At 72.1% G+C, this 57,120-nt stretch carries 48 protein-coding genes and 1 tRNA gene (2 of these 49 running past the window's edge); 21 read left to right on the forward strand and 28 right to left on the reverse strand.

All coding sequences use genetic code 11. The features are described 5' to 3' along the window. Together ACZ7KF_RS03005 and ACZ7KF_RS03010 are read left to right on the forward strand one after the other, a co-directional pair. On the forward strand, positions 1–212 hold the 3' portion of the coding sequence (locus ACZ7KF_RS03005) for a hypothetical protein (protein WP_471068852.1). The gene continues 478 nt to the left of window position 1, outside the view; the window shows 212 of its 690 coding nt (coding positions 479–690); its start codon lies beyond the left edge, outside the window; the stop codon is at positions 210–212. Positions 213–484: 272 nt separating this feature from the next. Further along, on the forward strand, positions 485–1,243 hold the full coding sequence (locus ACZ7KF_RS03010; RefSeq protein WP_471068853.1) for a hypothetical protein: 759 nt from the start codon (positions 485–487) through the stop codon (positions 1,241–1,243). Positions 1,244–1,268: 25 nt separating this feature from the next. On the opposite strand, the gene ACZ7KF_RS03015 is transcribed toward ACZ7KF_RS03010, so the two are convergent. Beyond that, positions 1,269–2,012 carry a GNAT family N-acetyltransferase gene (locus ACZ7KF_RS03015; protein ID WP_471068855.1) on the reverse strand — a complete coding sequence of 248 codons (744 nt, stop codon included), beginning with the start codon at positions 2,010–2,012 and terminating at the stop codon, positions 1,269–1,271. Between the two features lie 49 nt (positions 2,013–2,061). After that, positions 2,062–2,778: an HNH endonuclease family protein gene (locus ACZ7KF_RS03020; RefSeq protein ID WP_471068857.1), complete on the reverse strand. Its 717-nt coding sequence runs from the start codon at positions 2,776–2,778 to the stop codon at positions 2,062–2,064. A 208-nt stretch (positions 2,779–2,986) separates the two neighbouring features. Between ACZ7KF_RS03020 and ACZ7KF_RS03025 the strand changes: the two genes are divergently transcribed. Beyond that, complete coding sequence (locus ACZ7KF_RS03025; protein WP_471068859.1) at positions 2,987–3,748, forward strand: SDR family NAD(P)-dependent oxidoreductase; 762 nt, start codon at positions 2,987–2,989, stop codon at positions 3,746–3,748. A gap of 16 nt (positions 3,749–3,764) precedes the next feature. On the opposite strand, the gene ACZ7KF_RS03030 is transcribed toward ACZ7KF_RS03025, so the two are convergent. The 4 genes from ACZ7KF_RS03030 to ACZ7KF_RS03045 form a co-directional block, all read right to left on the reverse strand. After that, positions 3,765–4,118 (reverse strand): MerR family transcriptional regulator, encoded by a 354-nt coding sequence (locus tag ACZ7KF_RS03030; RefSeq protein WP_471068861.1) that lies wholly within the window; start codon positions 4,116–4,118, stop codon positions 3,765–3,767. Positions 4,119–4,290: 172 nt separating this feature from the next. After that, on the reverse strand, positions 4,291–7,821 hold the full coding sequence (gene mfd / locus ACZ7KF_RS03035) for a transcription-repair coupling factor (RefSeq protein WP_471068866.1): 3,531 nt from the start codon (positions 7,819–7,821) through the stop codon (positions 4,291–4,293). A 376-nt stretch (positions 7,822–8,197) separates the two neighbouring features. Beyond that, positions 8,198–10,780 carry an ABC transporter permease gene (locus ACZ7KF_RS03040; RefSeq protein WP_471068868.1) on the reverse strand — a complete coding sequence of 861 codons (2,583 nt, stop codon included), beginning with the start codon at positions 10,778–10,780 and terminating at the stop codon, positions 8,198–8,200. After that, a complete protein-coding gene (locus tag ACZ7KF_RS03045; protein WP_471068870.1) occupies positions 10,777–11,565 on the reverse strand; it encodes an ABC transporter ATP-binding protein in 789 nt (262 codons plus the stop codon). Before ACZ7KF_RS03045 ends, ACZ7KF_RS03040 begins: the two co-directional genes overlap by 4 nt. A gap of 443 nt (positions 11,566–12,008) precedes the next feature. Between ACZ7KF_RS03045 and ACZ7KF_RS03050 the strand changes: the two genes are divergently transcribed. From ACZ7KF_RS03050 to ACZ7KF_RS03060, 3 genes are all read left to right on the forward strand, one after another. After that, a complete protein-coding gene (locus ACZ7KF_RS03050) occupies positions 12,009–13,505 on the forward strand; it encodes an MFS transporter (RefSeq protein WP_471068871.1) in 1,497 nt (498 codons plus the stop codon). 455 nt (positions 13,506–13,960) lie between these two features. Next, positions 13,961–14,386 carry a DUF485 domain-containing protein gene (locus ACZ7KF_RS03055; RefSeq protein ID WP_471068873.1) on the forward strand — a complete coding sequence of 142 codons (426 nt, stop codon included), beginning with the start codon at positions 13,961–13,963 and terminating at the stop codon, positions 14,384–14,386. Then, on the forward strand, positions 14,383–16,023 hold the full coding sequence (locus tag ACZ7KF_RS03060; protein WP_471068874.1) for a sodium/solute symporter: 1,641 nt from the start codon (positions 14,383–14,385) through the stop codon (positions 16,021–16,023). Before ACZ7KF_RS03055 ends, ACZ7KF_RS03060 begins: the two co-directional genes overlap by 4 nt. 24 nt (positions 16,024–16,047) lie before the next feature. Here the strand turns inward: ACZ7KF_RS03060 and ACZ7KF_RS03065 are convergent, their stop codons facing one another. The 3 genes from ACZ7KF_RS03065 to ACZ7KF_RS03075 form a co-directional block, all read right to left on the reverse strand. Then, positions 16,048–16,935, reverse strand: a complete 888-nt coding sequence (locus ACZ7KF_RS03065) for a cellulose-binding protein (protein ID WP_471068875.1) — start codon at positions 16,933–16,935, stop codon at positions 16,048–16,050. A 396-nt stretch (positions 16,936–17,331) separates the two neighbouring features. Beyond that, positions 17,332–20,736 carry an SUKH-4 family immunity protein gene (locus tag ACZ7KF_RS03070; protein WP_471068876.1) on the reverse strand — a complete coding sequence of 1,135 codons (3,405 nt, stop codon included), beginning with the start codon at positions 20,734–20,736 and terminating at the stop codon, positions 17,332–17,334. Between the two features lie 10 nt (positions 20,737–20,746). Continuing rightward, positions 20,747–21,787 (reverse strand): SMI1/KNR4 family protein, encoded by a 1,041-nt coding sequence (locus tag ACZ7KF_RS03075; protein WP_471068878.1) that lies wholly within the window; start codon positions 21,785–21,787, stop codon positions 20,747–20,749. A gap of 309 nt (positions 21,788–22,096) precedes the next feature. Here ACZ7KF_RS03075 and ACZ7KF_RS03080 point away from each other — a divergent pair, with 309 nt between their 5' ends. Continuing rightward, complete coding sequence (locus ACZ7KF_RS03080; protein ID WP_471068880.1) at positions 22,097–22,612, forward strand: YwqJ-related putative deaminase; 516 nt, start codon at positions 22,097–22,099, stop codon at positions 22,610–22,612. Positions 22,613–22,722: 110 nt separating this feature from the next. On the opposite strand, the gene ACZ7KF_RS03085 is transcribed toward ACZ7KF_RS03080, so the two are convergent. Beyond that, positions 22,723–22,893 carry a hypothetical protein gene (locus tag ACZ7KF_RS03085; RefSeq protein ID WP_471068882.1) on the reverse strand — a complete coding sequence of 57 codons (171 nt, stop codon included), beginning with the start codon at positions 22,891–22,893 and terminating at the stop codon, positions 22,723–22,725. Between ACZ7KF_RS03085 and ACZ7KF_RS03090 the strand changes: the two genes are divergently transcribed. Further along, complete coding sequence (locus ACZ7KF_RS03090; RefSeq protein WP_471068884.1) at positions 22,888–23,382, forward strand: SUKH-3 domain-containing protein; 495 nt, start codon at positions 22,888–22,890, stop codon at positions 23,380–23,382. The two genes, ACZ7KF_RS03085 and ACZ7KF_RS03090, sit on opposite strands and share 6 nt — an antisense overlap. 98 nt (positions 23,383–23,480) lie before the next feature. Here ACZ7KF_RS03090 and ACZ7KF_RS03095 read toward each other — a convergent pair whose 3' ends face one another. Continuing rightward, positions 23,481–24,794, reverse strand: a complete 1,314-nt coding sequence (locus ACZ7KF_RS03095) for a sensor histidine kinase (protein ID WP_471068886.1) — start codon at positions 24,792–24,794, stop codon at positions 23,481–23,483. 166 nt (positions 24,795–24,960) lie between these two features. Between ACZ7KF_RS03095 and ACZ7KF_RS03100 the strand changes: the two genes are divergently transcribed. The 7 genes from ACZ7KF_RS03100 (at position 24,961) to ACZ7KF_RS03130 (ending at position 30,752) form a co-directional block, all read left to right on the forward strand. Further along, on the forward strand, positions 24,961–25,833 hold the full coding sequence (locus ACZ7KF_RS03100; RefSeq protein WP_471068888.1) for a terminase gpP N-terminus-related DNA-binding protein: 873 nt from the start codon (positions 24,961–24,963) through the stop codon (positions 25,831–25,833). Between the two features lie 11 nt (positions 25,834–25,844). Next, positions 25,845–25,915, forward strand: a tRNA-Gln gene (locus ACZ7KF_RS03105). A 135-nt stretch (positions 25,916–26,050) separates the two neighbouring features. Continuing rightward, positions 26,051–27,499: a bifunctional UDP-N-acetylglucosamine diphosphorylase/glucosamine-1-phosphate N-acetyltransferase GlmU gene (gene glmU, locus ACZ7KF_RS03110; RefSeq protein WP_471068890.1), complete on the forward strand. Its 1,449-nt coding sequence runs from the start codon at positions 26,051–26,053 to the stop codon at positions 27,497–27,499. Between the two features lie 153 nt (positions 27,500–27,652). Further along, a complete protein-coding gene (locus tag ACZ7KF_RS03115) occupies positions 27,653–28,633 on the forward strand; it encodes a ribose-phosphate diphosphokinase (RefSeq protein ID WP_471068892.1) in 981 nt (326 codons plus the stop codon). A 205-nt stretch (positions 28,634–28,838) separates the two neighbouring features. Continuing rightward, positions 28,839–29,432: a 50S ribosomal protein L25/general stress protein Ctc gene (locus ACZ7KF_RS03120; RefSeq protein ID WP_471068894.1), complete on the forward strand. Its 594-nt coding sequence runs from the start codon at positions 28,839–28,841 to the stop codon at positions 29,430–29,432. A 90-nt stretch (positions 29,433–29,522) separates the two neighbouring features. Then, positions 29,523–30,125, forward strand: a complete 603-nt coding sequence (gene pth, locus ACZ7KF_RS03125) for an aminoacyl-tRNA hydrolase (protein ID WP_471068896.1) — start codon at positions 29,523–29,525, stop codon at positions 30,123–30,125. Positions 30,126–30,245: 120 nt separating this feature from the next. Next, positions 30,246–30,752 (forward strand): hypothetical protein, encoded by a 507-nt coding sequence (locus ACZ7KF_RS03130; RefSeq protein WP_471068898.1) that lies wholly within the window; start codon positions 30,246–30,248, stop codon positions 30,750–30,752. A gap of 81 nt (positions 30,753–30,833) precedes the next feature. Here ACZ7KF_RS03130 and ppc read toward each other — a convergent pair whose 3' ends face one another. After that, on the reverse strand, positions 30,834–33,566 hold the full coding sequence (ppc, locus tag ACZ7KF_RS03135) for a phosphoenolpyruvate carboxylase (protein ID WP_471068900.1): 2,733 nt from the start codon (positions 33,564–33,566) through the stop codon (positions 30,834–30,836). A 317-nt stretch (positions 33,567–33,883) separates the two neighbouring features. Between ppc and ACZ7KF_RS03140 the strand changes: the two genes are divergently transcribed. Then, positions 33,884–34,891 carry an acyl-CoA desaturase gene (locus ACZ7KF_RS03140; RefSeq protein WP_471068902.1) on the forward strand — a complete coding sequence of 336 codons (1,008 nt, stop codon included), beginning with the start codon at positions 33,884–33,886 and terminating at the stop codon, positions 34,889–34,891. Next, entirely contained in the window at positions 34,888–35,565 is a 678-nt protein-coding gene (locus ACZ7KF_RS03145; protein WP_181793533.1) for a TetR/AcrR family transcriptional regulator, read from the forward strand. Before ACZ7KF_RS03140 ends, ACZ7KF_RS03145 begins: the two co-directional genes overlap by 4 nt. A 36-nt stretch (positions 35,566–35,601) precedes the next feature. Here the strand turns inward: ACZ7KF_RS03145 and ACZ7KF_RS03150 are convergent, their stop codons facing one another. Then, on the reverse strand, positions 35,602–36,414 hold the full coding sequence (locus tag ACZ7KF_RS03150) for a trans-aconitate 2-methyltransferase (RefSeq protein WP_471068904.1): 813 nt from the start codon (positions 36,412–36,414) through the stop codon (positions 35,602–35,604). A gap of 88 nt (positions 36,415–36,502) precedes the next feature. Here ACZ7KF_RS03150 and tamR point away from each other — a divergent pair, with 88 nt between their 5' ends. Then, the gene (gene tamR / locus ACZ7KF_RS03155) at positions 36,503–37,000 is read left to right on the forward strand and encodes a MarR family transcriptional regulator TamR (protein WP_471068906.1); all 498 of its coding nucleotides are present in this window, start codon (positions 36,503–36,505) and stop codon (positions 36,998–37,000) included. Here tamR and ACZ7KF_RS03160 read toward each other — a convergent pair. Continuing rightward, on the reverse strand, positions 36,959–37,726 hold the full coding sequence (locus ACZ7KF_RS03160; protein ID WP_471068908.1) for a LuxR C-terminal-related transcriptional regulator: 768 nt from the start codon (positions 37,724–37,726) through the stop codon (positions 36,959–36,961). The genes tamR and ACZ7KF_RS03160 overlap by 42 nt on opposite strands. A gap of 309 nt (positions 37,727–38,035) precedes the next feature. Between ACZ7KF_RS03160 and ACZ7KF_RS03165 the strand changes: the two genes are divergently transcribed. Further along, positions 38,036–38,491, forward strand: a complete 456-nt coding sequence (locus ACZ7KF_RS03165) for a GNAT family N-acetyltransferase (RefSeq protein ID WP_471069565.1) — start codon at positions 38,036–38,038, stop codon at positions 38,489–38,491. A 59-nt stretch (positions 38,492–38,550) separates the two neighbouring features. Here ACZ7KF_RS03165 and galK read toward each other — a convergent pair whose 3' ends face one another. Genes galK through galT form a run of 3 tightly spaced genes read right to left on the reverse strand, consistent with a single transcriptional unit; the run spans position 38,551 to position 41,734 of the window. After that, on the reverse strand, positions 38,551–39,714 hold the full coding sequence (gene galK, locus ACZ7KF_RS03170) for a galactokinase (RefSeq protein WP_471068910.1): 1,164 nt from the start codon (positions 39,712–39,714) through the stop codon (positions 38,551–38,553). After that, positions 39,714–40,676, reverse strand: a complete 963-nt coding sequence (gene galE, locus ACZ7KF_RS03175) for a UDP-glucose 4-epimerase GalE (RefSeq protein ID WP_471068912.1) — start codon at positions 40,674–40,676, stop codon at positions 39,714–39,716. Before galE ends, galK begins: the two co-directional genes overlap by 1 nt. Further along, positions 40,673–41,734, reverse strand: coding sequence for a galactose-1-phosphate uridylyltransferase (galT, locus tag ACZ7KF_RS03180; RefSeq protein WP_471068914.1), 1,062 nt, complete (start codon positions 41,732–41,734; stop codon positions 40,673–40,675). Before galT ends, galE begins: the two co-directional genes overlap by 4 nt. A gap of 179 nt (positions 41,735–41,913) precedes the next feature. Between galT and ACZ7KF_RS03185 the strand changes: the two genes are divergently transcribed. Together ACZ7KF_RS03185 and ACZ7KF_RS03190 are read left to right on the forward strand one after the other, a co-directional pair. Next, complete coding sequence (locus ACZ7KF_RS03185; RefSeq protein WP_471068916.1) at positions 41,914–43,605, forward strand: sodium:solute symporter family protein; 1,692 nt, start codon at positions 41,914–41,916, stop codon at positions 43,603–43,605. Between the two features lie 21 nt (positions 43,606–43,626). After that, positions 43,627–43,971 (forward strand): hypothetical protein, encoded by a 345-nt coding sequence (locus ACZ7KF_RS03190; protein ID WP_471068918.1) that lies wholly within the window; start codon positions 43,627–43,629, stop codon positions 43,969–43,971. A gap of 109 nt (positions 43,972–44,080) precedes the next feature. Here ACZ7KF_RS03190 and ACZ7KF_RS03195 read toward each other — a convergent pair whose 3' ends face one another. From ACZ7KF_RS03195 to rsmI, 11 genes are all read right to left on the reverse strand, one after another. Then, complete coding sequence (locus ACZ7KF_RS03195; protein WP_471068920.1) at positions 44,081–44,767, reverse strand: helix-turn-helix transcriptional regulator; 687 nt, start codon at positions 44,765–44,767, stop codon at positions 44,081–44,083. Positions 44,768–44,941: 174 nt separating this feature from the next. Further along, complete coding sequence (locus ACZ7KF_RS03200; protein WP_471068922.1) at positions 44,942–46,720, reverse strand: outer membrane protein assembly factor BamB family protein; 1,779 nt, start codon at positions 46,718–46,720, stop codon at positions 44,942–44,944. A 94-nt stretch (positions 46,721–46,814) separates the two neighbouring features. Beyond that, complete coding sequence (locus ACZ7KF_RS03205) at positions 46,815–48,683, reverse strand: outer membrane protein assembly factor BamB family protein (protein WP_471068923.1); 1,869 nt, start codon at positions 48,681–48,683, stop codon at positions 46,815–46,817. 257 nt (positions 48,684–48,940) lie between these two features. Next, on the reverse strand, positions 48,941–50,746 hold the full coding sequence (locus ACZ7KF_RS03210) for an ABC-F family ATP-binding cassette domain-containing protein (RefSeq protein ID WP_471068924.1): 1,806 nt from the start codon (positions 50,744–50,746) through the stop codon (positions 48,941–48,943). Positions 50,747–50,794: 48 nt separating this feature from the next. Then, positions 50,795–50,917, reverse strand: a complete 123-nt coding sequence (locus ACZ7KF_RS03215) for a hypothetical protein (RefSeq protein ID WP_471068925.1) — start codon at positions 50,915–50,917, stop codon at positions 50,795–50,797. An 85-nt stretch (positions 50,918–51,002) separates the two neighbouring features. Next, positions 51,003–51,914, reverse strand: a complete 912-nt coding sequence (locus ACZ7KF_RS03220; RefSeq protein WP_471068927.1) for a 4-(cytidine 5'-diphospho)-2-C-methyl-D-erythritol kinase — start codon at positions 51,912–51,914, stop codon at positions 51,003–51,005. Then, positions 51,911–52,780, reverse strand: a complete 870-nt coding sequence (gene rsmA / locus ACZ7KF_RS03225; protein ID WP_471068929.1) for a 16S rRNA (adenine(1518)-N(6)/adenine(1519)-N(6))-dimethyltransferase RsmA — start codon at positions 52,778–52,780, stop codon at positions 51,911–51,913. Before rsmA ends, ACZ7KF_RS03220 begins: the two co-directional genes overlap by 4 nt. A gap of 165 nt (positions 52,781–52,945) precedes the next feature. After that, positions 52,946–54,511 carry a ubiquitin-like domain-containing protein gene (locus ACZ7KF_RS03230; protein WP_471068931.1) on the reverse strand — a complete coding sequence of 522 codons (1,566 nt, stop codon included), beginning with the start codon at positions 54,509–54,511 and terminating at the stop codon, positions 52,946–52,948. Positions 54,512–54,667: 156 nt separating this feature from the next. Then, positions 54,668–55,567 carry a TatD family hydrolase gene (locus ACZ7KF_RS03235; RefSeq protein WP_471068933.1) on the reverse strand — a complete coding sequence of 300 codons (900 nt, stop codon included), beginning with the start codon at positions 55,565–55,567 and terminating at the stop codon, positions 54,668–54,670. A gap of 47 nt (positions 55,568–55,614) precedes the next feature. Then, complete coding sequence (locus tag ACZ7KF_RS03240) at positions 55,615–56,043, reverse strand: hypothetical protein (protein WP_471068935.1); 429 nt, start codon at positions 56,041–56,043, stop codon at positions 55,615–55,617. Positions 56,044–56,286: 243 nt separating this feature from the next. Further along, positions 56,287–57,120, reverse strand: partial view of a 16S rRNA (cytidine(1402)-2'-O)-methyltransferase gene (gene rsmI, locus ACZ7KF_RS03245; RefSeq protein ID WP_471068937.1) — the 3' portion only. It continues 15 nt past the right edge of the window; the window shows 834 of its 849 coding nt (coding positions 16–849); its start codon lies off the right edge, out of view; its stop codon occupies positions 56,287–56,289.

Below are 57,120 nucleotides of genomic sequence, written 5' to 3' on the forward strand. Positions count from 1 at the left end.
TGTTCAAGGTCGGCACGGACATCGCGCCGGGCACCTACAAGTCGACCGGGAACACCGACGACTCCTGCTACTGGGAGCGCACGAAGGACGCCGAGCAGGGGCTGGACTCGATCATCGCCAACAACAACGTCACCGGCACGGCCGTCGTCACCATCAGCCCGTCGGACGCCTACTTCAAGACGAACGACTGCGGCGACTGGAAGAAGGCCTGACCCCTACGGTCGTCGCCGGCGCGGCCCGTTCCGCGCCGGCCCCGCACCGGGCCCCGCCGGGCCTCGCGCGACCTGCCGACCACACGACCTGCGGACCGCGCGACCCACGCGGCCCGCGCGGCCCGCGCCCTCGGCACTGTCACACGCGCCGGCGCTCGACGCTCCGGCGCACCACCGCTCCAGCTCCCCCCACACACAGCACCAGCACCACCACCCCAGGGAGCCGTCCGGCTCCCCCGCTCACCAGACACTTCTCTCAGCAAGGAACCGTCATGCGCCGTACCGCACTCGCCGCCCTCTGTCTCGCCGCCGCGGCCACCGCGGGGCTCACCACCGGCTGTCAGCCGGGGCAGAACTCGGCGGACAGCAAGCCGAAGGGCCCCTTCGCCGGGCTGACCGGTGGTCAGATCGCCGAGCGCGCGATGAAGGCCACCACGGGGGCCTCGTCCGTGCGGATGAAGGGCCGGATCCCCGACGACGAGAGCAAGGGCACGATCGAGATCGACATGGCGCTCGACCGGAAGGGCGAGTGCGCCGGCACGATGAGCATGGACGGCCAGGGCAAGGCCGATCTGATCAGGACCGGCAGCTCGGTCTACATGAAGTACGACGAGGCGTTCCTGCGCGCCCAGAGCGAGGGCGAGTCCAAGGCCGACACGGACGCGGCCGTGGAGATGCTGGCCGGGAAGTGGACCAAGATGTCCGTGAAGGGCCAGGACGCCAAGGACCTCGCGAGCTTCTGCGACCTGGACTCGGTGCTCGGCGACGTGAGCGACGGCGACACGGCGGGCACCACCCGCGGGAAGACCACGCGCATCGACGGCACGCCCGCGATCACCCTGCACGAGAAGGACGGCAAGGAGCGCTACACGGCGTATGTGGCGACCGAGGGCACGCCGTACCTGCTGCGGGTCGACAGCGCGTCCGGCGCCAAGGAGCCGGAGCACCTGGCGTTCAGCGACTACGGTCAGCCGGTTCCCGCGAAGAAGCCCGCGGGGAAGATCATCGACCTGGACGCGCTGGGCGGCTGATGCCGGGCCGGGGCCCGGCGCGGGGTCACAGCGGGTGCCGCATCCATACGTTGGGTTCGACGTAGACGGCGTACCCGCGCTCCGGTTCGCAGCGGACCGGGACCAGCGCGCCGGGCACCTCGACGTCGCCCGCGGTGTCGAAGGGCAGTCCGGTCCAGCGGCGCCACTCCTCCAGCGAGCCGCCCACGGTCATGGAGGCGGGGGCGATGGAGTCGATGGTGGCGCCGGCGCGGGCGTGGACGCGCAGCCACGGGTCCTCGGGCAGCCCGTCGGGCCGGACCCGGTGGGCGTACTCGCTGATCGGGGTGTGCGGTTCCCGGTGCTTGGCGTTCGGGCGGACGGGGGCGACGACCTCGCGGAAGCCGCGGGCGCGGGCGTTGTCCCGCATCGCCGAGAGCAGGACGGCGGACAGGCCGTGGCCCTGCGCGTGCGGGGCGATGGTGACCGAGACGGCGCTCACGGTGTCCGGGCGGGTGCCGCGGCGCAGGTCGGCGAAGGCCCACGACAGGACCTGGTCCCAGCCCCGGGCCGGCAGGGTGCGCCGGCCGTCCACGTCGAGGGCGAAGGGCACGCTGTAGGCGTGCGCGACGATCCGGCCGTGCTCGTCCTCGGCGAACAGCGCGTATTCCGGCAGTTCGGTGGGGATACGGCCGTAGTGGGTGGTGCCCACGGGGTCGTTGGTGACGAACTCGGGCCAGGTGTCGGTCATGCCGAACACCGCCGGCAGCCGGTCGGGCCGCTCGGCGAGGCTGCTCACCTTGATGTCCATGGCGGACACGGTAGGTGGCACGCGCCCCGGGGGGACACCGAATTGCCGGTCAGCGCGCTCGGAAGCGCTCGGGAGCCTCGGTGGGGTTGCCGCCGGCGGGGAGCTTCTGGTGCGGGCAGCCGGTGAGGACCTCCTTCATGGCGGTCCGCTCGGCGGCGGTGACCCACAGGCCGTACTTCTTCTTCACCGCGACCTGGGCGGCGACATAGCTGCACCGGTACGCCTTGTTGGGCGGGAGCCAGGTGGCGGCGTCGCCGTCCCCCTTGCCGCGGTTGGTGCTCGCGTCGACCGCGATGAGGTTGAGGGGGTCGTTGGCCAGGGCTATGCGCTTACTGGGGTCCCAGTACTTGGCGCCCTTCTGCCAGGCGTCGGAGAGCGCGACGACGTGGTCGATGTCGACCTGGCTGCGGCCCCGCCGGTAGGTGATGTCCTTGCCGGAGTAGGGGTCGGGCTCCAGCAGACCGTAGGAGACCTTGCAGCTGCCGCCGGTGAACTTCACCTCCTTCAGGTCGCGTTTGAGTATGTCGTCGCGGGTGTCGCAGGAGTTGGAGTCGGTGTCCGCCCAGGCGGTGCCGAACCGGGTCCGGGAGTAACCGGTCTTCGGGGCCCGCCCCTTGACGGTCAGCGAGCCGGCGGCGGTCAGGGCCGCGCCGCCGCCTCCCGTCCCCTCGGGGCCGGGGGCTCCCCCGGTCTGCTCGGCTGTACAGCCGGTCACGGCGACCAGCATGGCCACGGCGGTGACCGCTCCGCCCCTCGGACGCGTCACGGTGTGTCCCCCTCGCTCGCCCTGGTCCGCCACGGATGCGGGCGGAACGTTCCACTCCCCACGGTAACTTCCCACGGCCGCCCATCAGATGGGACACAAAGGGGTGATTGCGGGGCAAGTCGGTCTCGACGGGGGGCTGGTGACGCCGTGCGAGAGGAGGGAGGAGCGCTTGACCTTGTCACTGGCGGCAGGGTCGGACGATCCCGGCATGAGCGAGACCAACCACGCCCAGGGTCCCCGTACCGTCCTCGTCACCGGCGCCGGCACCGGCATCGGCCGGGCCACCGCGCGCGCGTTCGCCGTCGAGGGCGCCCGGGTGGTCGCCGTCGGCCGCCGGGCCGCGCCGCTGGCCGAGACCGCCGAAGGACATCCCTGGATCACTCCCCTGCCCGCCGACCTGACCGCCGAGGACGGGCCCGCGGCCGTCGTTCGGGACACGCTGGAGCGGTACGGCCGGATCGACGTGCTCGTCAACAACGCGGCCGTCGTCACCGCCGACTCCCTGCGCAGCTACACGCGCGCGTCCGTGCGGCCCCTGCTGGAGACCAACCTCCTCGCGCCCCTGCTGCTCACCCAGGCCGCGCTGCCCGCGCTGGAGGAGAGCCGGGGCGTGGTGGTGAACGTGACGACGTCGGTGGGCCAGCGGGCCTGGCCGGGCAACTCCCTGTACGCGGCGGGCAAGGCCGCCCTGGAGGTGCTGACCCGCAGCTGGGCGGTGGAACTGGCACCGCGCGGCGTCCGCGTGGTCGCCGTGGCCCCGGGCGCGATCGAGACCCCCATCGCCGACCATGGCGGCTACACCCCCGAACAGCGTGCCGCGATCCGCACGTGGCAGCTCGACCACACCCCGCTCGGACGGATCGGCCGGCCGGAGGAGGTCGCCTGGGCCGTCACCCGGCTCGCCTCTCCGCGGGCGTCGTTCGTGACGGGGGTGGTCCTGCCGGTGGACGGCGGGGCGGTCGTCGCCTGACCGGCGGACCCGGAGCTCACACCGCCCCCGCCTCCCGCAGCGCCGCCGCCAGTCGTTCCCGTATCGCCGTCTGGGCCGCGATGCGGGCGTCGAGCACGGCCAGCCGGTCCCGGGCGACCTCCAGCCCCCGGGCGGAGGCGGGGCCGGCGGTGACGTCGCCGTCCAGGCAGGACAGGAATACCCCCACGTCGTCCAGGGTGAGGCCCGCCTCCAGCAGCCTGCGGATGTTGCGGACGCGGACCGCCGTACCGGTGTCGTACACGCGGTAGCCGTTGGCGGCGCGCGCGGAGGTGATCAGGCCCTGCTGCTCGTAGTGGCGCAGGGCGCGCGGTGTCGTCCCGGTCGCCTCGGCCAGCTCACCGATCCGCACGCGCGCACCCGTCCCCGTGCCCGGACCCGCGCCCGTGCCTGTCCCCGTGCCCGAACCCGCGCCCGTGCCTGTCCCCGTGCCCGAACCCGCGCCCGTGCCCGTCTCCATGCCCGAGCCCGCCCCCGTGCCCGAACCCGCCCGCGTCCCCGTTCCTGTCCCCGTCCGCCACCGGCTAGCCCAGGATCGAGGTGAGGAATTCGCCGACCCAGGACAGCAGTTCGCGGCCGACCAGCGGCTTGCCGCCCACCTTCGCGGTCTTCGGGCGCGGTACCAGCACCTGGTGCACGGCCGGCTTGATGACCGTGCCCGGGTAGAGCCGCTTGAGCCGCAGCTCCTGCGACTCGCGCAGTTCCACCGGCGCGAAGCGGATGTTGGTGCCCTGCAGCACGATCTCGCCGACGCCGCACGCGCGCGCGAGCATCCGCAGCCCGGCCACCAGCAGCAGGTTCTCCACCGGCTCGGGCAGCTTGCCGTAGCGGTCGGTGAGTTCCTCGCGGACGGCCTTGATGTCCTCCTCCGAGTTGGCGGAGGCGATGGCCCGGTACGCCTGGAGGCGCAGCCGCTCGCCGGGGGCGTAGTCGTGCGGGACGTGCGCGTCGACGGGCAGCTCGATCTTGACCTCGAGCGGCGGCTCCTCCTCGATCTCGCCGGTCTCCAGCTGCCGCCGGTAGTCGGCGACGGCCTCGCCGACCATGCGGACGTACAGGTCGAAGCCGACGCCCGCGATGTGCCCGGACTGCTCGCCGCCGAGCAGGTTTCCGGCGCCGCGGATCTCCAGGTCCTTCATCGCCACGTACATGCCCGCGCCCATCTCCGTGTGCTGGGCGATGGTCGCCAGGCGCTCGTGTGCGGTCTCGGTGAGCGGCTTCTCCGGGGGGTACAGGAAGTAGGCGTACCCGCGCTCGCGGCCCCGGCCGACGCGGCCGCGCAGCTGGTGCAGCTGGGACAGGCCGAAGTTGTCGCCGCGTTCCACGATCAAGGTGTTGGCGTTGGAGATGTCGATGCCCGACTCCACGATCGTGGTCGACACCAGCACGTCGAACTTCTTCTCCCAGAAGTCGACGACGACCTGCTCCAGCGCGGATTCCGACATCTGGCCGTGGGCCGTCGCGATGCGCGCCTCGGGGACGATCTCGCGCAGCCTCGCCGCCGCGCGGTCGATGGACTCGACCCGGTTGTGGATGTAGAAGACCTGGCCCTCGCGCAGCAGTTCACGGCGGATGGCCGCGCCGATCTGCTTCTCCTCGTACGGCCCGACGAAGGTGAGCACCGGGTGGCGCTCCTCCGGGGGCGTGGTGATCGTGGACATCTCGCGGATGCCGGTGACCGCCATCTCCAGGGTCCGCGGGATGGGCGTGGCCGACATGGTCAGCACGTCGACGTTGGCGCGGAGCTTCTTCAGCTGCTCCTTGTGCTCGACGCCGAAGCGCTGTTCCTCGTCGACGATGACCAGGCCGAGGTCCTTGAACTTGGTCTCCGAGGAGAACAGGCGGTGGGTGCCGATGACGACGTCCACCGAGCCCTCCTTCAGCCCCTCCAGGACGGCCTTGGCCTCGGTGTCGGTCTGGAAGCGGGAGAGCGCCCTCACGCTCACCGGGAACTGCCCGTACCGCTCGGAGAACGTGCCGAAGTGCTGCTGCACCAGCAGGGTCGTGGGGACGAGGACGGCGACCTGCTTGCCGTCCTGCACGGCCTTGAAGGCGGCCCGTACGGCGATCTCGGTCTTGCCGTAGCCGACGTCGCCGCAGATCAGGCGGTCCATGGGGATCGACTTCTCCATGTCCTCCTTGACCTCGGCGATGGTGGTGAGCTGGTCGGGGGTCTCCGCGTAGGGGAAGGCGTCCTCCAGCTCGCGCTGCCAGGGGGTGTCGGAGCCGAAGGCGTGGCCGGGGGCGGCCATGCGCGCGCTGTACAGCTTGATCAGGTCGGCGGCGATCTCCTTGACGGCCTTCTTCGCGCGGGCCTTGGTCTTCGTCCAGTCCGCGCCGCCGAGGCGGTGCAGGGTGGGGGCCTCGCCGCCGACGTACTTGGTGATCTGCTCCAGCTGGTCGGTCGGGATGTACAGCCGGTCGCCGGGCTGGCCGCGCTTGGCGGGCGCGTACTCGACCACCAGGTACTCGCGGGTGGCGCCCTGCACGGTGCGCTGCACCATCTCGATGTAGCGGCCGACGCCGTGCTGCTCGTGGACGATGTAGTCGCCCGGCTCCAGGGTGAGCGGGTCGATGGTCTTGCGGCGGCGGGCCGGCATCCGGGCGCCGTCGCGGCTCGCGGTGCGCTGGCCGGACAGGTCGGTCTCGGTGAGCACGGCGAGCTTGAGCGCCGGGTCCACGAAGCCGTACTCGATGCAGCCGCAGGAGACGTGCACCACGGAGGGGCTCAGTGCGCCGAGGTCGGCGTCCAGACGGGCCGCGATGCCCTCGCCGCCGAGCACCTCCACCGTGCGGGCGGCCGGGCCGTGGCCCTCGGTGACGAAGACCGCGCGCCAGCCGTCGGCGAGCCAGCCCTTGGTGTCGGCGAGGGCCCGCGCGGTGTCGCCGCGGTAGGTCTCGGGCGCGTGCATGCCGAGCTTGAGGGTGTCCGCCTCGAGTTCGAGATCGGCCGCGAACGGCGACACCGACCACCACATCATGTCCAGCTCGCGCGCGCGGTCGCGGACGTCGGCGATGGACCACAGGGAGGCCGCGCCGACGTCGATCGGGGCCTCGCCGCCGCCCGCGGTGGCCGCCCAGGAGGCCTGGAGGAACTCCTGCGAGGTGGCCACGAGGTCGGCGGCGCGGGTACGGACCCGCTCCGGGTCGCAGACGACGGCCATCGCGCCCTTGGGGAGCACGTCGAGCAGCAGTTCCATGTCGTCCACCAGGACGGGGGCGAGGGACTCCATGCCCTCGACCGCGATGCCCTCGGCGATCTTGTTCAGCAGCTCGCCCAGCTCGGGGTGCTCCTCGGCGAGGGCACGCGCGCGTGCGCGGACGTCCTCGGTGAGCAGCAGCTCGCGGCACGGGGGCGCCCACAGGCCGTGCTCGGCGACTTCGAGGGAGCGCTGGTCGGCGACCTTGAAATAGCGGATCTCCTCGACGTCGTCGCCCCAGAACTCGATGCGCAGGGGGTGTTCCTCGGTGGGCGGGAACACGTCCAGGATGCCGCCGCGCACGGCGAACTCTCCGCGCTTCTCGACCAGCTCCACGCGTGCGTAGGCGGCGGCCGCGAGGGCTTCCACGACCGCGTTCAGGTCGGCGTTCTGGCCCGTCCTCAGCGATACCGGTTCCAGGTCGCCGAGGCCCTTGACCTGGGGCTGGAGCACGGAGCGCACGGGCGCGACGACGACGGAGACCGGGCCGGTCTCGGGGTCGTCCGGGCGGGGGTGGGCCAGGCGGCGCAGGACGGCGAGGCGGCGGCCCACGGTGTCGCTGCGGGGGCTGAGCCGCTCGTGCGGCAGGGTCTCCCAGGAGGGGTACTCCACGACGCCCTCTTCGGGCAGCAGGGAGCGCAGCGCGGCGGCCAGGTCCTCGGCCTCCCGGCCCGTGGCCGTGACCGCCAGCACGGGGCGGCCGGCCTCGCGGGCCAGGGCGGCGATCGCGAAGGGGCGGGCCGCCGGGGGGCCGACGAGGTCGACGTTCGGGCGGTTGCCGTCCGCCGCCGCCCGAATCGCTTCCGCGAGGGCGGGGTCCTTGACGACGGCGTCGAGCAGACCGTGCAGGCTCATGGAGGAGGCTTTCCGTCCTGGTGTGGGCAACGCGAAGAGCCCGACGCGTGTGGCGGGCCGGGGGTCTCCAGCCTACGACGCTGTCCCGGTTGCCGCCGGTGCCTGTGGACAACCGGCGAGGCCGCACCCAGACTCCGCCCAGGCCCGGCCGGGGCCCGCCCAGGCCCGGCCGGGGGCCGGTGGAGGCCGGTGGAGGCCGGTGGAGGCCGGTGGAGGCCGGTGGAGGCCGGTGGAGGCCGGTGGAGGCCGGTGGAGGCCGGTGGAGGCCGGTGGGCAGATGAAAGACCCGGCGCCGGAGAGTCCCCCAAGACTCTCCGGCGCCGGGTGATCCCCCGCAACCCCCGTGTGCGGTGGCTGTCGGCCCGTGCGGGGGGCGCTAGTCCGTCGCGATGGCGTTCAGGACGTTCATCCGGCCCGCCCGGAAGGCCGGGACGAGCGCGGCGAACAGGCCCACGAAGGCCGAGCCGATGAACACCCCGGTGATCGTCGGCCAGGGGATCTCCAGGACCTTCAGTCCTTCCAGGGCGAGGAGCTTCTGGGCGGTCGCGCCCCAGCCCATGCCGAGGCCGAGGCCGAGCAGGGCGCCGAAGACGGCGATCACCACGGACTCCAGGCGGATCATGCGGCGCAGCTGGCGGCGGGAGAGGCCGATGGCCCGCATGAGGCCGATCTCCCGGGTCCGCTCGACCACGGACAGCGCCAGGGTGTTCACCACGCCGAGGACCGCGACGATGATCGCGAGCGCCAGCAGGCCGTAGATCATGTTCAGCAGCTGGCCGATCTGGTCCTTCAGCGCCTGCTTGTAGTCGGTCTGGTCGCGCACGGTGTACTGGGGGAAGTCGTCGTGCAGCGCGGCCTTGAGCGCCTTGTAGGCGGTGGCTTCCCGGCCGTCCGCGGCGGTGGCGAAGACCAGGTCGTCCAGCGGCATCCGGTCGGCCGGCACGTACCTGGCGGCGGTGGCGATGGAGGCGTACATCGCGCCCTTGTCGATGACGGCGTCGTCGCTGGTGATCGCGCGGACCGTCAGCCTGGCCGTCCTGCCGTCCGCGAAGTCGACCGCGACGGTGGAGCCGAGCTTGATGCCGTGCTTGTCGGCGAAGCCCTCGAAGACGGACATCGAGTCGGGCCGGTAGGCGTCGGCGAGGCTGCCGGCGACCGTCTTGGTGCGCAGGTCCTGCGCGTAGCTCGGGTCGGCCGCGTTGATGGACTCGCCCTTGCTGACGGCGCCGTCGGGGGTGGTCAGGGTGGCGTTGAGGAGCTTGTACTCGGTGACCCGCTCCAGGCCCGGCGTCTTCTTGATCGCCTCGACGGCCTGCGGGACGATCTCCTTGCCGTTGTCGTCCTGGATGATGAAGTCCGTGCCGACGGTCTTGTCGAGCTGGTCGGTGGCGGAGGCCACCATGGAGGAGCCGACCACCGACAGGCAGGCCACCAGGGCGAGGCCGATCATCAGGGCGGCGCCGGTGGCGCCGGTGCGGCGCGGGTTGCGCAGGGCGTTGCGCTCGGCCATGCGGCCCACGGGCCCGAAGATCCGCAGGATGACCGCGCCGAGGACGCGGACCAGGCCGGCGGCGAGCAGCGGGCCGATGACGACGAAGCCGATCAGGGTGAGCAGCACGCCGAGGCCCAGCCAGCCGGAGCCGGCCTTGGCCTCGTCGGCGCCGGCGGCGACGTAGAGGCTGCCGCCGCCGGCGGCGGTCAGCAGCAGGCCGATGACGGCCCGGACGGCACCGGCCCTGGCGTCGGCCGGGGCCCCCGCCTCGCGCAGGGCGGCCATCGGGGAGACCTTGCCGGCGCGCCGGGCGGGCAGGTAGGCGGCGAGGACGGTGACGAGCACGCCGAGCAGCAGGCCGAGGGCGGGGGTGGTCCAGGCGACGGTGAGGTCGTCGGTGGACAGGTGCATGTCCATCAGGCCCATGAGCTTCATCAGGCCGATCGCGATGCCGACGCCGGCGCCCACGCCGAGCACGGAGCCGAGCACGCCGAGCAGCAGCGCCTCGACCAGCACGGACCGGTTGATCTGCTTGCGGGAGGAGCCGATGGCACGCATCAGGCCGATCTCGCGGGTGCGCTGGGCGACCAGCATGGAGAAGGTGTTGATGATCAGGAAGATGCCGACGAGGAAGGCGATCCCGGCGAAACCGAGCATCGCGTACTTCATGACGTCCAGGATGCTCTGGAGGTCCTTCTGGTTGGCTTCGGCGACCTCCTTGGCGGTCTGCACCTTGTAGCCGTGCCCGAGGGCGGCGGTGACGTTCTTCTTCAGCTGCGCGTCGGTGACGCCCTGGGCGGCGGTGACGTTGACGTGGGTGTAGACGCCGGTCGCGCCGACCAGGGTCCGCTGCGCGGTCTTCTTGTCCAGGTAGAAGATCGCCGCGCCGGGGTTGGTGACCTTGAAGGCGGCGATGCCGGACACGCGCGCGTGGTGCGTGCCGACGACCGTGATCACGCCGATCTCGTCGCCGAGCTTCAGGTCGTGCTTGTCGGCGGTGTCGGCGTCGACCATCACCTGGTCCGGGCCCTCGGGGGCGGTACCGGAGGTGATCTCCATGGTGCGGGCGTCGTTGCCGTTCCAGCTGCCGACGATGGTGGGTGCGCCGCTGCTGGGCGACAGCTTGTCCTTGTCGGCGTCGACGACCGTCGCCGAGGTGGAGAAGACGGTGCCCTCGGCCGACCCGACGCCCTCGGCCTTGCGGACCCGGCCGAGGACGGAGGCCGGCACGACCGGCGGCTTGCCGGTGCGGGAGGTGGTCTCGCCGCTGTCGGAGGAGTTCTTGGCGCTGACCGTCACGTCCGAGGACGTCGCCTGGAACAGCTTGTCGAAGGTGGTGTTCATCGTGTCGGTGAACACGAGCGTGCCGCAGACGAACGCGACCGACAGCAGGACCGCCGTCGCCGACAGCGCCATGCGTCCCTTGTGCGCGAAGAAATTGCGCAGCGAGGTCTTGAGGACGGTCATGAGGTGCGCCCCCGGGCGTCGAAGTCCTTCATGCGGTCCAGGACCTGATCGGCCGTCGGCTGGTGCATCTCGTCGACGATCCGGCCGTCGGCGAGGTAGAGCACGCGGTCGGCGTAGGAGGCGGCCACCGGGTCGTGGGTGACCATGACGATGGTCTGGCCGAGTTCGTCCACCGAGCGGCGCAGGAAGCCCAGGACCTCCGCTCCCGCGCGCGAGTCGAGGTTTCCGGTCGGCTCGTCCCCGAAGATGATCTCCGGGCGGGCGGCGAGCGCGCGGGCCACGGCGACACGCTGCTGCTGGCCGCCGGAGAGCTGGGTGGGCCGGTGCTTGAGGCGGCCGGCGAGTCCGACGGTCTCCACGACCCGGTCCAGCCAGGCCCGGTCGGGCTTGCGGCCGGCGATGTCCATGGGCAGCGTGATGTTCTCGATGGCGTTCAGCGTGGGCAGCAGGTTGAACGCCTGGAAGATGAAGCCGATCCGGTCCCGGCGTAGCTGGGTGAGCTTCTTGTCCTTCAGGCCGGTGATCTCGGTGTCGTCGAGGTAGATCTGGCCGCCCGTCACCGTGTCGAGGCCGGCGAGGCAGTGCATCAGGGTGGACTTGCCGGACCCCGAGGGGCCCATGATCGCGGTGAACTGCCCGCGGGCGATGTCCACGTCGACGTGGTCCAGGGCGACGACACGGGTCTCCCCGGACCCGTACGCCTTCACGACCTGCCGCGCCTGTGCGGCAACGGCCGTACGCCCTCCAGTGCCCCCGTGCCTGGGAATGGTCACAGCCGATGTCACGGTATGTCTCCTATGTCGGTCGGCAAGTCGGTGAGGTGCCCGGTGTTCCGGGCCGTCGTCTCGGTACGTCCATGAGTCTCGCGGCCGGCCGGCGGGCGGCGCGCTGGTGCGAAGCCCCGTCTTTCCGGGGGGAAAACCCCACCCCGGCCGGTGCGGCCCACCGCCCCCCTGCGGTGTAAAGCCAGGTTAAGGAGCGCCCCCGGCCGGTCTCGTCCTCCGCCGGGACGAACCCTCCCCGAGCCGTAGTACGGAGGGACCCCTAGGGGTCCTCCACCGCCGGGTGGAGCCGTTCTCGGGGTCGTCTCCACCCTTCGGCGCGTACAGGCTCCACCCTGCCGCCGCGTCAGCTTCAAGCGACGGGGGGCGTGGAAAGCTCTCGTCCCGGACATGGATGCAGGGGGCAACAAGACGGCTTCCGGCGGGAAGCACGGGAGGGGTGTGCGGTGGGGAGTACGACACCGGCGATACGCGGCGACGCCGCCCGGCGGCAGGGCACCGGGCGGCGGGGGGCGGTGGTCGCCGCCCTCATGCTGGCGATGGCACTGGCGGCGCTCGACTCCACCGTCGTCTCCACGGCCGTGCCGCAGATCGTCGGCGATCTCGGCGGGTTCTCCGTCTTCTCGTGGCTGTTCTCCGGCTATCTGCTCGCCGTCACGGTCACGCTGCCCGTGTACGGGAAGCTCTCCGACACCTTCGGCCGCAAGCCGGTGCTGCTGGCGGGCGCGGCCGTGTTCCTGCTGGGCTCGCTGCTGTGCGCGGTGGCCTGGAACATGGGGGCGCTGATCGCGTTCCGGATCGTGCAGGGGCTGGGCGGCGGGGCGCTGCAGGGCACCGTGCAGACGCTGGCCGCCGATCTGTACCCGCTGGCGGAGCGCCCGAAGATCCAGTCGAAGCTGTCCACGGTGTGGGCGGTCTCCGCGGTGGCCGGCCCCGGGCTCGGCGGAGTGCTCGCCGCCTATGCCGACTGGCGCTGGATCTTCCTGATCAATCTGCCGATCGGCGCCGCCGCCCTGTGGCTGATCGTCCGTCACCTCCACGAGCCCGAGCGGGAGAGAGCCGCCCACGCGCGCGTGGACTGGGCCGGGGCCCTCGCGGTCTTCGCGTGCGGCGGGGTGCTGCTGACCGCGCTGGTGCAGGGCGGGGTCGCCTGGCCGTGGCTGTCGGCGCCGTCGCTGGCCCTGTTCGGCGCGGGACTCGCGCTGGCCGGCGTGGTGGTGGTCGTGGAGCGGCGGGCCGCGCAGCCGATCATCCCGGGGTGGGTGTGGCGGCGCCGGACGATCGCGGCCGTCAACCTGGCCCTGGGCGCGCTGGGGCTGCTGATGGTGGCGCCGTCGGTGTTCCTGCCGACGTACGCGCAGTCGGTGCTCGGACTCGCGCCGGTGACCGCCGGGTTCGTGCTGTCGGTGTGGACGCTCAGCTGGCCGGTGTCCGCCGCGTTCAGCCAGCACGTCTACCGGCGGATCGGCTTCCGGGACACCGCGCTGCTCGGTATCGGCCTGGCGGCGCTGATCCTGTGCGCGTTCCCGTTCCTGCCGTATCCCGGGTCGTGGTGGCAGCCCACGCTGCTGATGCTGTTGCTGGGCGGGGCGCTGGGGCTCTTCCAGCTGCCGCTGATCGTCGGGGTGCAGTCGACCGTGGGCTGGTCGGAGCGGGGCACCACGACGGCGTCGGTCCTGTTCTGCCGGCAGACCGGGCAGACCCTCGGCGCGTCCCTGTTCGGCGCCGTCGCCAACGGGGTGCTGGCCGCGCGGCTGGGTGGGGCGGGCGATCTGGACTCCGTCACCCGCGCGCTGGACGCCGGTACGGCCCCGGAGGCGACCCGGCGGGCGATCGCCGGCGCGGTCCACGCGGTCTACGCGGGGGCGGCCGTCGCGGCGGCGCTGGCGTTCGTGGTGCTGCTGCTGGTGGCGCCCCGGCGGTTCCCGGTGCTCAAGGAGTGAGCGGGCGCGCGCCCCTTCGCCGAGGCCGCCCGGTGAACGCCCCCGGCCGGGGAGGGCCGGGGAGGGCCGGGGAGGGCGGACCGAGACCCGACAGCAGGTCAGGGGCGGGGCAGGGACATCGCCCCACGGAGGTACGCGCGCGTGCCTGCACGGTCGCACGCGGGACCGCCCCACGCCGCACGCCCCACGCCGCATCCGCAGCGCCCGCACCCGCACCCGCACCCGCACCCGCACCCGCACCCGCACCCGCAGCGTCCGCCCCGGGTCGCACGGCCCCCGCCGACGCGAGTAACACCCCAGGTCGAGCCCCGTAGCAGGGGGAAAGCGCATACCGACCGGGCAGTTCGGTGAAGTCGCCGCGCGCACCGCACTCCGCGAGTAGCGTGCGTGGCTCAGCTCCCCTCACCTCCCTGCGGTCCGCCGCCACGGACCCGAGCCGCGCAAGGAGCCCCGGGATGTCCCACGACCCGCCGCACCCGTCGTACCCGACCCGCCCGACCCAGCCGACCTACCCCTGGCAGCCGCCGACGCCCGCGGAACCGCTCCGCGCCACCCGCCGGCCGCCCCGCGAACCCCTCGGCCACCACAGCGACCTGCGCGTGCTGCGCACCGCCTACCGCTGGCAGCGGCGCACCGCCACGCTCACCGCACTGGGCTACTTCACGCTGTTCCTCGTCCTGTCCGCGTGCGCCCCCGGTGTCATGACGAGCACGGTCGCCGACGGCGTCCCCGCCGGCCTGCTGCTCGCCCTCCTCCAACTCCCCGTCACCTGGTGCGCGATCGCCCTGTACGAGCACACCGCGCGTCGGCACGTCGATCCGCTCGCCGACCGCATCCGCAGACAGGTCGAGCTGGACGCGCGGCGAGGAGCGGGCCGATGACCACCGCCGCCCCGTCCCGCCCGGCCTTCACCGGGTTCAGCGACTCCGCCCAGACCATGTCCCTGATCGCCTTCTCCACCGTCGCGACGGTGACCCTGCTGCTGTGCGTGATGACCGTCCCCGACCGGGACGACCTGGACGAGTTCTACACCGGCTACGGCTCCCTGTCCCCGCTGCGCAACGGCCTCGCCATCGCCGGCGACTACATCTCCGCCGCCACCGTCCTGGGCACCGGCGGGGTGATCGCCCTGTGCGGCTACGACGGAGTCGTCCTCGCCCTCAGTACGGCGCTGTCGCTGATGCTGCTGATGTTCCTGCTGGCCGAACCGCTGCGCAACGCGGGCCGGTTCACCATGGGCGACGCGCTCGCCCGCCGGCTGCCGGGCCGCTGCGTCCGCATCACGGCCTGCGCGGTGACCATCGCCGCGCTGCTGCCGCTGATGCTGGTCCAACTGGCCGGGACCGGACAGCTGATGGCCTTCATCCTCGGCTTCACCAACGAGTCCCTGAAGACCGGCTGTGTCGTGGGACTCGGCGCGCTCATGATCGCCTACGCGGCGATCGGCGGCATGAAGGGCACCGCGCTCATCCAGATCCTGAAGATCGTGATGCTGGTCGGTTCCGGTGCCGTGGTCGCCGCTCTGGTCCTGCACCGCTTCGACTGGGACCCGGGCGCCCTGTTCACCGCCGCGGCACGGCAGAGCGGCGCCGGACCCGCCTTCCTCCGCTCCGGGCTGGAGTTCGGCACCACCCCGGGGTCCCGCGTCGACATGATCGCCTCCGAACTGACCGTCGTCCTCGGCGGCGCCTGCCTGCCGCACATCACCATGCGCATGTACACCGCCTCCAGCGCCCGCCAGGTGCGCCGCTCGATGTCCTGGGCCGTCTCGCTCGTCGCCCTGTTCGTCCTGGTCGTCACCGTGGTGGGGTTCGGCGCCACGGCCCTGGTCGGGCGCACGGCGATCGCCGCGGCCGACCCTCAGGGCAACACGGCGTACCTGCTGGGCTCGCGCGCGGTGTTCGGCACCGACGTGTCGACGGCGGAGACCTTCCTGTTCACCCTGGTCACCACCGCGCTCTTCCTGACCCTGCTCGCCTCGGTGGCCGGGATGATCCTGGCGTGCGCCAACTCCCTCGCGCACGACGTCCTCGCGGCCCGGCGGCAGGAGATCCCGGCCCGCCGGGAGATGACCCTGGCCCGCGTCTCGGCGCTCGTCACCGGGGTGCCGACGATCCTGCTGGCCGTCCTGGTCCAGCACCACAGCCTGCAGCCCCTGGTGACCCTCTCCTTCTGCCTGGGCGCGTCCGCCCTCGCCCCCGCCCTGGTCTACGGCCTCTTCTGGCGCCGCTACACCCGCAGCGGACTGATGAGCACGCTGATCGGCGGCTCGCTGACCGTGCTGCTGCTCATGCCGGGCACGAACCTCGTCTCCGGGTCACCCGTGTCGGCCTTTCCGCACGCCGACTTCAACTGGTTCCCGTTCACCACCACCGGCATCGTCTCCATCCCGGCCGGCTTCCTCTTCGGCTGGCTGGGCACGGTGCTGTCGGACCGGGCGACGGCGGAACGGCAGCGGCACCAGTACGAGGCGGTGGAGGCACGGATCCTGGCGGGCGCGGTCCGCGAGGAGAGTTGACGGGACGTCGCCCGGGACCGGCCGCTACTCCATGGACACGTGGCCGGTCAGCGAGATGAGGCTGTCGCGTACGGAGTCCATGTGCGCCTGGACGCTGTCCCAGGTCTCGCTGTGCTCCCGCAGCACCCGTTCCGTCTCCCGGCCGATGCGCTCCGCATGCTCGTGCGCCTCGGCGACGATGCCGGCGGCACGCGCGTGCGCCTCCTCCTCGGAGCGGCGCGCGAACTCCTCGGCCTCCGCGAACGCCCGCTCGGCGTCGGACAGCTCGGCCTCGGACCGGCGCACCCGATCGGCGCCCCGGGCATCCAGCGCCTTCGCCTGTTCGGCCTCCTCGCGTTCGACCTCGGCCCAGCGCGCGGCATGCTCCCGGGACTGCTCGGCCAGCATCCCGGTGGCGCGCCGGCGCGCCTCACGCATCGCGGCCAGCTCCGCCCCGCGCTCCGCCTTCAGTTCACACCGGGCGCCGATGCGGAGGTCGTCGGCCTCGGCCTGCGCGGCCAGGAGCAGACGGCGGGCGCGTTCGTCGGCGTCCGCGCGGAGCGCGTCCGCCGCTTCCTGCGCCTCCCGGCGTACCCGCCCGGCGTCCGCCTCGGCCCGCGCGATCCGCTCGAGCGCCTCGCGCCGTGTGCGCTCCCGCAGGTCCGCCGCCTCCTCCAGCACGGCCTGGAACAACCGGCGGGCACCGTCCCCGAGCGTCTCGTACGTCTGCGGCGCCAACTGGGCGACGGCCTCGCGCGCCCGCGCGGCATCCGCCTCCATCTCCTTGGCGAGCACGGTCAGCCGGGCCGCGCGCTCCCAGGCGGCGTCCCGGTTCTCCGACAGCGCCTCCATGAACGCGTCGACCTGGTCGGGGCGGTAGCCGCGCCCGCGGACGGTCACGAAGCCGTGCGGCGGCATCGATGCGCTGCTCACCCTGGGAACCCCTCTCCGCCGGACCTACACGACAAGATGATTTAGCGCACATCATGATGGATCCGGCGTAAGTGTCCATAACGCGACACTCCGCAGTCACGTGACGGTAGAAACGCTGCACTTCGCAAGAAGCATGACGGATACGGTCATCTGGAGCACACCCTCCTCAAGGGTGACAGTGGTGCTCCGGACAGCGACCCGGCCGACGGCGGACGGGAAACCGCCGCGGGAGAAACACGCACACGCGCGTCGGGCCCCGCACACGCACGGGGGCCCCACACACACGTGCCGGGCCCTGCACGCACACAGGCCCTGTACGCACACACACGTCGGGCCCTTCACGCGCGCGCGTGAAGGACCCGAGGGCTCACACCCGTCCGGCGGGCGGGGACTCCGCTACAACAGCCCGTCCCACATCTGCTCCAGCAGCACCGACCACCAGCTCTCCGGCGAACCGAGCGCCGCCGGGTCGAGGGCGGCCAGCTGCGCCTGGAAATCGACGGTCCAGCGGCCCGCCTGCTCCTGGTTCAGCCCGAACCGCAGACGCCACATCCGGCCCAGCAACGCCAGGCACCGCGCGAACTCCGGCAGCCCGCTGTTCACGAACTGCGGCGGCACCGGCGCACCACCCGGCCCTGCCTCCACCGGCACGGCCACGATGTTCGCCGTCCCGTACTGCACACAGAGCGCCTTGCCGAAGTCGGTGCCCATGACGAGATACGAACCCGCGTCCGCCGCCGGCTGCACCCCGCGCTCCGCCGCCAGCTCCGCCAGCGTCGGCACCGGGCGGCCCGGCTGCGCCTGCGCCCAGAAGAACGGGCCCATGTCCAGCGGCAGTCCGGCGACGACCAGCGTGTGCGCCACGATCGGCGGCACGCCCTGCCGGGACACCGCCTGCTGCTCGAACCGGAAGATCCCCGGCCCGAACGCCGCCGCCAGCTCCTGCGCGACGGCCTCCGGCGGGACCGGCGGCGCGGCCTGCACCGGCGGCAGCGGCGCCCGCACCGGCGCCGGCCGCGCGGGACCGTCCGCCACCTGGTGCAGCTCACCCTGATGGGCCAGCAGCTGCTGCATGCCCTGCTGCCGGCTCGCATGGTCCGTGCCGTACGGCGCGATGCTCGTGATCCGCGCCTGCGGCCACTGCTCCCGGATCATCCGCGCACAGTAGGCGCCCGGCAGCACGCACGACTCCAGCTCCGTGTGCAGCTCCAGCACCTGGTCCGGCGGCACGTTCATGGCCCGCAGCTCGTGGAAGATCTGCCACTCCGGGTGCGGCGTACCCGGCGCCGAACGCCGGATCAGCTGCTGCTCCGACCCGTCCTGCGCGCGGTAGCGCAGCACGGCCTGATAGCCGGGGCCGACCGTCGGCTGCCCCTGCTGCGGGTACCCGTACGCCGGAGCCTGCCCCGGCAGGGGCCCACCCGGCGGCATCGCACCCGGCGGCGGCATGGCACCCGGCGGCGGGCTGCCCGGGACGCCCGGGGGCATGCCAGGGGCTCCCTGCATACCCGGGACACCGGGGGCACCGGGGGACGGCGGCGGGGGCACGCCCGGGCCGCCCACCGGAGGCGCGGACAGGACCGTCTCGGCGTGGTGCACGGCACCGCGAGCACCACCGGGCGCCACCGGAGCACCGGGCGCACCAGGGACACCTGGGGCGTGCGGCGACTGCGGGGCACCGGGAACGTTCGGCGGCTGCGCGGCACCGGGGGCGGCCGGAGCGTTCGACGCGCCGGGGGTTCCCGGCATGCCGGGAGCGTTCGGCGGGTGGGGCGCGCCCGGTACCGGAGGCATGCCGGGGGCACCCGGGGCGCCGGGAACGCCCGGCGGGTTCGGCACGCCCGGGGCACCGGGACGCTGCGGCGCGCCCCCGCCCAGCTGACTCGGGTCGGCCAGCATCGTGGCCGCCTGGTGCACGCTGCCCGGAGGCGTACCGCCCGGAGCGCCCGGCGGCGCGACAGGCGGGTTGGGGGCGCCCGGAGTGTTCGGCGCGCCCGGCGCCTGCGCCCCGTCCGCACCTCCCGGACCGGCCTGACCTCCCGGACCGGCCTGACCCTCAAGACCCTCCGGCCCGAGCGCCGACACGAGCTGCGTCGGCACATATCCGCCCGCGGGCGCACCCGGCGCGGGCGGCGGGGTCGCACTCCCCCCATGCGCACCCGGCGCGCCCGGCATCCCGGGGGCGCCCGGCGGCGGAGGCGGCGCGCCCACTCCACCGCGCGCCTTCCTCGGCGGCGGCGCCGCCTTGCTCGTCGCGGCATCCGCGATGTCCCCCGCATGGGGAGCGAGCGGCCGCGCAGGCGCACCCGGCGCCGAGGGCGGCAGCGGCGCGTCCGGCGCACCGCCCGGCGCCTGCGGATAGCCGTACCCCTGCGCACCCTGCGGAGCACCGGGCCCCTGCGGATAGCCGTACGGCCGCACGCCCGGCGGCGGAGGCGGCGGTGTACTGCCCGGCGGAGCACCCGGCACGCCGGGCGGCGGTGTACTGCCCAGCGGAGCACCCGGCACGCCGGGAGCCATGGGGGGCGCGGGCGGAGTGTTGTGCGCCGGAGGGTAGGGCGGGGTGCCGGGCGGAGGCGTGCCCGGGGCCGCCGGTGCCTGCGGATGGCTGAACGCCGGCGTGCCCGGCGGCGGAGGCGTGCTGCCCTGGCCGACACCCGGCGCACCGCCGGGAGCGGGCGCGCCCCCCTGCGTTCCCGGTGCGAAGCCCTGCGCACCCGGCACGTAGCCCTGCGCACCCGGCGCGTCCGACACGTCGAGCGCCGGAGCGACCGCCGTCGGCGGCAGCTGGCTGCCGCCCGACATCAGCGCCGTCGGCGCGTCCGCGGCGACGGCCGGCGGGCGCGGCACCTCGTCGGAGTCGCTCAGCGGCGGCGCGAACACCGTCGCGGGCAGCGGCACGGAGCGGTCGTCCTCACCGGAGTCCGCGTTCGTGTCCGTACCGGCCCAGGGCGTGGCACCCACCGGCACGTCCACCGGAGCAGGCACCCCCGGCGCGCCCGCGCCACTCGCGCCGCCCGGCACGCCGCCGGCTCCAGCCGCCCCGGGCACCCCGGAGGCTCCCGGCGCGCCGGAACCACCGTGCGTCCCTCCGGCAGCCCCGGCGGGGATCCCGGCCTGCGTCTCGGCCAGCCCCCTCCCGGCCGAGCCGGCCGCACCACCGAAGGACGCGGCGTCCTGCGCCGCACCACCGGCAGAAGCCGCACCACCGCCAGAAACCGCACCACCGCCAGGAGCAGCACCACCGCCAGAGCCGGCAGCCCCGGCGGAGTCGGCAGCCCCGGCGGAGACCGCGCCACCGCTCGAAGCCGACCCGCCGTCAGAAAGCGGCCCCCCGTCGGAAACCGGCTCCTGCCCGGACCCCGGCTCCCCACCGGAAGCCGACGGCGGCGCGGCCGCCGTGCCCTCCGGTCGCGGGTCGCCCAGACCCAGCTTGTCCGCCGCCTCCTGCAACCACTCCGGAGGAGTCAGCAGGAACGACGTCTGGTTCAGATCCAGGCGCGCGGGAGCAGGCGCCGGAACCGCGTCCCGCGGCTCGTCCGCACGGCCGTACTCCTCCTCGTACCGGCGGATCACCTCACCCACCGGCAGCGCCGGCCACAGCGTCGCCTCCCCGCTGTCCCGGGCGATCACGAGCCGCTGACCACCGGCATCCGAACGCGGACCCTCCGCCCGGTCCTCGCCCCACACCACGAACCCCAGCTCGAACTCCCGCACCCGCACCTCACGGTGCTGGTACGCGGGCACGTCGCCGTTGATCCACTCCTCGGCGCGCTCCTGCGCCTGCGCGTAGGTCACCATCGCCTGCAGTTCACTCCCCCACCGGGCCGGAAGACGCCGAGCCGGAAGACACCGGGACGACACGGGCGAAACCGCCGTCCACCATCAGATTGGCCACCGTCTCCAACTCCGGCGGACTGCCCGCCAGCCGGGACAGGAAGGCGTCGAAGTCGTCACCGCACGGCAGCAGCAGACGCGCCACCCGGTCCGCCGGCGGCCACGACGGATCCACGTCCCGCACATCGTCGTACGCGCAGAACCACACCGACCCGACCCGGTCGCCCTTCACCTTCACCGCGAGCAGCCCGCCCTGCACGAAGCTCACCCCGAGGTAATCCTTCGTCAGGTGGTCGCGCAGACACTTGTTCACATACACCAGGTCATTGACCGCGGCCTCGTCCCGCACCGTGAAGAACGGCTGGTCCAGCAGCAGCCCCAGCTCCGCGTCCAGCGCCGTGCCGACCGGCGCACAGCCGCCCGCCGCCTTCAGGAACGACCGGTAGGCGCCGGGCAGCCGGTAGCCGAGATCCTCCTCGACCCCCTGCACCTGCGCCTCCGTCACCGCCACACCCGACTTCGACAGCCCGAAGTGCGCCGGCCGCGACTCCTGCAACGGCCGCGTACCACGCTTGGCATGGTCCACCGCCGCCGTCGCCACCCCGCCGTGATGCCGCAGCAGCGCCTTCACCTCGACCGGAACCAGCTCCAGCCGCCGCGTACCCGCCGCGTGATGCCACGTCCAGCCGTGCGGCGTCGCCACATCCGGCACCGTGTCCCACAGCTCGTGCCCCGTCGCCGCCAGCGCCGCGTTCGCCGACACATAGTCCGTCAGCCGCAGTTCGTCGACCCCGAAACCCTCCGGCGGCTCGGCGATCTCCACCGCCACGCGCGCGTACGGCGAGAAATCCGGGTAACCCCGCTCATCGACCCGTACCCCTCTCGGGTGACGTGCCGCCCGGACCGGATCCGGAAAGTGCACGACCTGCCCGGCGTACGCCGCGTTCGGCGGCACGGCTTGTCCCCCGGCCTGGCGGCTGGGCGGCGCCCCCAGCCCGAGCCGACCTGTCGTCATGGCGGTTGCCCCCTGCGGCGTTCTCTCTGGCCTGAACGGCGGTGTCGATCGCGGATGCCGACAGCCTATGCGGTACGCGAACCCCGGTCACCGGCCCACCGCATCCCCGCGGCCCGCACCCTCCGCGCCACGGCGAGCCGAATCCGGACAGACGAAGCGGAACCTTTCTCCACCTCCGTGACCAGCCGTCACCCCACCGTCACCGCCTGCCCCGTACCGGGCGTGTCGCAGCGCCCCAGCTTCCGCACAAGCCACGGCATTTGGCACCCTGTGTCCTCCGGGGGGACGCCCGGGGAGGGAAAGGCGACCATGAACACCTTGCAGACCGGAGGTACCGACGTGCGGGCCGGCGACCCTCGCATCGACTGGAGCGGCACCGACACACCGGCCGCCCCCACGCTCCGACAGCGCCGCGACGGCATCCTGCCCACCGTCGCCGCCGCCCTCTCCGTCCGCGGCGCCACCCTCACCGGCACCGCCGCCCGCAGCGACCAGCCCCCGGCGCTGCACCCCCTCGTCCAGGACTTCCTCGACACCCTCACCAGCGCCCAGCGCGACCGCTTCACCGGCCGCTGCGCCGAGACCATCCTCATCTCCCGGCACATCACCACCGCCGACGCCGCCCGCAGCAAACGCGCCGCCCGCAGACCCATGACCAACGGCGAAGCCCGCAAAGCACTCAAACAGGCCAAACTCACCGCCCGCCGTATACGCGAGGACGGCGACCCGCTCCACGGCAGCTTCGCCAGGCCCTGCCGCGCCTGCACCGCCCTCAGCGCCCACTTCGGCGTCCGCATCGTCGACCCCACCGCGACCGACGGCTGACCACGCCCGTCACCCTGGACGACACCGCCCTCACGGCCCCCACCGCCACCCTCGGCACCCCGCCGGCCACCGGCGCCACCCGCCCCACGACACGACTGTCACCACGCAGATCACACAGGCACCAGAAACAACACAGCACCATCGAGCACCACGAGCCACGCAAGCACCACAAGCACCAAGAAGCCCGCCGGCACGACCGGTACCACCGGCCGCCCGACCTGCATCACCGGCACCACCACGCGAGCACCCGCACGCGCACGACGAACGAAGGGCAGATGCACGCCGACCGCACCTCCACCACCCGCTTCCCCGTACCCGTCGACGCCGCCCTGCGCGCCGCCGGCTGGCAACCCGGGCGCTGGGACATAAAACAAGCCGAATTCTGGGCCGACACCCTGCGCGAACACGCCTCACCCGCCGGACACCGGCACACCGTGTTCCCCGCCGCCGTCGAAGCCTGGGCCGAATTCGGCGGCCTCCGCATCGCCCCCGGCGGCCCCGGCCGCCAGATCGCCCCGGCCACCCTCGACCTCGACCCCCTGCACGGACTCCACCTCGCCCGCACCCTCGGCGACCTCGGCCGCGCCCTCAGCACCGAACTCTGCCCCCTCGGCGAGGAGACCGACACCGCCGCCCTCCTCGCCATCGACGCCGAAGGCCGCGTCTACACCATCGACCACACCGGCGACTGGTACGTCGGCCCCGACATCGACCACGCCCTGTCCACCCTGGTCACCGGCATCCCCCCGGTACGACTCACCGCCGGCTGACCACCCGCCGACCCCACCGGAGGCCCCCCACCAGCAGCCCCCACCGGAGTCCCCCGCACTCCACCCCAACCCTCACCGGCACCAGGCCACCCACCCCCTTACACCGCCGGAATCACCGCCGACACCCGGAACCCGCCCGCCTCCGTCGGACCCGACACGAACACACCGCCCAGCGCCACGACCCGCTCCCGCATCCCCACCAGGCCGTTACCGCCCGACGGCAACCCCGCAGCCGACGCCGACGCAAGCTCCGGCGGCGGCTCGTTCTCCACCTGCATCGCGATCTCCGACACCCGGTGCGCCAGCCGCACATGCGTCTTCGCACCCCCCGCGTGCTTGTGGACGTTCGTCAACGCCTCCTGCACCACCCGGTACGCCGTCTGCTCGATCTCCGCCGCGTACGACCGCACCTCCCCCTGGACCGACAGATCCACCACCATCCCCGCCGCGGCCGACTGCCCGATCAACTCGTCCAGCTCCGACAGACACGGCCCCTCCGCCGCACCCGCCTCGACAGCCGCCCGCGACGCCGCCTCCGCGGCCGCCTCCCCGACCGCCGCCAACGGCACCGCCGCGGCCTCCCGCCCCGCGTCCGTCCCCGACCGCAGCACCCCGAGCATCTCCCGCAGCTCGGTCAACGCCTGCCGGCCCATGTCCCCCACGAGCGCGGCGTTCTTCACCGCCTTCTCCGGGTCCTTCCGCGCGACCGCCTGCAACGCCGCCGCATGCACCACCATCAGACTCACCCGATGCGCGACCACGTCATGCATCTCCCGGGCGATCCGCGTCCGCTCCTCGTTGCGCGCCCACTCGGCCCGCTCCTCCGCCCGCTCCGCGAGCAACTGAAGCTCCCGCTCCAACGAATCCGCCCGCTCCCGCAGACTCTCCATCAACCGCCGCCGCGCTCCCACGTACAGACCCAGCAGCACCGGCGGAGCCGTCAGCCCCAACGCCGTCGTGACCGCCGCGAACGGCACGAACCAGTCACCCAGCGTCAGATCCCCGCGCGCCATGTCCTGCCGCACCCGCACGAACGTCACCACCGCCGTACCCAGCAGCGACATCCCCGCCAGCGAGCCGATGACCCGCCGCGGCAGCTCGCACGCGGCGAGGGTGTACAGCCCCACGACACCCATCAGGAAACCCATCTCCGCGGGCGTGATCGCGATCGACACCAGCACCACGGCGACCGGCCACTTCCGGCGCACGAGCAGCACCGCACCGGCGATCAGCCCGAAGACGACACCCACGGCCACCGGGATCCCCGCGTCCCGGGCGAACGGAATCCCCTCCGCCGCGCACTCCACGGCGGACACCAGCGCGAGAGCCCCGTCGAGCACCGCACTGCGCCACCTCTCCCACCACCAGGGGCCGGTCAGAGCCCTGGCATGGTCTTCCCCCGTCGTGGTCATGCCTCCAGCCTACGGGCGAGGGGTACGGCATTTCCGGTGACTTTCGCCTACCGCCACCCACCACGCCCCGTAACCGAACGGCCTCGAAACCACCCCGTATCCCTCGAACTGGTGAACCCGCCCCGTTCCCCCGCGGAACTCGACATTCCGGCCGGACGGTATGCGTATGGCACATTCCCACGGCAAACCCGCCGACTTCGAGACCCTCCGCGAACAGGCCATCGCCCTGCGCCGGGCCGGCCACAGCCTCCGGCAGATCCGGGACGAGCTGAAGATCTTCAACAACGACGTCCTCAACCGACTGGTCAAGGGCGAGCCCCCACCGGAGTGGACCAAGCGCCCGAGGGCCAGGGACGACCTGCGGGAGAGGGCACGGGAACTGCGGTTACAGGGGTGGACGTACGACCGGATCGAGACGGAGCTGGGGTGCTCCAGGAGTTCCGTATCGCTGTGGGTGCGGGATCTGCCGAAACCCGAGCGCCGACGCAGCCCGGAGGAGGCGTCCGCGATCGCGCGCAAGGGATGGGAGGAGAAGCTGCGCATCCGGAACGAAGAGCGCAAGCGCACGAAGGAAGAGGCCAGGAAGGGGATCGGCAGCCTGTCGCCCCGGGAACTGTTCCTGGTGGGCGTGGGACTCTACTGGGCCGAGGGCGGCAAGGACAAGCCGTACGACCGCCGGGAGAACATCGTCTTCGTGAACAGCGATCCGGGGATGATCGAGGTCTTCCTGGCATGGCTGGACCTGCTGGGCGTGGAGCGTGACCGTCTGCGCTTCACCGTGATGATCCACGAGACGGCGGACATCGGTTCGGCCGAGAGGTACTGGGCAGACCTGGTCGACGCCGCTCCCGGCTCCTTCAACAAGACCAATGTCAAGAAACACAACCCCAAGACGGTCCGCAAGAACACCGGCGACGACTACCGCGGATGCCTCATGATCAAAGTCCTGAAAGGTGCCGACTTGTACCGTCGCATCGAAGGGTCTTGGTACGGCATAGTAGAGGCCGCACGCGAAGCCGATCAGCCAAATCGGACATAGCGCGCCCATCATCCCGGATCGTCTAAGGGCAGGACAAACGGTTTTGGTCCGTTGAATGAGGGTTCGAATCCTTCTCCGGGAGCCCACAGCACACAAAAGCCAAGTTCGGGTCCTGACCGGTAACACCACCGTCAGGGCCCGCTCTCATGTCCGCCCCGAAGCCCCCCGGTATCCTGCGGCTGTCACCCCCACCCATCCAGAGCCGAAGGGCAACCCCGTGAGCGCCATCCGCCCGGCCGCCGTCGTCGTTCTCGCAGCGGGTGAGGGCACCCGTATGAAGTCGGCCACACCGAAGGTCCTGCACGACATCTGCGGCCGTTCCCTGGTCGGCCATGTGCTGGCCGCCGCCCGTGAGTTGAATCCCGCGCACCTGGTCGTCGTCGTGGGCCACGCCCGCGAGCAGGTCTCCGCGCACCTGACCGAGATCGACCCCGGCGTGCGGACGGCCGTGCAGGCGGAGCAGAACGGCACCGGGCACGCCGTGCGCATGGGGCTGGAGGAGCTGGGCGGGACCGTGTCCGGGACCGTGGTCGTGGTCTGCGGAGACACCCCGCTGCTCAGCGCCGGGACGCTCCAGCGGCTGGCCGAGACCCATCACACGGACGGCAACGCCGTGACGGTGCTGACGGCCGAGGTGCCGGACGCGACCGGGTACGGCCGGATCGTGCGGGACGAGGCGACGGGCGCCGTCACCGCGATCGTGGAGCACAAGGACGCCTCCGATGCCCAGCGGTCGATCCGGGAGATCAACAGCGGGGTGTTCGCGTTCGACGGGCAGCTGCTGTCGGACGCGCTGAAGAAGGTGCGGACGGACAACAGCCAGGGCGAGGAGTACCTCACGGACGTGCTCGGGATCCTGCGGGAGGCCGGGCACCGGGTGGGGGCCTCGGTGGCCGGTGACCACCGGGAGATCGCCGGGATCAACAACCGGGTGCAGCTGGCCGAGGCGCGGCGCATCCTGAACGACCGGTTGCTGACGCGGGCGATGCTGGACGGTGTGACCGTCGTGGACCCGGCGTCGACGTGGGTGGATGTGACCGTGACGTTCGAGCGGGATGTCATCGTGCACCCGAACACGCTGCTCACCGGGTCGACGCAGCTCGGCGAGGGGGCCGAGGTGGGCCCGAACAGCCGGCTGAAGGACACGCGGGTGGGTGCGGGGGCGCGGGTGGACAACACCGTGTCCGACGGCGCCGTCGTGGGTCCTGGGGCGGGTGTGGGGCCGTACGCGTATCTGCGTCCGGGGACCCGGCTGGGTGCGAAGGGCAAGATCGGGACGTACGTGGAGACGAAGAACGCCTCCATCGGTGAGGGGACGAAGATTCCTCATCTGTCGTACGTGGGGGACGCGACGATCGGTGAGTACACGAACATCGGCGCGGCGAGTGTGTTCGTGAACTACGACGGTCAGGACAAGCACCACACGACGGTGGGGTCGCATTGCCGGACCGGTTCGGACAACATGTTTGTGGCTCCTGTCACGGTCGGGGACGGTGCCTACACCGCTGCCGGCTCGGTGATCACGAAGGATGTGCCGCCCGGTTCGCTGGCCGTGGCCCGTGGTCAGCAGCGGAATATCGAGGGTTGGGTGGCCCGGAAGCGTCCGGGGAGCGCGGCGGCGAAGGCGGCCGAGGCGGCGTCCCGGCAGGGTGAGAGCGAGGACTGACCGGAAACGGGTGCGCCAAACACGGCGTACCGTGATAAGTGCACATCCGCACGCGTGCACCCGCACCCTTACCAGCTGATACGGCCTCTCATGCCCAGCCGAGAGGTCGCCGAGCAGCCGGCTGGCTGAGACAACCTCTGAGGAGACTGTGCTGTGACCGGGATCAAGACGACCGGCGAGAAGAAGATGATGTTCTTCTCCGGCCGCGCCCACCCCGAGCTTGCCGAGGAGGTCGCCCAGCAGCTGGGTGTCGGGGTCGTCCCGACGAAGGCCTTCGACTTCGCGAACGGTGAGATCTACGTCCGCTACCAGGAGTCGGCGCGTGGTGCGGACTGCTTCCTGATCCAGAGCCACACGGCTCCGATCAACAAGTGGATCATGGAGCAGCTGATCATGATCGACGCGCTGAAGCGTGCGTCGGCTCGTTCCATCACGGTGATCGTGCCGTTCTACGGTTACGCGCGGCAGGACAAGAAGCACCGGGGTCGTGAACCGATCTCGGCGCGTCTGATCGCGGATCTGATGAAGACCGCGGGTGCGGACCGGATTCTGACGGTGGATCTGCACACGGATCAGATCCAGGGCTTCTTCGACGGTCCGGTGGACCACCTGTTCGCGTTGCCGCTGCTGGCGGACTACGTGGGTACGAAGGTGGACCGGGAGAAGCTGACGGTCGTGTCGCCGGACGCGGGCCGGGTGCGGGTGGCGGACCGGTGGTGTGACCGGCTCGGTGCGCCGCTGGCGATCGTGCACAAGCGGCGCGACAAGGACGTGGCGAACCAGGTGACCGTCCACGAGGTCGTGGGTGAGGTCAAGGGTCGGGTGTGTGTGCTGGTGGACGACATGATCGACACCGGTGGGACGATCTGTGCCGCGGCGGACGCGCTGTTCGCGCACGGGGCCGAGGATGTCATCGTGACGGCGACGCACGGTGTGCTGTCGGGTCCGGCGGCCGATCGGTTGAAGAACTCGCGGGTGAGCGAGTTCGTGTTCACGAACACGTTGCCGACGCCTGGGGAGCTGGGCCGGGATCTGGACAAGATCACGGTGCTGTCGATCGCGCCGACGATCGCGAGCGCGGTGCGTGAGGTGTTCGAGGACGGGTCCGTGACGAGCCTGTTCGACGAGCAGTGAGGTTTCTGCGGCTTCGTCCGGCGCCCTAGCCGGAGATCCTTTTGAGTACGGCCTCCCGGTCCGAGTAGACTGCTGCAGTTGCTCGGCGAGGGAGGCCGTGTTCGTTCGTTCGGACGCGGTGGTCCGTTATCGACGCGCTCTTCGTAGCAGGCCGTTCGTGGCCGGGTGACCACGTCCGTTCCCAGTTCTACGAGGAGTGATCTCCATGTCCGAGGTGAAGCTCGCCGCCGAGTCCCGTACCGAGTTCGGCAAGGGTGCGGCCCGCCGCATCCGCCGTGACAACAAGGTGCCGGTCGTTCTCTACGGTCACGGTTCCGACCCGCTGCACCTGACCCTGCCGGGCCACGAGCTGCTGCTGGCGCTGCGTACGCCGAACGTCCTGATCTCCCTGGACATCGACGGCAAGACCAACGAGCTGGCGATCCCGAAGGCCGTGCAGCGTGACCCGCTGAAGGGCTTCCTGGAGCACGTCGACCTGCTGCTGGTCAAGCGGGGCGAGAAGGTCACGGTCGAGATCCCGGTGCACGCCGAGGGCGAGCTGGCCCCGGGTGGCAACCTGCTGGAGCACGTCCTGGCCGCGCTGCCGGTCGAGGCCGAGGCCACGCACATCCCGGAGCAGCTGACCGTCTCCGTGGAGGGCCTGGAGGCCGGTGCCTCGGTCCACGCCAAGGACATCACGCTGCCGAGCGGCGTGTCCCTGGCCGTGGACGCCGACGCGGTGGTCCTGCAGGTTCTGCAGGCCCAGGCGGAGGAGACCGAGGGTGAGCAGGCCGAGGGCGAAGAGGCCGCCGAGGCCTGATCCTCGTCTTCGGGGTGCCGTACCCCGTAGTCGTCGTTTCGTCAGCCGCTGTTCCCGTCGGGGGCAGCGGCTGGCGCGTATCAAGGAGACATGGACGTGACCACTGGCGCCAGCGGTCCCTGGCTCGTCGTGGGGCTCGGTAATCCCGGGCCGGAGTACGCCATGAACCGGCACAACGTCGGTTTCATGGTGGCCGACCTGCTCGCGGAGCGGATCGGGGGGAAGTTCAAGCGGGCGGGCAAGGCGCAGGCTCAGGTGCTGGAGGGGCGGATCGGTCCGGTGGGGCCGGCGAACCGCCGGGTGATTCTGGCGAAGCCGATGTCGTACATGAACCTGTCGGGTGGTCCGGTGAACGCGCTGAGGGACTTCTACAAGGTTCCGGTGGCGAACGTCGTGGCCGTGCACGACGAGCTGGACATCGACTACGGGGTGCTGCGGCTGAAGCTGGGCGGCGGGGACAACGGGCACAACGGCCTGAAGTCGATGACGAAGGCGATGGGGGCGGACTACCACCGGGTGCGGTTCGGGATCGGCCGGCCGCCGGGGCGGATGCAGGTGGCCGATTTCGTGCTGAAGGACTTCTCCTCGGTGGAGCGCAAGGAGCTGGGCTACTTCGTGGACCGTGCGGCGGACGCGGTGGAGTGTCTGGTGACCGAGGGGCTGGAGCGGGCGCAGAGCGCGTACAACACCTGAGGGTGCGTGGGGGCGGGCGCGCGTGGGCGTGGGTGTGTGGGCGGGCGTGGGCGTCGTACAACTCCCGACTTGTCCGCCCAGGTCGCCCGCGGGAGTTGACCTGCCGTAGGGGCATGGCCAATGATCCCGGCCATGCCTGCCACAGCCAGTACCACTCGTCAGGCGTCCGTGTCCGCGTTGCGGTTCGGGCGGGTCGCGACGATGGGTGCGGTCGCCGTGCTGATCCTGTTCGCCGGGGTGTGGGGTTCCTGGGGGACCGCGCAGCACGTGCTGCTGACCAAGGGGCGCGAGCGCGGGACGGTCCGGGTGACGCAGTGTGCGGGGGACGTGTGCAGCGGCCCGTTCACGCCGGCGTCGGCGGGGGCGCGAGCGCGCGCGCGTGTGGAGATCGAGCAGTCCGTCGCGGTGCGTGCGGGGACGACGTACGAGGTCGTTCTGAAGCCGGGGACCGGGGACGCGGTGCGGTCGGGTCCGGCGGGGATCCTGTTCGCCTGGGTGCCGCTGGGCGGGGCGCTGCTGCTGGCCTCCGTGGTGGTCGCGGGCGGGATGCGGCTGGTCCGGCCGGCGTGGGTGCTGGGACTGTGCGGGGCGGGGCTGCTGACGGCGGCGTTCTTGGCGTTGCAGTGATCGTGCGCGCGCGTCGGGCGGGAACGGGGGTGCCCCCGGGGTCGTAGGACCTCGGGGGCACCTTGGTGCGGGGGGTGCGGGTCAGCCGGTGTTGCGCAGGCCGGCCGCCACGCCGTTGACGGTGAGGAGCAGGGCGCGGGAGAGCAGGGGGTCGGGCTCGTCGCCGGCGGCGGCCGCGTCGCGCTGGCGCTTGAGCAGGGTGACCTGGAGGTAGGAGATCGGGTCCAGGTAGGCGTCGCGGATGCCGAAGGTCTGCTTCAGGACGGGCTGGGCGTCCAGGAGCTCGGTCTCGCCGGTGATGCGCAGGACCTCGCGGACGGTGAGTTCGTGTTCGGCCTTGATGGTGTCGAACACGTGCTTGAGTTCGTCGGGGACGAGGGTGTCGACGTAGTGCTGGGCGATCCGCAGGTCCGTCTTGGCGAGGGTCATCTCGACGTTGGAGATGAAGTTGCGGAAGAAGTGCCACTGTTCGTGCATCTCGCCGAGCACGGTGTCCAGGCCGGTTTCCCGCAGCGCCTTGAGGCCGGAGCCGACGCCGAACCAGCCGGGCACGATCTGCCGGGACTGGGTCCAGCCGAACACCCACGGGATGGCGCGCAGACCGTCGAGCGAGACGCCCGAGCCGGGGCGGCGGGAGGGCCGCGAGCCCAGGTGCAGCTCGGCGAGCTGGTCGACGGGCGTGGAGGCGAGGAAGTACGTCGGCAGGTCGGGGTCCTCGACGAGCCGGCGGTAGGCGGCGTGGGCGGCGTCGGAGACGACGTCCATGGCGGCGTCCCAGCGGGCGAGGGCCTCGTCGGACTGGCGGGGGGCGGTGTGCAGGGCGGAGGCCTGGAGGGTGGCCGCGACGGTCAGTTCCAGGTTCTCCCGGGCGAGGGAGGGGATGAGGTACTTGTCGGAGATGACCTCGCCCTGCTCGGTGACCTTGATCTCGCCCTCCAGGGTGCCCCAGGGCTGGGCGAGGATGGCGTCGTGGGAGGGGCCGCCGCCGCGGCCGACGGTGCCGCCGCGGCCGTGGAAGAGGCGCAGGCGGACGCCGTAGCGGTGGGCGACGTCGCGCAGCCGGCGCTGGGCGCGGTGGATCTCCCACTGGCTGGTGGTGATGCCGCCGAACTTGGAGGAGTCGGAGTAGCCGAGCATGACCTCCTGGACGTCGCCGCGCAGCGCGACCAGGCGCCGGTAGGACGGGTCGGAGAGCATGTCCTCCAGGATGGTGTCGGCGGCCTTCAGCTCGTCGGTGGTCTCCAGGAGGGGGACGATGCCGATCTTGGCCCAGCCGGCGTGGAGGTCGACCAGGCCGGCCTCGCGGGCGAGGACGGTGGCGGCGAAGACGTCGTCGGCGCCCTGGCACATGGAGATGATGTAGGACTCGATGACCTCGGGTCCGAAGACGGTCAGGGCCTTCTTGACGGTTTCGAAGACGCCGAGGGTCTTCTGCCCGGCGGCGTCGACGGGCGCCGGGGTCGGGGCGAGGGGCCGGCGGGACCTGAGTTCCTTGGCGAGGAGCTTGGCCCGGTACTCGCGGGGCATGTCGGCGTAGCGCCAGGATTCCTCGCCGAGGCGGTCGAAGAGCTGACCGAGGGCGTGGTGGTGGGCGTCGGCGTGTTCGCGGACGTCCATGGTGGCGAGCTGGAGGCCGAAGGCGGCGAGGGTGCGGATGGTGCGGGCGAGGCGGCCGTCGGCGAACAGGCCGCCGCGGTGCTCGCGCAGGGAGTTCTGGATGATGCGCAGGTCGCTCAGCAGTTCGCCGGTGCCGAGGTAGTCGCGGCCGGCCTCGTGGGGGGTGCCGGTGGCGAGGCGCTGCTTGGTGTTCTCCAGCTTCTGCCGGATGCAGGTGGCCTTGAGCCGGTAGGGCTCCTCGGCGTTGAGGCGCTTGTAGCGGGGGCTGATCTCGGGGAGGAGTTCCAGGTCGGTCCGGAGGGACTCGAGCAGCTCTTCGGTGGCTCCGGTGTAGCGGATGGAGTTGGAGAGCAGGCCGCGCAGTCCGTCGATCATCTCCAGGGCGTCGTTGATGCCGTGTTCGTGCTGGAGGATGAGGACGTCCCAGGTGACCTGGGGGGTGACGTTGGGGTTGCCGTCGCGGTCGCCGCCGATCCAGGTGCCGAAGGTGAGCGGGCGGGTGTCGTCGGGGAGCTTGACGCCGACCCGTTCCAGTTCCGCCGTGAGGTCCTCCAGGACGTCGCCCACGGCGTTGGCGTGCAGCTCGTCCAGGTAGTAGATGGCGTTGCGGGCCTCGTCGGCGGGTTCGGGGCGTACGACGCGCAGCTCGTCGGTCTGCCAGACGAGGTCGATGTTCTCGGCGAGGCGGACGTCCTGGCGGCGGCGGTCGGAGTCGAGGACGGGGGTGTCCAGGAGTGCGGCGACGCGCCGGAGCTTGTTGAGGACCGACCGGCGGGCGGCCTCGGTGGGGTGTGCGGTGAAGACCGGGCGGACGTTGAGGTGCTGGACGCTCTCCTTGAGGTGCTCGGGGTCGGCGTCCTTGAGGCGGTCGGCCGTGCGGGCGAGCAGGCCGCCTTCGGCTGCGCGGCGGGCGCGCAGCTCTCGGCCGCGGTGCACCTGTTCGGTGACGTTGGCGAGGTGGAAGTAGGTGGAGAAGGCGCGGACCAGCTTGGCCGCGGTCTCCAGTTCGATGCCTCGCAGCAGCTCGGCGGCGGCTTCGCCGTCCTCGCGGGTGAGGCGGCGGACCTTCTCGACCAGTTCGAGGAGTTCGGGGCCTTCCTGGCGGACGAGGGTCTCGCCCAGGAGGTCACCCAGCCGGCGGATGTCGGCGCGCAGCTCGGCGCTGGTCGTGGTGGTCTGGTCGTCGGCACTGCTCACAGGTGCGGCTCCTTGCAGTGTTGAAGCTCGTCTGGGAGGGAACCCGGTCGGCTGCCGCGCGGCGGGCGCCGCATACGGGCCGGAGCGTCCGGGAAGGAAACTTCAGCGGACCGCGCTGTCCGACCGACTCCAAGGATAGGTGGCCATGGGGACGCGCAGGGTCCGGGGCTCTTGCCGCCGTGTGACACGCTGCCATACTTACGACGCCGTAGGTTACGGAACCGTAGGGAAGTACCGTCGCGTCCCGCTCGGTCCCGGTGGCCCGGCACCCGTCTCGACCCTCGAACCCTCGGCCCTAGACCCCACAGGGGACGCGCATGACCTCACGTTCCGATGTGATCGACGAAGCCCATAAGGCCACCGACACAGTTCTCCCCTCCGCCACGCTGGGCGGCGAGCAGAAGCGCTCGATCGAGCAGATCACGCTGCTGCTCTTCATCACCGTGCCGTTCCTGGCACTGGTGGCGGCGGTGCCGCTGGCCTGGGGCTGGGGGGTGAGCTGGCTCGATCTGGGCCTGCTGGTGTTCTTCTACTTCCTGGGATGCCACGGCATCACGATCGGTTTCCACCGGTACTTCACCCACGGTTCGTTCAAGGCCAAGCGGCCGCTGCGGATCGCGTTGGCGATCATGGGTTCGCTGGCGGTCGAGGGTCCCCTGGTGCGCTGGGTGGCCGATCACCGCAAGCATCACAGGTTCTCCGACGCGGAGGGCGATCCGCATTCTCCGTGGCGGTTCGGCGAGACGGTTCCGGCGCTGATGAAGGGCCTGTGGTGGGCGCACATCGGCTGGATGTTCGACGAGGAGCAGACGCCGCAGGAGAAGTACGCCCCGGATCTGGTCAAGGATCCGGCGATCCGTGCGATCTCCCGGCAGTTCGTCCTCTGGACGGTCGTCTCGCTCGCGCTGCCGCCGCTGATCGGCGGTCTGGTGACGATGTCCTGGTGGGGCGCGTTCACCGCGTTCTTCTGGGGTTCACTCGTGCGGGTGGCGCTGTTGCACCATGTGACGTGGTCGATCAATTCGATCTGCCATGCGGTGGGCAAGCGGCCGTTCAAGTCGCGGGACCGCTCGGGCAACGTGTGGTGGCTGGCGGTCCTGTCCTGCGGTGAGTCGTGGCACAACCTGCACCATGCCGACCCGACGTCGGCGCGGCACGGGGTGATGCGCGGCCAGGTGGACTCCTCCGCGCGGTTCATCCGCTGGTTCGAGCTGCTCGGCTGGGCGTACGACGTGCGCTGGCCGTCACGCTCGCGTATCGATTCGCGCCGTGACACCGGGGAAGGCGGCTCCCGGCGCCGGGGGGAGACGGCCGAGGCGGCATGATTGACGCCGTGGCGACCGACTCCAGCAGCACTTCAGGCAACGACAAGCAGCGGCGGACCCGCCGGACTCGCATGACCGGTGCCGAGCGCCGCCAGCAGTTGCTGGAGATCGGTCGCACCCTTTTCGCTGCCAAGGGTTTCGAGGGCACGTCGGTGGAGGAGATCGCGGCGAAGGCCGGGGTGTCCAAGCCGGTGGTGTACGAGCACTTCGGCGGCAAGGAGGGGCTGTACGCGGTGGTGGTCGACCGTGAGATGCGGCGGCTGCTGGACATGGTGACCGGTTCGCTGACCGCCGGCCATCCCCGGGAGCTGTGCGAGCAGGCCGCGTTCGCGCTGCTCGACTACATCGAGGAGTACACGGACGGCTTCCGCATTCTGGTGCGGGACTCGCCCATCCCGCAGTCCACGGGGTCCTTCGCGTCGCTGATCTCGGACATCGCGACCCAGGTGGAGGACATCCTGGGCCGTGAGTTCAAGTCCCGCGGCTTCGACCCGAAGCTGGCTCCGCTGTACGCCCAGGCCCTGGTCGGCATGGTCGCGCTGACCGGTCAGTGGTGGCTGGACGTCCGCCGCCCGAAGAAGGCGGAGGTGGCGGCCCATCTGGTGAACCTGGCGTGGCACGGCCTGGACGGCCTGGAGCAGAAGCCGCGGCTGATAGGGCACCGGAAGGCGTGATTCGGCGGGGCTCGCGGTCGACGGCGGCGAGCGTGCTCAGGCCTCCTTCACGGCCACGGCGAAGAGTCGGCGGAACGGCAGGACGGTGCCGTAGGGGGCGCTCGGGTAGGCCGTGCGCAGCAGGTCCCGGTACTCGGTGACGAACGCGTCGCGGGCCTCGGGGTCGTCGGCGAGCGCGGTCAGGGCGGGGCGCAGGCCGGTGCCCTTCACCCAGTCGAGCACGGGGTCCTCGCCCGTCAGGACGTGGAAGTACGTCGTCTGCCAGACGTCGGCCGTGCAGCCGAGGCGGGTGAGGCGGTCCAGGTAGGTGCCGGGGGTGTGCACGGAGTCGGTGCGGCGCAGGACGTCGGCGAGGCGGTCCCGCCAGCGGGGGCCGGTGGCGAGGTCGCGCATCAGGGCGTGCAGCGGGGCGTCGATGTTGTCGGGGATCTGGAAGGCGAGGGTGCCGCCGGGTTCCAGGGCGGCGATCCAGTCGCCGAACCGGTCGGCGTGGCCCGGCACCCATTGGAGGGTGGCGTTGGAGACGATGAGGCCGTAGGGCTCCGCGGGCGTCCAGGTGCGGGCGTCGGCGGGGGCGAAGTCCAGGCGGCCGCCGCCGGACGTGGGGCCCTCGTGGTCGACGTGGGCCTTGTCGAGCATCTCGGGTGAGTTGTCGTAGCCGGTGATGTGGGCGGTGGGCCAGCGGTCGGCGAGCAGGGCGGTGACGTTGCCGGGGCCGCAGCCGAGGTCGGCGATGCGGGGGCGGTCGCCGGGCAGGGCCGGGATGCGGGCGAGGAGGTCGGCGAAGGGCCGGGCCCGGTGTCCGGCGTGGCGGAGGTACTGGGCGGGGTCCCAGGTGGGCTTCGTCATGCCGGTCACTCTCCACCGCGAGTCTCTTGATGTCAAGAGACTCGATATCAAGAGACTTCATGTCGACACAACCACTACACTGATCTCCATGGAGGACGAGGTCGATCGGCTGGTCGCAGCGTGGCGCCGGGAGCGTCCGGACCTCGACGTGGAGCCGCTGGAAGTACTGAGCCGGGTGAGCCGCCTCGCCCGGCATCTGGACCGCGCCCGCCGGCTCGCCTTCGCCGAGCACCAGCTGGAGCCGTGGGAGTTCGATGTGCTGACCGCGCTCCGGCGCGCGGGATCGCCGTACCAGCTCTCCCCCGGCCAGCTGCTGACGCAGACCCTGGTCACCTCGGGCACGATGACCAACCGCATCGACCGGCTGGCCAAGAAGGGGCTGGTGGAGCGGCTGCCCGACCCCAGTGACCGGCGGGGCGTGCTGGTCCGGCTGACCGACGAGGGCCGCGACCGCGCGGACCAGGCACTGTCGGGCCTGCTGGACCAGGAGCGGGCGATCCTGGCCGAGCTGTCCCGCGCCCAGCGCGCGGAACTGGCGGGGCTGCTACGCCAGCTGACCGCCCCGTTCGACAACATCCCCGGTTAGGTCCGCCGGACCCACCCCGGCCCGCCGGGCCAGCGCGACGGCGGCCAGCGTGGAGTGCACCCCCAGCTTGCCGAGGACGTTCTGCATATGGGTGCGGACGGTGTGCGGGGAGAGGAACAGCCGCTCGGCCACGGCCTTGCGGCCGAGCCCGGCGACCATGCAGCGCAGCACCTCCCGCTCCCGCGGGGTGAGGGACTCCACCAGCCGTTCGCTCTCGCTGCGGTGGCGCCGGGCGGCCGTCAGTTCCTTCAGCACCCCGGTGAGCAGCGCGGGCGGCAGATGCGTCTCGTCGCGCAGCACGCCCCGTATCACCGTCAGCAGCCGCGACAGCGAGCAGTCCTTGGCGACCCAGCCGGAGGCGCCGGCCTGGAGGGCGAGGGCCGCGCGGCGCGGGTCGTCCTTCTCGGCGAGGACGACGATCCGGACGGCGGGCTGGGCGGCGCGGACCCCGGCGACGAGGGAGATCCCGTCGACCAGGCCCTCCTCGTTGCCCTCCCGCACCGGCACGGCCGGGCGGGTGCCGGGCAGCTGGCCGCCCAGGTCGGCGTCGACCAGGAGGACGTCGTAGCGACGGCCCTCGCCGGCCGCGCGCTCCAGGCAGCGCAGCGCGGCGGGGCCGCTGCCGGCGGCGAAGACGTCGACGTCGGACTCGGCGGCCAGCGCGGCGGCGAGCGACTCGGCGAAAATGCGGTGGTCGTCGACGACCAGGACTCGGATGCGCACCACGAAACCCCCTTCCCCAGGCTCCGCGTGGAGCAGGGGATACCCAAGGTCCGGAAAGCTCCGGAATAGGCCGGTCCGGAAATGCCCGGAAAAGGTCCGGAGAACGACGACCCGCGCGGACACGACACCCGCGGACAAGGACGCGTACCGCACGGCCGCCGCCGTTGCGGAGACTGCTACCCCCACCGCGGGCGTCGTACCCGCCTGTCTCGCCCCCTGAGCGGCACCGGCCCCCACCGGTGCTGTTCCACAGAGTACGGATGAGAGCACGCAGCGGAAGGAGATTTGCAGAACTGGCCGTACGACGCGTTTATGGTGTGCCGCATGTTTCGTATTGAGGCGGAAGTCGACAAAGGTCGACGTGATCTGCTCCACTCACGGCTGCGGGACACCAATACGGCGGCATCCCCGGTCCTGGCCGCCCTGCGCGGCACACCCGGCGAGCGTGAGGTCCCTCTCCACGTGTGGGCGCTGGACGCGGCCGGCGACCTGGCGGGCGGCCTGGTCGGCCACACCTGGACGAGCTGGCTGCACATCACCTACCTGTGGGTGGACGCCGCCTACCGCGGCACGGGCCTGGGCTCCCGCCTCCTCGCCGAGGCGGAACGCGTCGCCCGCACCGACCGCGGCTGCGCGGCCTCCCGCGTGGAGACGTGGGACTTCCAGGCTCCGGACTTCTACCGGAAGCAGGGGTACGAGGTGGTGGGCGTGGTCCCCGACTATCCGCCGGGGATCACGGAGTACACGCTGACGAAGCGGCTGGGCTGACGCCTGGGGGAAAGACCGCCGGCCCCGCACCTGTGCGCGGGGCCGACGAGGCCGAGGACTCAGACCAGCCGCCGGGCCCCCGCCGAGGGCACCGCCTCGAAGACGCGGGGAAGCGTGAAGTCCGCCGCGGCGAAGGCCTCTTCGATCGCCTTGGTGAGCGTGTCGACGTCCGTCGCCTCGGTCAGGACGATCGCCGAGCCGCCGAAGCCGCCGCCGGTCATGCGGGCGCCGAGGGCGCCGGCGGCCAGGGCGGTGTCGACGACCAGGTCCAGCTCCGGGCAGGAGATGCGGAAGTCGTCGCGCAGGGAGGCGTGGCCCTCGGTGAGGACGGGGCCGATCGCGCGGGTCTCGCCGGAGCGGAGGAGGTCGACGACGCGCTCCACCCGGTGGTCCTCCGTCACGACGTGGCGGACCAGGCGGACGACCTCCTCCTCGTCGCCCAGGCGGGCGAGCGCCGCGCCCAGTCCGGCGTAGGGGATGTCCCGCAGGGCGTCGACGCCGAGCAGGGCCGCGCCCTTCTCGCAGCCGGCCCGGCGCTTGCCGTACTCGCCGCCGCTGTGGGCGTGCTTGACCTGGGTGTCCACGACGAGCAGGCGCAGCCCCTCGGCCGCGAGGTCGAAGGGGATCTGGTGCTGGGACAGGTCACGGGTGTCCAGGAAGAGGGCGTTGCCCTGCTCGCAGCAGGCCGACGCCGTCTGGTCCATGATGCCGGTGGGGGCGCCGACGTAGACGTTCTCGGCGCGCTGGCACAGCCGGGCCAGCTTCCAGCGTTGCAGGCCGAGTCCGTACAGGTCGTTCAGCGCCAGGGCGATCACGACCTCCAGGGCGGCGGAGGAGGACAGGCCCGCGCCCGTGGGGACCGTGGAGGAGAGGTGGACGTCGGCGCCGGTGATCGCGTGGCCCGCCTCGCGCAGCGCCCAGACCACGCCCGCGGGGTACGCCGTCCAGTTCTCGTCGCTTCCCGGGGCGAGGGCGTCCAGCCGCAGCTCCGCGACCTCGGCGAGACCGCCCTCGATGTCCGCCGAGTGCAGGCGCAGGACGCCGTCGGTGCGGCGGGAGACCGCCGCGATCGCCTGGTGCGGCAGCGCGAACGGCATGACGAAGCCGTCGTTGTAGTCGGTGTGCTCGCCGATGAGGTTCACGCGGCCCGGTGCCGCCCAGACGCCCTCCGGCCGCGCCCCGTACAGCTCGGCGAAGCGCTCCGCGACCTGCTGTGCCCCCACTAGTGCTCCTTTGTGATGCTCTGCGCGAACTCCCACGCGTCCGCGACGATGCCCGCGAGGTCCGCGCGGGTCGGGTTCCAGCCCAGTTTCTCGCGGGCGGTGTCCGCGGAGGCGACCAGGACGGCCGGGTCGCCGCCCCGGCGCGGGGCCACCACCTCGGGGATCGGGTGCCCGGTGACCTCGCGGACGGTCTCGATGACCTGGCGGACGGAGAAGCCGTTGCCGTTGCCGAGGTTGCAGATCAGGTGCTCGCCCGGGGTGGCGGCCGTCAGGGCCAGCAGGTGGGCCTCGGCGAGGTCGGCGACGTGGATGTAGTCGCGGACGCAGGTGCCGTCGGGGGTGGGGTAGTCGTCGCCGTAGACCGAGATCGCGTCGCGGCGGCCCTGGGCGACCTGGAGGACCAGCGGGATCAGGTGCGACTCGGGGTGGTGCCGCTCGCCGGACGTGCCGTAGGCGCCGGCGACGTTGAAGTAGCGCAGCGACACGGCGGCCAGGCCGTGGGCGTTCGCCTCGCTGGTGATCATGTGGTCGACGGCGAGCTTGGAGGCGCCGTAGGGGTTGGTCGGCCGGGTCGGGGCGCTCTCCATGATCGGGACCTGCTCCGGCTCGCCGTAGGTGGCCGCGGTGGAGGAGAAGACCAGCGTGCGGACGCCCGCCTCGCGCATCGCGGCGAGCAGGGCCATGCTGCCGGCGACGTTGTTGTCCCAGTACTTCTCCGGCTTCACCACGGACTCGCCGACCTGCGAGGACGCCGCGAAGTGCAGCACGCCGTCGAAGGAGGCGTCGAGCCACTTGCCGGCGTCGCGGATGTCGCCCTCGACGAACGCGGCGCCGGCCGGGACGCCCTCGCGGAAGCCGGTGGAGAGGTTGTCGAGGACGGTGACCTCGTGGCCGGCCTCCAGCAAGTGCTGGGCCACGACACTGCCGACGTATCCCGCTCCGCCCGTCACCAGGTACTTCATGAACTCGCTACCTCTCGCAGTCGCTGGGCCGCGCGTTCCGGCGGCACGTCGTTGATGAACACGTTCATGCCGGACTCGGAACCCGCGAGAAACTTCAGCTTGCCGGAAGTGCGGCGAATGGTGAAAAGCTCTAGGTGGAGCGCGAAGTCGTCGCGCGTCACGCCGTCGAACTCGTCCAGCGCGCCGAACGGGGCCTGGTGCCAGGCCGCGATGTACGGCGTCGGAGGCTCACCCTCGCCGAAGATCCGGTCGAAGCGCCTCAAGAGTTCCAGATAGACCTGGGGGAATTCTGTGCGCGCCGCCTCGTCCAGCGCGAGCAGATCGGGCACCCGGCGCTTCGGGTACAGGTGGACCTCGTACGGCCAGTGCGCCGCGTAGGGCACGAAGGCCGCCCAGTGTTCACCCTCAAGGACGACCCGCTCCGCGGCGAGTTCCCGTTCCAGGACCGCGTCGAACAGGTTCTCCCCACCGGTGGCCTCCCGGTGGGCGGCGAGCGAGCGGAGCATCAGCGCGGTGCGCGGAGTGGTGAAGGGGTAGGCGTAGATCTGTCCGTGCGGGTGACCGAGGGTCACGCCGATCTCGGCACCACGGTTCTCGAAACAGAACACCTGCTCGACGGAGGGCAGATGCGACAGCTCCGACGTGCGGTCCGTCCAGGCGTCCAGCACCAGGCGCGCCTGCCGCGGGGCGAGGTCGGCGAAGGAGGCGTCGTGGTCGGAGGTGAAGCAGACGACCTCGCAACGGCCGGAGTCGCCGGCCAGGGACGGGAACCGGTTCTCGAAGACGACGACGTCGTACGCGGAGTCCGGGATCTCGCTGAGCCGGTCGCCGCGCGTGGGGCACAGCGGGCACTCGTCGGCCGGCGGATGGTAGGTGCGGCCCTGGCGGTGCGAGGCGACGGCGACGGAGTCGCCGAGCAGCGGGTCGCGGCGGATCTCGGACGTGGTGATCGTGCGGTCCAGGGGACGGCGGTCGACCGCCTCCCGCACGGTGTCGTCCCGGAGGTCGTAGTAGATCAGCTCACGACCGTCGGCCAGCCGGGTCGAGGTCTTCTTCAAACCGGGCTCCTCTACGTCCCGCATACAATGACTCAACACAATCAAACATAACAGATCACAACCCGACAACACCCGGGATCATCACAATCAAACAAAGAACATCAACAGAAGTGTTCAATTACTGAACATGGAGGCGTAGGTTCCGCTCTGATCAGTTCGCGCGACGAAGCGAGTTCTTCATGCAAACCCCCCCATACGGCACCGCCCCCCTGGCGGCGGAGCTACGGCTCCCCACCAACTGGCTGGACTACACGATCCTGGCGATCTACTTCGTGGTCGTCCTCGGCATCGGCTTCGCCGCCCGCCGTTCCGTGAAGACCAGCCTCGACTTCTTCCTGTCCGGACGCTCGCTGCCCGCCTGGATCACCGGCCTCGCCTTCATCTCGGCGAACCTGGCGGCCACCGAGATCCTGGGCATGGCCGCGAACAGCGCCCAGTACGGCGCCTACACCGTCCACTGGTACTGGATCGGCGCCATCCCCGCCATGGTCTTCCTGGGCCTGGTGATGATGCCCTTCTACTACGGCAGCAAGGTCCGCTCGGTCCCCGAGTTCCTGCTGCTGCGCTTCGACCGGGCCGCCCACCTGCTCAGCTCGATCCTGTTCGCCTTCGCCGCGATCCTGATCGCCGGCGTCAACCTCTACGCCCTCGCGATCGTCGTCGAGGCCCTGCTCGGCTGGCCGCAGTGGGTCGCCATCGTCGTCGCCGGCGCCTTCGTGCTCGCCTACATCACCCTCGGCGGCCTGTCCTCGGCGATCTACAACGAGGTGCTCCAGTTCTTCGTGATCCTCGCCGCGCTCATCCCCATCACCGTGCTCGGCCTGAAGAAGGTCGGCGGCTGGGGCGGCCTGACCGACAAGCTCACCGCGGCCCACGGCGCCGACTTCACCACGGCCTGGGGCGGCACCGGCATCGGCCACGCCAACCCGCTGGGCGCCAACTGGCTGACCATCGTCCTCGGCCTCGGCTTCGTGCTCTCCTTCGGCTACTGGACCACCAACTTCGCCGAGGTGCAGCGCGCCCTGTCCGCGAAGAACCTCTCCGCCGGACAGCGCACGCCGCTGATCGCCGCCTACCCGAAGATCTTCATCGTCTTCCTGGTGATGATCCCGGGCCTGGTCGCCGCCGCGCTGGTGCCCAAGATCGGCACGTCCGGCTCCGGTCTGCAGTACAACGACGCCATCCCGTACCTGATGCAGGAACTGCTGCCCAACGGCGTCCTCGGCATCGCCGTCACCGGTCTGCTGGCGGCCTTCATGGCGGGCATGGCGGCCAACGTGTCGTCCTTCAACACCGTCTTCACCAACGACATCTGGGCGAAGTACGTGGTGCGGGACCGCGAGGACGCCTACTACGTGCGGTTCGGCCGCCTGATCACCGCGATCGGCGTCTGCGCCTCCGTCGGCACGGCGTTCCTGGCGTCCTCGTTCTCGAACATCATGAGCTACCTCCAGACGCTGTTCTCCTTCTTCAACGTGCCGATGTTCGTCGTCTTCATCGTCGGCATGTTCTGGAAGCGGGCGTCCGCCAAGTCCGGCTTCTGGGGTCTGCTCGCCGGCACCGTGACCGCGATGGTCAACTACTTCGTCCTCTACAAGAAGGACATCATCTCCATCCCCACCGACCAGGGCGCCAACTTCGTCTCCGCGATCGCGGGCTTCGTCGCCGGCGCGGTCGTGATGGTCGCCGTGTCCCTGTTCACCAAGCCGAAGCCGGAGGCGGAGCTGCAGGGCCTGGTCTACGGCACCCGCTCCCCCGGCATGTCCGAGCCGCCCGCCGCGGGCGACGACGCCTGGTACCGCAAGCCGGCCCTGCTGGGCTGGGGCGCGGTCATCCTGGCCGCCGCCTGCTACATCCCGTTCTCGTTCTGACGCGGGAGGATCGAGGAAACCATGACCGAGCATCCCGAGCAGCCACACCGTCCGCTGCACTACACCGAGGACGACGTCCAGCGGGAGGTCTCCGATCTGGAGTCCAAGTCGGCGACCGCCGCCCGCATCTTCGACCTGCGCCGCATCATCGGCGGCCTGTTCGTGGTCTACGGCGTCATCGTCACCATCACCGGCATCACCGACTCGCAGGCCGCGATCGACAAGGCCGAGGGCATCAACATCAACCTGTGGACCGGGATCGGCATGCTGCTCCTGGGCATCTTCTTCCTGGCCTGGCTGAAGCTGCGGCCCACCGCGCCGCCGCTCCCTCCGGAGGGGCTGCCCGAGGAGAAGGGGGCGGAGTAGCGCCGGGGCGCGGAACGCCGTGCCCCGGGTGCGGGCGCGGGGGAGCCGGTCACACCGCTCCCCGCGCCCCCGCGGGACACCTCCCCGGCCGCGCCCGGCGGCGAGCGGGCTACTGCGGGCCGGACTCCCGCACGGACCCCGCCCGGTCCAGCAACCCCGTGCGCGCGGCCAGTGCCGCCGCCTCCAGTCTCGAACCGACCCCGAGCTTCATCAGCACCCGCTGCACATGCGTGCGTGCCGTGCTCGGCGCGATCCCCATCCCCGCCGCGATCAGGCGCGTGTCCTCCCCGTCGGCCACCCGCACCAGCACCTCCGCCTCCCGCGGTGTCAGCATCTCCAGCAGCCGCTGAGCCTCGTCGTCCGGCTGCGCCGCGGGGTTCAGCAGCTCACCGAACGCCCCCTGCAGCAGCTGCGGAGCCACCGCCGCCTCACCCGCCCGGGCCTTCATGATGGCCCGCTCGACCCCCTCGATCCGCTCGTCGTGCCGTACGTACCCCGACGCCCCCGCGGCGAAGGCCGCCGCGATCCCGCGCGGCGACGGCACGGGACCCAGCACCAGCACCGCCACCTGCGGCCGCTCCCGCTTGATCTTCACCACCGGATCGAAGATCCCCGGCTCGGCCGGCACCGCCGTCCCCAGCAGGCACACCTCCGGCGCCCGCGCGATCACCAGATCCGCCGCGCCCGCGGCCGGCGCCGTCGCGGCCACCACCCGGTGCCCGCGCAGCTTGAGCGCAGACGCCAGCGCTTCCGCGAGCAGGCGATGGTCGTCGACGACCATGAGCCGCACTCCCATAGAGAAACCCCCCAGACCCCCCGGCACCCCCGCCCTTCATGCCCCCGGAAGCTACACGCTTGTTCGACGTCGCGCTGCCCCTCTTGATGAGAAGTGCCCCGGATCGATGAAATCCGGGGCACTTCTCGGCAAGTCACCCATTCGGGCGAAGCCGGTGACGGCGACGGCGGGCGGTCAGCCGGCCGTGCCGAACGCCATCACCAGGTACTCCTTGCCGTACGACGACGTCGACTTGTGGGCGTACACCGCCGACATGTAGAGGCGGCCGTCGGCGAAGAGCAGCTCCGCGAAGTCGGGCAGCAGGCTGGTCTCCGCCTCGTGCACGTTGCGCGTGCCCGGGTTCTCCAGCAGCTTGGTCTCCTTGAACGAACCGCCGTCGATGCTGACGATCTGTCCGCCCTTGTCGTAGGGCGGCGCCTTGTAGGCGAGCAGATTGCCGCCGTCCATGCGCAGCGGGGAGAGCGTGTAGCCGTCGCCGGCCTCCGCGCGCTGGCCGGTGGGCTTGCCGGTCTTCAGGTCGAAGGCGACGATCTCGTTCGTCCTGGAGTACTGGCCGGAGCCGTCGTGCGACTCGGTCATCAGGTACAGCCTGCCGTTGCCGGCCACGACCTGCCTGCACCCCTCGACACGGGTGATGCCGTTGCAGCGGCCCCCGTAGGTGTCCTCGGGCGCGGAGATGCGGGCGAGCAGCTTGCCGGTCGTGTTGTCGATGGAGAAGTAGTCCGAGACGTTGTCGCCGTCGCCCGCGACCACCAGCGGGTCGGTGGAGACGATGGCGGCGCCGTCGAGGCCGTCGGGCATCTTGTACTCGGAGATCACCTTCCCGCTCTTGGGGTCGATGGTCTGGATGTGCAGCTGCTGGTTGTCGTACGTGCCGCAGGTGCGCACCGCGACCAGCCGGCTGCCGCCGCCGTACCCCTCGTCGTGGCAGGTGTCGCCCGGCTTCGGCTGCCACAGCGCGTTGCCGGAGTCGAGGTCGAACGCGGCACCGCCGTCGCTGCTGCCGATGGCGACAGTGTGCTGAGAGACCGTCACATTGTCGATGTTGACCGGGTAGTCACCGGACTTGATCGACTGCGTCCACAGTTTCTTGCCGGTGGCCAGGTCGATCGCCGCGACCTGGGTGCAGCCCGCGTAGGAGCCCTTGGCCGGCTTCTTCGGCTGGAAGGCGATCGCCGTCCGGCCGCCCTCGCCGACATGGCTGCTCGCCGCGCAGATCGGTCCGGGCAGCTTGAGCGTCCACAGCTTGCCGCCGTCGGCCGGGTCGTAGCCGACGATCTCCGCGATGCCGCTCTTGGCGTACACCTTGTCCGTCAGCCACGAGCCCGTCGTGTCGACCGTGTCGTCCGTCTTGGGCAGCGGCACCTGGAAGAGCACCTTGGAGGCGGGGTCGGACGGCACCTTCTCCTTGCCGCCACCGCCGCTGTAGCCCCCGGAGCCGCCCTTGTCGCCTCCGGTGCCGCCGCTGGAGGAGGCGGTGTCGTGCGGCTTGCCGTCGTCCCCGGAGGACTTGGCGTACCAGATGCCGCCGCCGACGATCAGCGCGATGGCGACGACCGCCGCGACCACGATGTACAGCACGGTGTTGTTCCGGCCGCCGCCCGAGCCCGGCTGGGGCTGCATCGCCACGGTCGGCGGCTGCCCCTGGCCCGGATAGCCGTACCCCGGCTGCATGCCCGGCACGGGCTGCGTGGGCTGGGCGTACGGGTTCTGCGGCTGGGCGCCGTACCCGGCGGGCTGCTGGGCGTACGGGTTGGGCTGCGTGCCGGGGTAGCCGTAACCGGGCTGCGGGGCCGGCGGCTGCGGCGGCGGGACCTGCGGGTAGCCGTAGCCCGGCTGCGGCGCGGGCGGCTGCGGCTGGTTCGGGGGCTGCGGCGGCTGGTGGGGGGGCTGCGGCGGCTGGTTCGGCGGCTGCGGCGGCTGGTTCGGGGGCTGCGGGGGCGGTTGGGTCATCGCGCGGGTACCTCGGGGACGCTCGGAAGGCCGTACGGCAGGGGGGACTCGGGAGGAACGGGCTGAGGCCGGGACGGTCGGCCGTGCCCCGGGCTCAGTTGCCGAAGGCCATCATGAGCTTCTCCTTCGAGTCGTCGTCGCCGGACAGCCGGCCCGAGGAGATGAAGAACCGCCCGCCGGACCAGTCGACGACACCGTCGTAGAAGGTGTTCTCCACATCGGCGGCACCCTGCGGGTTCTGCAGCAGCCTGGTCGTCTTGTGCGAGGAACCGGTGACCGGAACCGACACCACCTGGCCGCCCGTGTCGTACGACGGCTGCGCGTACGCGACGAGCTTGCCGCCCTCGACCTTCACCGGCGACATCGGCCGGTCCGTCGGGGACTTGACCCGCCACTTCTCCTTGCCGTCGCCGAGGCTGATCGCGACGATCTCGTTGGCGCTGACGGTGGAGTCGGTGGGCAGGTACAGCGTGTCGGCGTCGACCGCGACGCCCTGGCAGCCCTGCAGTTCGCGTTCGAGGACGGCCCAGCCGCAGCGGGGCGCGAACTTCTCGTCCACCTTGACCTCCGAACGGAACTTGCCGTCGTCGGTGAAGGTCGAGATGTTCCAGGCCTTCTTGTCGCGGTTGGTCAGGTAGACGACGAGCGGGTCGACCGAGTAGGTCCGGCTCACCTCCCAGCCCTTCTTGACCTTCTGGGTCCAGTGCACCTTGCCGCTGGCGGGGTCCAGCTCCTGGATCTCCTCGTGCTCCTTGGCGGTGCCGACACCGCACGAGGCCACCTGGACGAGCCGCTTCTCGCCGCCCGCGAAGGCGACCGGGAAGCACGCCTCGCCGTACCGCTTCTTGTCGTACAGCTTCTTGCCGCTGTCGATGTCGTACGCCGTGCCCGACTGCGAACGGCCCACCATCAGCGTCTTGCCGCTCACCGTCAGTTCGACGGTGAGCGCACTGTCGAAGAGCCCGCCGTCGGCGACCTCGCCGCTCCAGCCCTTCTCGCCGGTGCGCAGGTCGAGCTGCTGGAGCTGGTTGCACTTGGCGCGGTCGCCGCCGCTGTTCATGTACGCCACGACGATCTTGTCGTCGGCCGACTTCTGCGGGGTGACCGCGCAGATCTTCTGCGGGAAGGCGACCGGCCCCCAGGCGGTGCTGCCGTCTGCGGCGCCGAAGGCGAAGACCTGCTTGTAGGCCGCCTTCACCGCCGTGTCGCCGCTGATCCACATGCCGGGCGCGTCGGCGCCGGACGCCGGGGCGTCCGGTGCCGGCTCGTACCAGAGCACCTTGGCCTCGCCGGCCTGCCGGCTGTCGTTGAGGTGGTCCGGGTCCTTGCCGCCGGCGGACGCGCTCGGTGTGCCGGAGGCGGACTGCTTGGGGTCGTCGCTGTGCTCGGCGACGGGCTTCTTCTGACCCTCGTCGCCGTCACCGCCGGTGACCGCGATCACCGTGCCGCCGATGACGAGCAGCGCGGCCACCGCCGCGCCGATGATCAGCGCCGTCTTCTTCCGGCTGCCCTGCCCGCCGCCGAGGGGGCCGCCGGGCACGGTGCCGGGCGCGCCCGGGTACGGCGGCTGCTGCGGGTGGCCGTAACCGGGCTGCGGCGCGCCGTACGGGCCCGGCTGCTGCGGGGACTGCGGGTAGCCGTAGGGGCCCGGGGCGCCGGTGCCGTACGGCCCCGGCTGCTGGGGGTAGCCGTAGCCGGGCTGGGGCTGCTGCGGGGCTCCGGCGGGCTGCTGGGGCGGCTGCGGCGGCGGGCCGGCGGGCGGCTGGGGCGCGCCGAAACCGCCCTGCGCCGGCGGGGCCTGCGGAGCGCCGAAGCCGCCTTGCGCGGGTGGCGTCTGCGGGGCGCCGAAGCCGCCCTGCGCCGGTGGCGTCTGCGGAGCCGGGCCGAAACCTCCGCCCTGCGGCGGCTGCTCCTGCGGCGCTCCGAACCCGCCCTGCGGCGGCTGGTTGGGCGGCTGAGTCATCAGCGCTCTTCCCCCTCGTTCACTGATTTTTAGCCACGCCCTGAGGCTTGTGATGGACCCAAGGTCGTTTCTCAGACAGTCTTCAGACGGCCCTTTCTATCACCCGGGACAGACAGCACACGGGGCCGAGCCCTCCCCTGTTCCCAAGGGAGAACCGGCCCGTGATACCGCCGTTACGCGCCTTCACGCCCCCTTCACGCGGCGCGCGCGCCCCCTTCGTGAGCCCGGAGAGGGGGCGGGAGAGGAGACGGGAGAGGTCAGGCGTCCTCCGCCAGTTCCAGCCAGCGCAGCTCCAGTTCCTCGCGCTCCCCGGCGAGGTCCCGCAACTGGGCGTCCAGTTCGGCCACCTTCGCGAAGTCGGTGGCGTTCTCGGCGATCCCGGCGTGCAGCGTGGACTCCTTCTCGGAGATCTTGTCCAACTGGCGCTCGATCTTCTGGAGTTCCTTCTTGGCGGCGCGCTGGTCGGCGGCGCTCTTCTCCGTGACGGCCGGCTTCGGCGCCGCGGCGGTCTGCGCGGCGACCGCCTCCTCCATGCGCCGGCGCCGCTCCAGGTACTCGTCGATCCCGCGCGGCAGCATCCGCAGGGCCCCGTCGCCGAGGAGGGCGAACACCCGGTCCGTCGTGCGCTCCACGAAGAACCGGTCGTGGGAGATGACGATCATCGAGCCGGGCCAGCCGTCGAGGACGTCCTCCAGCTGGGTGAGGGTCTCGATGTCGAGGTCGTTGGTGGGCTCGTCCAGGAAGAGGACGTTGGGCTCGTCCATGAGGAGCCGCAGCAGCTGGAGCCGCCGCCGCTCACCGCCGGAGAGGTCCCCCACCGGCGTCCACTGCTTCTCCTTGCTGAAGCCGAACGTCTCGCACAGCTGTCCGGCGGTCATCTCCCGCCCCTTGCCGAGGTCGACGCGCTCGCGGACCTGCTGCACGGCCTCCAGCACCCGCCAGGTGGGGTCGAGTTCGGCGACCTCCTGGGAGAGATAGGCGAGCTTGACGGTCCTGCCGACGGCGACGCGGCCGCCCGTGGGCTGCTCCTCGCCCTCGGTACGGGCCGCCGCCGCCATGGCACGCAGCAGCGAGGTCTTGCCGGCGCCGTTCACGCCGACGAGACCGATGCGGTCGCCCGGACCGAGCTGCCAGGTGACGTGCTTGAGCAGCACCTTGGGCCCGGCCTGCACGGTGACGTCCTCCAGGTCGAAGACGGTCTTGCCGAGCCGGGAGGAGGCGAACTTCATCAGCTCGCTGCTGTCCCGGGGCGGCGGCACGTCCGCGATCAGCTCGTTGGCGGCCTCGACGCGGAAGCGCGGCTTCGAGGTGCGCGCGGGCGCCCCGCGCCGCAGCCAGGCCAGCTCCTTGCGGATCAGGTTCTGCCGCTTGACCTCTTCCGTGGCGGCGATCCGCTCCCGCTCCGCGCGGGCGAAGACGTAGTCCGAGTAGCCGCCCTCGTACTCGTAGACGTCACCGCGCTGCACGTCCCACATGCGCGTGCAGACCTGGTCCAGGAACCACCGGTCGTGCGTCACGCACACCAGTGCCGAGCGCCGGTTGCGCAGATGCTCGGCGAGCCAGGCGATGCCCTCCACGTCGAGGTGGTTGGTGGGCTCGTCCAGGATGATCAGGTCCTGCTCCTCGATGAGCAGCTTGGCGAGCGCGATACGGCGCCGCTCGCCACCGGACAGCGGCCCGATGACCGTGTCGAGCCCCTTGGGGAAGCCCGGCAGGTCCAGCCCGCCGAACAGCCCCGTCAGTACGTCCCGGACCTTGGCGTTGCCGGCCCACTCGTGGTCCGCCATGTCGCCGATGACCTCGTGGCGGACGGTGGCGGCGGGGTCCAGGGAGTCGTGCTGGGTGAGCACGCCGAGGCGCAGCCCGCCGGAGTGCGTGACCCGTCCGGTGTCGGCCTCCTCCAGCTTGGCGAGCATCCGGATGAGGGTGGTCTTGCCGTCGCCGTTGCGTCCGACGACGCCGATCCGGTCCCCTTCCGACACACCGAGCGAGACGCCGTCCAGCAGGGCACGGGTGCCGTACACCTTGCTGACGTTCTCGACATTGACCAGGTTGACGGCCATTTCACTCCTGCCCCGGGGGATGGATCGCCCATCCAGGGTAGTCGGAGGTCAGCCGTCGTCCCCGTGCTCCTTCCGGCGCCGCCGGTGATACAGGCCCGCGAGCAGCGGCAGCTCCTCCTCGGCGAGGTCCGCGACGGCGTGGATCCGGGTGCGCTTCGGACCGGACGGCACCGCCGGGGCGACCGGAGTGCCCGCCCGGCGGAGCCGCGGGCGGCCGTGGTGCTACCGCCCGGCGGGGCCGCAGGCGACCGTGGCGCTACCGCCCGGCGGGCCCGTCGATGACCGTGGCGCCCGGTGCGGGTCCCGTCGCCGTGCGCACCGTGCGGCAGTGGCCGGAGGCCAGGAGAGCGTCGGCGATCTTCACGGCCGCCTCGGGGTCACGGGCCAGGAAGGCCGTGGTGGGACCCGATCCGGAGACGAGCGCGGCGAGGGCGCCCGCGCCGCGGCCGGCGTCGAGGGTGTCGGCCAGCTCGGGGAAGAGCGAGAGGGCCGCGGGCTGGAGGTCGTTGGAGACGGTGGCGGCCAGTGCGTCCGGGTCTCCCTTCGCCAGCGCCTCCAGCAGCTCCGCCGAGGCCACCGGCTCCGGGATGTCCCGCCCCCGCGCCAGCCGGTCGAACTCCCGGAAGACCGCCGGGGTCGACAGCCCGCGCTCGGCCATCGCGAACACCCAGGGGAAGGTGCCACCGACCTCCAGGGCGGTCAGCTGCTCGCCCCGTCCGATGCCGAGGGCCGCGCCGCCGACCAGGCTGAACGGCACGTCGCTGCCCAGCTCGGCGCAGATCGCGAGCAGCTCGGCCCGTGAGGCGCCCGTGCCCCACAGCCTGTCGCAGGCGAGCAGCGCGCCCGCGCCGTCCGCGCTGCCGCCCGCCATGCCGCCGGCGACCGGGATGTCCTTGGTGATGTGGATGTGGACGTTCGGCTCGATGCCCCGGCGCTCGGCGAGCGCGAGCGCCGCACGCGCGGCGAGGTTGGTGCGGTCCAGGGGGACCTGGGCGGCGTCCGGACCCTCGCAGGTGACGCGGAGTCCGTCCGCCGGGGTGACGGTGACCTCGTCGTACAGGCCGACGGCGAGGAAGACGTTGGCCAGGTCGTGGAACCCGTCGGGGCGGGCGGCGCCCACCGCGAGCTGGACGTTGACCTTCGCCGGCACCCGGACCGTCACGCTCACTTGCCCGTCTCCCTCTGCTCGGCGATCCGGGCGAACTCCTCCACCGTCAGCGACTCCCCGCGGGCCTGCGGCGAGATTCCGGCCGCGACCAGGGCGGCCTCGGCGGCGGCGGCGGACCCGGCCCAGCCGGCCAGTGCCGCCCGCAGGGTCTTGCGGCGCTGCGCGAAGGCCGCGTCGACGACCGCGAACACCTCGGCCTTGGAGGCCGTCGTCCTGATCGGCTCGGCCCGCCGCACGAGGGAAACCAGCCCGCTGTCGACGTTCGGCGCCGGCCAGAAGACGTTGCGGCCGATGGCTCCGGCCCGCTTCACCTCGGCGTACCAGTTGGCCTTCACGGACGGGACGCCGTACACCTTGTTGCCGGGCGTGGCGGCCAGCCGGTCGGCGACCTCGGACTGCACCATCACCAGCGTCCGCTCGATGGTGGGGAAGGTGTCGAGCATGTGCAGCAGCACCGGGACGGCGACGTTGTAGGGCAGGTTCGCCACCAGGGCCGTCGGCGCGGGGCCGGGCAGCTCGTCGACGTGCATCGCGTCGCGGTGGACGAGCGCGAACCGGTCGGCGCGCTGCGGCATCCGTGCGGCGATGGTCGCGGGCAGCGCGCCGGCCAGGACGTCGTCGATCTCCACTGCGGTGACCCGGTCGGCGGCCTCCAGCAGCGCGAGGGTGAGCGAGCCGAGCCCGGGGCCGACCTCGACGACCACGTCGTCGGGGCGCACCTCGGCGGTACGGACGATACGGCGGACCGTGTTGGCGTCGATCACGAAGTTCTGGCCGCGCTGCTTGGTGGGGCGGACACCGAGCACTGTCGCCAGCTCGCGGATGTCGGCCGGGCCGAGAAGGGCGTCGGGGGTGGGGCTGCTCACGGGACAAGGGTACGGGCCGCCACCAGGCCCTCGGCCCACGCCCACGTCCCCGGCCCACCGACCGCCCCGCGTCCTCGGCCCACCGGCCGCCCGCCCGCATCCCCGCGCCCGCTCCACCCCGCCCGCCGCCGCCGGGCCCGGCCCGGCGGCGGGGGCGGCCGGCGGTCACTTGTGCAGGCGTGCGCCGCAGTGCGGCCAGGGGGTCGTGCCGCGCTTCACGTACAGCTTCTTCGCCCGGTACGTCTGCTCCTCCGCCGGGGCGTCCTGGGGGCGTCCGCTGCCGCCGAGGCGGTGCCATGTGCGCGTGTCGAACTGGTACAGCCCGCCGTACGTCCCCGAGGGGTCGACCGCGTTCGGCCGGCCGCCGGACTCGCACGCGGCGAGTTCGCGCCAGTTCAGGTGGTCGGCGCCCCGCACGGAGGCGGGCCGCGGCTTGGTGCCCACCCGCACCACCTGCTTGCGCGGCGCGCGCACCACCTCGGTCTTCTCCCGGCGCGGCTTCTGCCGGACGCCGTTGACGGTGCGCACCTGGTAGGTGGTCCGGCGCAGTCCGGGCTGCCCCGGCCGGGCGACGACCTCGGTGCCCTTGAAGAGCGAGGGGTCCTCGGTCCGCTCGACCCCGAACGGGATCTGCTCCTCCTGGATCTCCCGCTTGCCGCTCACTCGGAGCACGGTCACCGTCTGCCCGTCGCGCGGGAAGCTGTCCAGCGGGACCGACGTGGTGTCCTGCCCGTGCAGGGTGATCCCGGCCTCTTCGACCGCCTCGCGGACGGTGGCCGCGTTGGTGCGGACCGTGCGGGTGCGGCCGTCCGCCAGGACGGTGACCGCGCGCTCGGTGCGCACGTCGAGCGCGAGCCCGGCGCGTCCGATGCGCTGGGAGGGTGCGGCGGACAGATAGGCGCCCTCGGCGCGCACGCCCAGCTCGTCCAGCGCGCCTTCCACCGTGGGCGCCGTCGTCCACACCTCCTGCGGCCTGCCGTCCAGCGTGAGCCGTACGGGGCGCCCGTACCGCACCGTGACCGCGTCGCCGCTGGCGAGCGCCGTACCGGGGGCGGGCGCGATCCTGTCGTGCGCCCCCGTTCGCACGCCCTCCTCGGAGAGCAGCTCGCTCACGTCGTCGGCGAAGGTGTGCAGGATGCGCGGCCGGCCGTCGACGCTCAGCTCGACCGCCTTGTCCTTGACGACGAACGCGCTGGTGCCGCCGGCCAGGAAGGCCACGACCAGCGCCTGGGGCAGCAGGCGGCGCACGGTGGACTCCGGGCGCTCGCCGGAGCGCCCCTTGCGCCGACGCGGGGTCCGCCTGCTCGCTCCGGCGCCCGCGTCCGTCTCGTCCGCGTCCGTCTCGTCCGCGTCCGCGTGCTCGGCGTACTCGCCGCGCTCGGCGTACCCGCCGTACCCGCCGTGCTCGGCGCACCCGCCGTACTCGGCGTACCCGCCGTACCCGCCGTGTTCGCCGTGTTCGCGGGCCTCGTCGGCGGGGACGGGTCCGCTCTGGCGCGGCAGCGCCGACTCGTTCACCCGCGCGTGCGCCGGCTCCGGCACTCCCGCGTGCGCACCCGCCTCGTACGCGGGCCGGTACGTGTCGCCGTATGCGTCGGCGTAGGCGGGCGCGGGCACCCCGTACGGCACCGTCTCCGCGTCGTGCGGGCCGGGCCACAGGCCGCTCGGGGTATGGGGCGGCGCACTGTAGGGGCCGTACGCCTCATAGGTCTCGTACTGCGAGTTGCTCACGCCGACGCGCTCCAGAGGGCCAGAGGGGTCCGGATCGGGCCCACAGAACCTAGCGGAGCGTTCGTCACTCTCCAAAGCGGCTCGACTACCCAGCGTGGTGACGGGACCCGAGCCGGACCCCGTCGAGCGTTATCGGTCGGTTACGATTCGTGACTCTCAGTAGTCGAAGGCGCGGGCGGTGTTCGCGCCCAGGGCTGTCGCCAGCGCGTCCTCGTCGATGCCGCGCACGGCGGCCATCGCGCGGACCGTGACCGGAATGAGATACGGGGCGTTGGGCCGTCCGCGGTACGGCGCCGGGGTCAGGAAGGGCGCGTCGGTCTCCACGAGGACCAGCTCCAGCGGGGCCACGGCGAGGGCGTCCCGCAGATTCTGGGCGTTCTTGAAGGTGACGTTGCCGGCGAAGGACATGAAGTAGCCCTCGCGGGCGCAGATCTCCGCCATCTCGGCGTCGCCGGAGTAGCAGTGGAAGACGGTGCGCTCCGGGGCGCCCTCCTCCTTCAGGATCCGCAACACGTCGGCGTGGGCGTCCCGGTCGTGGATGACGAGGGCCTTGCCGTGCCGTTTGGCGATCTCGATGTGGGCGCGGAAGGACCGTTCCTGGGCGGCCTTGCCCTCGGGGCCGGTGCGGAAGTGGTCCAGGCCCGTCTCGCCGACGCCCTTCACGTGGGGCAGCCCGGCCAGCCGGTCGATCTCGGCGAGCGCCTCGTCCAGGGCCGCGTCGCCGCCCGCCGCGCGGGCACCCTGCCGGGACCAGCCGTCGGGGTCGCCGTGGACGATGCGCGGGGCCTCGTTGGGGTGGAGGGCGACGGTGGCGTGGACGTTCCGGTGGGCGGCGGCGGTCTCGGCGGCCCACTGCGAGCCCTTGATGTCGCAGCCCACCTGGACGACCGTCGTGACGCCCACCGACGCCGCCTTCGCCAGGCCCTCCTCGACCGTGCCGGACTGCATGTCGAGGTGGGTGTGGGAATCGGCGACGGGCACCCGCAGGGGTGCCGGGAGCGGCGGCGCCGCGTTCTTGTCGTCGCCCTTGGAGCTCGGGCCGGCGTTCGAAGGCATGCCCCGATCCTACGAAAGGGGCACGCCTTCCCGGGCGGGTGATCCGTTCAGCCCGCCTTGCGCTGGAACGGGTGCAGGAGATCGGACAGGTGCCAGTGGTGCGGTTCCCTGGCCGGTGCGGCCGGGTGCGGGCCGGCGCCGTGCACGGGCACCTGCGGCGCCTCGACCGGGCCCGCCGGCGGCACCTGGTGCTGCCGCCGGGCCACCCCGCGCACCGAGGAGACCTGGCCCGCGCGCATGATCCGCACGACGTGGCCGTCGCAGTTCTGGCAGCTCGGCCGGCTCAGCGGCGACGGCACCACCCGGCCGTCGGCCACATAGAGCACGAACCGCTCCCCCTCGGCGTCCGTGTGGTGCTCTATCTCGTACGACTGCTCCCAGCCGTGCCCGCAGCGCATGCAGGCGAAGGAATACGACTCGTGAACGACGGCTGTGGCGGTACCCCGGAGGCCGGTCTGCCCTGCTATGTCACTCATGCCAGCTCCCTCTTGGACGGGTGCGTCCCTGATGGGCGGATGCGTCCCTTCGACCAGTGGACGCCTCCCCTGGCCTGAATGCATCAGGGCTGTCGAGTGTTGGAGCCGATTTGGGCGTCGCTTGCCCAAGCGGCCCGAATGGGACGGCTGGGCTTTGCCATCGACAACCGCCCTTTGCCCTTCCATGGGGCGCGCGCCCGTCGCGTGACCCGGCTCCCGCGCCGCCGGCCGGGCGGACGCGCCTCATCCACCGGCGCGCTTGGCCGCCACCACGGCGTCGAAGACGACCCGCTTCGGCAGCCCCGCCTCCACCGCCACCGCCGCGATGGCCTCCTTGCGGCGCTCGCCGGCCTCCTCGCGGACCCGCACCCTGCGGACCAGCTCCGCGGCGTCCAGTTCCTCGGGCCCGGCCTCGGGCGCCCCCTCGACCACCACGGTGATCTCCCCGCGGACGCCCTCCGCGGCCCATCGCGCCAGCTCGGCCAGCGGGCCGCGCCGCACCTCCTCGTACGTCTTGGTCAGCTCGCGGCAGACGGCGGCCCGCCGGTCCGCGCCGAAGACCTCGGCCATGGCGGCGAGCGTGTCGTCGAGCCGGTGCGGGGCCTCGAAGTAGACGAGGGTGCGCCGCTCGGCTTCGACCTCGCGCAGCCGGGACAGCCGCTCGCCGGCCTTGCGCGGCAGGAAGCCCTCGAAGCAGAACCGGTCGACGGGCAGCCCGGACAGGGCGAGCGCGGTGAGCACGGCGGACGGCCCGGGTACGGCGGTGACCCGGATGTCCTGCTCCACGGCGGCGGCGACCAGCCGGTAGCCGGGGTCGGAGACGGAGGGCATGCCGGCGTCGGTCACCAGCAGCACGCGCGCGCCGCCGACCAGCTCCGCGACCAGCTCGGGGGTGCGGGCGGACTCGTTGCCCTCGAAGTACGACACCACGCGGCCCTTGGGGGTGACGCCCAGCGCCTGGGTGAGCCGGCGCAGCCGCCGGGTGTCCTCGGCGGCGACCACGTCGGCGCCGGCCAGCTCCTCGGCCAGCCGGGGCGGCGCGTCCGCGGTGTCGCCGATGGGGGTACCTGCCAGGAC

The sequence above is a fragment of the Streptomyces sp. NPDC038200 genome, assembly GCF_055600785.1.

Excerpts from the sequence above, each read along its gene's own strand:
- ACZ7KF_RS03010 (WP_471068853.1), top strand. The coding sequence starts at position 485 with ATGCGCCGTACCGCACTCGCCGCCCTCTGTCTCGCCGCCGCGGCCACC.
- ACZ7KF_RS03015 (WP_471068855.1), bottom strand. The coding sequence starts at position 2,012 with ATGGACATCAAGGTGAGCAGCCTCGCCGAGCGGCCCGACCGGCTGCCG.
- ACZ7KF_RS03025 (WP_471068859.1), top strand. The coding sequence starts at position 2,987 with ATGAGCGAGACCAACCACGCCCAGGGTCCCCGTACCGTCCTCGTCACC.
- mfd (WP_471068866.1), bottom strand. The coding sequence starts at position 7,821 with ATGAGCCTGCACGGTCTGCTCGACGCCGTCGTCAAGGACCCCGCCCTC.
- ACZ7KF_RS03040 (WP_471068868.1), bottom strand. The coding sequence starts at position 10,780 with ATGACCGTCCTCAAGACCTCGCTGCGCAATTTCTTCGCGCACAAGGGA.
- ACZ7KF_RS03055 (WP_471068873.1), top strand. The coding sequence starts at position 13,961 with ATGTCCCACGACCCGCCGCACCCGTCGTACCCGACCCGCCCGACCCAG.
- ACZ7KF_RS03060 (WP_471068874.1), top strand. The coding sequence starts at position 14,383 with ATGACCACCGCCGCCCCGTCCCGCCCGGCCTTCACCGGGTTCAGCGAC.
- ACZ7KF_RS03070 (WP_471068876.1), bottom strand. The coding sequence starts at position 20,736 with ATGGTGACCTACGCGCAGGCGCAGGAGCGCGCCGAGGAGTGGATCAAC.
- ACZ7KF_RS03075 (WP_471068878.1), bottom strand. The coding sequence starts at position 21,787 with ATGACGACAGGTCGGCTCGGGCTGGGGGCGCCGCCCAGCCGCCAGGCC.
- ACZ7KF_RS03080 (WP_471068880.1), top strand. The coding sequence starts at position 22,097 with ATGAACACCTTGCAGACCGGAGGTACCGACGTGCGGGCCGGCGACCCT.
- ACZ7KF_RS03090 (WP_471068884.1), top strand. The coding sequence starts at position 22,888 with ATGCACGCCGACCGCACCTCCACCACCCGCTTCCCCGTACCCGTCGAC.
- ACZ7KF_RS03095 (WP_471068886.1), bottom strand. The coding sequence starts at position 24,794 with ATGACCACGACGGGGGAAGACCATGCCAGGGCTCTGACCGGCCCCTGG.
- ACZ7KF_RS03100 (WP_471068888.1), top strand. The coding sequence starts at position 24,961 with ATGGCACATTCCCACGGCAAACCCGCCGACTTCGAGACCCTCCGCGAA.
- ACZ7KF_RS03120 (WP_471068894.1), top strand. The coding sequence starts at position 28,839 with ATGTCCGAGGTGAAGCTCGCCGCCGAGTCCCGTACCGAGTTCGGCAAG.
- pth (WP_471068896.1), top strand. The coding sequence starts at position 29,523 with ATGGACGTGACCACTGGCGCCAGCGGTCCCTGGCTCGTCGTGGGGCTC.
- ACZ7KF_RS03130 (WP_471068898.1), top strand. The coding sequence starts at position 30,246 with ATGATCCCGGCCATGCCTGCCACAGCCAGTACCACTCGTCAGGCGTCC.
- ACZ7KF_RS03140 (WP_471068902.1), top strand. The coding sequence starts at position 33,884 with ATGACCTCACGTTCCGATGTGATCGACGAAGCCCATAAGGCCACCGAC.
- ACZ7KF_RS03145 (WP_181793533.1), top strand. The coding sequence starts at position 34,888 with ATGATTGACGCCGTGGCGACCGACTCCAGCAGCACTTCAGGCAACGAC.
- ACZ7KF_RS03150 (WP_471068904.1), bottom strand. The coding sequence starts at position 36,414 with ATGACGAAGCCCACCTGGGACCCCGCCCAGTACCTCCGCCACGCCGGA.
- tamR (WP_471068906.1), top strand. The coding sequence starts at position 36,503 with ATGGAGGACGAGGTCGATCGGCTGGTCGCAGCGTGGCGCCGGGAGCGT.
- ACZ7KF_RS03165 (WP_471069565.1), top strand. The coding sequence starts at position 38,036 with ATGGTGTGCCGCATGTTTCGTATTGAGGCGGAAGTCGACAAAGGTCGA.
- galE (WP_471068912.1), bottom strand. The coding sequence starts at position 40,676 with ATGAAGTACCTGGTGACGGGCGGAGCGGGATACGTCGGCAGTGTCGTG.
- ACZ7KF_RS03185 (WP_471068916.1), top strand. The coding sequence starts at position 41,914 with ATGCAAACCCCCCCATACGGCACCGCCCCCCTGGCGGCGGAGCTACGG.
- ACZ7KF_RS03190 (WP_471068918.1), top strand. The coding sequence starts at position 43,627 with ATGACCGAGCATCCCGAGCAGCCACACCGTCCGCTGCACTACACCGAG.
- ACZ7KF_RS03195 (WP_471068920.1), bottom strand. The coding sequence starts at position 44,767 with ATGGGAGTGCGGCTCATGGTCGTCGACGACCATCGCCTGCTCGCGGAA.
- ACZ7KF_RS03200 (WP_471068922.1), bottom strand. The coding sequence starts at position 46,720 with ATGACCCAACCGCCCCCGCAGCCCCCGAACCAGCCGCCGCAGCCGCCG.
- ACZ7KF_RS03205 (WP_471068923.1), bottom strand. The coding sequence starts at position 48,683 with ATGACTCAGCCGCCCAACCAGCCGCCGCAGGGCGGGTTCGGAGCGCCG.
- ACZ7KF_RS03210 (WP_471068924.1), bottom strand. The coding sequence starts at position 50,746 with ATGGCCGTCAACCTGGTCAATGTCGAGAACGTCAGCAAGGTGTACGGC.
- ACZ7KF_RS03235 (WP_471068933.1), bottom strand. The coding sequence starts at position 55,567 with ATGCCTTCGAACGCCGGCCCGAGCTCCAAGGGCGACGACAAGAACGCG.
- ACZ7KF_RS03240 (WP_471068935.1), bottom strand. The coding sequence starts at position 56,043 with ATGAGTGACATAGCAGGGCAGACCGGCCTCCGGGGTACCGCCACAGCC.